Source organism: Leminorella grimontii, from assembly GCF_039789245.1.
GTDB classification, from domain to species: domain Bacteria; phylum Pseudomonadota; class Gammaproteobacteria; order Enterobacterales; family Enterobacteriaceae; genus Leminorella; species Leminorella grimontii.
Map to the genome: position 1 here is coordinate 3268015 of NZ_CP146357.1, position 57671 is coordinate 3325685.

Genomic DNA, 57671 nt, shown 5'->3' on the forward strand with positions numbered 1-57671 from the left:
ATATCCAACTTCATCGCCGCTTTTAGAGCGAGCAAATGACTATAGCGCCACTCGCGTCAGCCCCATAAACAGCGCGCCGCAGGTCACGATCGATGAGATCAACAAAAAGCAGGCCAAAAATTCAACCAGTCTTCGAAAATAACTTTTGTGAAACCGGCGTTCCAGCATGTTGGCATTGAAGCTATCAACAAAACAGGGAAATGAAGAGGTCAATAGCGCCATTGAAAGAATGAACAAAAAAACCGCGTCGCCGCTAAAGCGGCCAATGGAAATGAGGTGAAGCCCTCCTTTGCCGGAAAAGAGGTTGAAAATCGATAAGATAACGAAAGCGAATCCAAAGATCATCGGCCAGATGAAGTCGCTTTTATAAAACATCTTTTTGACGAATTTGGGTTCAATAAATTCTGGCAGATGGGCGAAGAAAAAAGACGCTGAGCCCCGACCGTCTTCATAAGCTCTTTTTATCGCCGCTCGGACGTCTTCCAGAGACGGCAATGCAAGCCGGTCGGCGTATTCTCGATGGGCCTTTTCCAAAACGGTCATCTCGTCCATTATTTTCCCTGTCCGCTAAAAACCGTCCAAAACCAGCGCTCAATGCGCCCTTGGGCGAAATTGAGTAGAGAAGGAATACCTGCGCTATTAAACGAAAAAAGAAGTGTGGAGTCGGCCGTTAAGCCGGGTTCTGTCGTGGACAGTCATTCATCTAGGCCAGCAATCGCTCACTGGCTCAAGCAGCCTACCCGGGTTCGATACGGGCCGTACCATGTGAACCCCTATTTGGCCTTGCTCCGGGTGGAGTTTACCGTGCCACGGACTGTTGCCAGCCGCGCGGTGCGCTCTTACCGCACCCTTTCACCCTTACCTGATCCCGCTTGCACGGGCCATCGGCGGTTTACTCTCTGTTGCACTTGTCGTGAGCTCGCGCTCCCCAGGCGTTACCTGGCACCCTGCCCTATGGAGCCCGGACTTTCCTCCCCTTCGCCCGTCTCCCCGAAAGGACGACGACGAAGCGGCGACTGTCTTGGCCGACTCCGGCGCGGAGTATACATGGGCAAGGCGCGATATGCCAGCGGAGAAAGGCGCTACGATGCGTTCTTTATTCCTCTTCCTGACACTCCAGCGCATAGCGATACAGCGCGTTTTTCTTCACGCCGTGGATTTCCGCCGCCAGCGCCGCTGCCTTTTTCAACGGCAGCTCCTTTTGCAGCAGCGCCAAAGTGCGCAGGGCCTCCGGCGGTAAAGCGTCATCGTCATCGCTCTTATATCCTTCAACGATGAGCACCATTTCCCCCTTGCGCCGAACCTCATCCTCTTCTATCCATGCAAGAAGTTCCCCCACCGGGGCGCCGTAGATGGTTTCCCAGGTTTTGGTCAGCTCGCGCGCCAAAACGACGTACCGGGCCGCCCCCCAAACCTCGACCATGTCCCGCAGGCTGTCGAGCAGGCGATGCGTGGATTCATAAAAAATCATCGTACGCGGCTCTTGTTCCAGCTCGCGCAGCGTGTCGCACCGCGCTTTGGTTTTCGCCGGCAAAAAGCCCTCATAGCAGAATCTGTCTGACGGCAGCCCGGCGGCGGACAGCGCGGTTATCGCCGCACAGGCGCCCGGTAAAGGGATAACCCGTATTCCCGCCTCGCGGCAGCGCCGCACTAAATGATAACCCGGATCGTTGATTAGCGGCGTTCCTGCGTCAGAAACAAGCGCTATACTGTGTCCATCTTGCAATTTTGCGATTAGAATATCGGCTTTGGCCTGCTCGTTATGATCGTGAAGTGCAAAAAGCTGCGCGTTAATGGCAAAATGCTGCAACAGCAGGCCCGTATGGCGAGTGTCTTCCGCAGCAATAAGGTTTACGTGGTTCAATACGTCCAGCGCCCTCTGCGTGATGTCGCCAAGATTGCCAATGGGCGTAGGAACGACATAAAGTGTCGACGGCAGGATAGCAGTCTGGTTGTGTGTGCTCATTGTTTCATCCGATTGATCGCGTTGACGTTACTATTAATAATCTAAACAAAAACTGGATACAGCATGCGTTTATTGACTTCATTACGTACCAAAGCCGCGTTCGCGCTGCCGATGGTGCTGGCTACAACGCTGTTTTTGGCAGGATGCCAAATCACTTCTCCCACCAATACGTTTCAAGGCGATCTGACGCAGAACGCCGCTTATTACCTTGAGAAAGCAGCGGGCAGCAGCGGCGAGGCGCAGGTAAACTGGCAGCTGATGGCGATTCGCGCGCTTATTGGCGAGAACGATACCAAACAAGCGTCCGCAATGTTACAACAATTGCCAAAAACCTTGACCGACGCTCAGCAGCAGGAACGGTATCTGTTGAGCGCAGAGCTTGCCGCAGCGCAGAAAAAAAGCAAGGAAATGATTCAGGGGCTGAAGAACGTCAACCTGGCCACGCTGTCCGAATCGCAAAAAACGCGCTACTTCCGCCTTGAAACCCAAGTCTACAAGGGCCGTGACACCATGGCTCAGCTGCGCGCCTACATCAACCTTGAGCCTCGCGTTACGGAACAGGAGCGTCAGAGCATCATTGACCAAACCTGGGATACCGCAACGCGCATTACGCCCAAAATGATGGAGTCGCTGGTTATTGACGCCAACGAAGAAACGCTGCGCGGCTGGCTGGATCTCCTGCAGACCTATCAAAACAACAGAAGAAACCTCGACATGCTGCAGTCTTCCATTAAAGACTGGCAGACCCGCTACGCTAGCCACCCGGCTGCGAAAATGCCGCCGACTTCGCTGATGCGTTCACTGGAAATGCAGAAATTCTCCGGTTCGAATATCGCACTGCTGCTGCCGCTAAGCGGCTCGGGCGGAAAGTTTGGCCCGATCGTTCAAGACGGTTTCAACACCGCCAAATCTTTGAGCAAAACCTCCGCGCAGGTGAAGGTATACGATACCGGCAGTAAGCCGCTGGCCGACATTCTGACCCAGGCAGAGCAGGACGGCGCGACGATGATCGTCGGTCCGCTGCTGAAAAAGAACGTTGAAGAAGTCATCGAGTCCGGCACGACGCTGGGCGTACTGGCGCTCAATCAGCCGGAAAACATCGTCGATCGGCCTAACGTTTGCTACTTAACGCTTTCCCCGGAAGATGAAGCTGCCGACGCCGCCCGCCATATTTATGCCGAAGGTAAGAAGTCACCGCTTATCATCATCTCTCGCGGCAACTTTGGCGAACGCGTATCCAAGGCCTTTGCCGAACAGTGGAAAATTCAAACCGGCAACACGGCGCGCGTTCAGTTTTACGGCAGCCTCGGCGACCTGAAGGCGGCTATCAGTCAGGGCGGCGGCATGGCGGCCAACGGTCAACCCATCTCGCTGGCGTCCGGCGCGGCCAGTGCGCCGAGCGCCTCCGTAGATGCGATTTATATCGTCTCCACGGCGGCGGAAATTTCGCTCATCAAGCCGATGCTCGACATCTCCAAGGCGTCCAAGTCCGCAACGCTGTACGCCAGCTCGCGCAGCTATCAGGCAGGCGCAGGCCCAGACTTCCGCTTTGAGATGGAAGGCCTACAGTTTAGCGAAATTCCGCTGCTAGTCGGCCTGTCGCCGGATCTGGCGCAAAAGGGCGGTGAAAAGTACGGCAGCGACTTCTCCCAGTATCGACTCTACGCTTTGGGTGCAGATGCTTGGGAACTTGCGAGCCATTTCGCAGAGATTCGTCAGATGCCCGACTATCAACTGAGTGGCGCAACGGGCATACTTTCCGCTGACGATAACTGCGTGGTGCACCGTAAACTATCATGGATTCAGTACCGAATGGGTCAGCTAACGCCGGTGAAGTCGGCGAAATAACTCACTATGGCGTAGGAACGCGCTTTGAAGGCCTGGCGCGCCGCCATCTGGAGCGCTCAGGCCTTCGCTTTATCGCCGCCAACGTAAAGTACCGCGGCGGCGAGCTTGACCTCATTATGCAAGACGGCGGTACCTGGGTATTTGTTGAAGTACGCTACCGCCGCCACGCACGCTATGGGCATGCGTTGGAATCCATCGACCTGCGCAAGCGCAGGCGCTTGCTGTACGCGGCTTCACGCTGGCTTCACGGGCGTTCGTTATCTATAGAAACGGCGGACTGTCGATTCGATGTTTTAGCCATCACCGGGAATCAGTTACAATGGCTGACCAATGCGTTTGACGCCAACGGCGACGCCTAGTACAAGAACCTCTACGGGCCTTAAAAAGCAAAAAGATACTATGTTGGAAAGAATTAAAGGCTGTTTTACCGAAAGCATCCAAACTCAAATCGCAGCGGCGGAAGCCCTGCCTGACGCCATTTCGCGAGCGGCCATGACGATAGTCCAGTCGCTGCTTAACGGCAACAAAGTACTGACCTGCGGCAATGGCGCTTCGGCGGCTAACGCGCAGATCTTTGCCGCCAACCTGATTAACCGCTTTGAAACCGAGCGCCCCAGCCTGCCGGCTATTGCGCTAAGCGCGGACAGCGTGACGCTGACGGCCATCGGTAACGATGGCGTCAAAGATGAAGGCTACGCCAAGCAGGTGCGCGCGTTAGGGCAAGCCGGCGATATTTTGCTGGCCATCACGAGCCGCGGCAACTGCCGCGACGTCATTAAGGCCGTTGAAGCGGCGGTCACTCGAGACATGACCATCGTTGCGCTGACGGGCTCCGACGGCGGCGAACTGGCCGGGCTTCTCGGTCAGGAAGACGTCGAAATACGGATCCCGTCCCATCGGGCGGCCAGAATACAGGAGATGCACTTGCTTATGGTAAACTGCCTTTGCGATCTCATTGATGACACTTTATTCCCTCACCAGGACGACTGAAGGAGCGCTTTGCATGAAAATCCATAAATTGACCGTACTCGCCGTTTTACTTAGTACCGTAGTGTTAAACGGCTGCGTTGCCGTTGTCGCCGGCGGTGCCGCCGTCGCGACCAAAACGGCGACCGACCCACGCACCATGGGAACGCAGGTAGACGACGTTACGCTGGAGGCTCGCGTCAGCAGCGCCATCGCCAAGGATCAGGAAATCAAGCAGGACGCTCGAGTCACTACCACGGCCTATCAGGGCAACGTGCTGCTTACCGGTCAGTCCCCGCGCCCCGAGCTGTCTGAGCGCGCCAAGAACATCGCTCTGGGCGTTGACGGCGTACAGGAAGTCTACAGCGCCATTCGCGAGGGTAAGCCGGTAGAGCTCGGCACAATTTCAAGCGACAGCTGGATAACCACCAAGGTGCGTTCGCAGCTATTGACCAGCGATAAGGTGAAATCCAGCAACGTTAAGGTCGTCACTGAAAACGGCGAAGTCTTCCTGCTCGGACTGGTGACAGAAGCTCAGGGCCAGGAAGCCGCTAAAATCGCAAGCCAGGTTAGCGGCGTCAAGCAGGTTGTGACCGTATTCCACTACTTGAAATAATCTTGCACAGTTCGCTGAAAGCAAAAAACGCTCGCACTTTTCAATGCGAGCGTTTCTTTTATCTGTCTCAACGCCTTTAACACGCCAGCCAGTCCTTTTAGAGACCGTCGACGACGCGCGTTCCCCCCATCAGGTTCATCTGCCTCAGTATCCAGTTTTGCCGCGCAATAACGTAGGACGACGGCTTATTGGCCTTGAATCGGATAGGGTTTGGCAGCACGGCGGCAAGGCGAGCGGCTTCCGTCGGCGTAAGCCTGCTGGCGGGCTTTTTGAAGTAGCGCTGAGCGGCTTCCTCTACGCCAAATACGCCCTCGCCAAACTCTGCCACGTTGAGATAAACCGTTAGAATACGACGTTTAGTCCAGGCAACCTCCAGGCCAACGGTCAGGCCGGCCTCCAGCCCTTTTCTCACCCAGCTTCTGCCGTTCCATAAAAAGAGGTTTTTCGCCGTTTGCTGGGAAATGGTTGAAGCTCCCCTGACCCGCTGCGGCTTGCGTTCATTATGGCTCATCGCGGATTCGATGGCGTTGAGGTCAAATCCCCAGTGGCTGGGAAACTTTTGATCTTCCGATGCCATGACCGCCAGCGCCATGTGGGGAGAGATCTCATCCATCGATACCCAGGTCTGATGGGCTACATAGGAAAAATTGCCGGTTAGCCAGGCGCCCAGCTGCTTTTCCAACATCACGGCGGAGAAGGGCACCGGCAGAAAGGCGAAAAGCGCAATGCCGGCGCACCACAGTAATAAAACGGCGACAATGCACCGTTTTATCCAAAAGAAGAGGCGCCCCGTCACTCGTGAAAGGGCAAATTTTTTCATTCGCTCAGCACCAGCACCCGAGAAACCAGCTTTTCAATGCCCTGAGCAGCTTCGGCAATGCCTTGAGCCAGCATATAGGCAGGCGTAGTAACGACTTTTTGATCTTCATCGACCACGATATCGTCAACCGGGCAGGTTATGTGCTCCCCACCCATGGCGTCGATAATCTCCGCCGTGTCGATATCGTTACCGATTGTCACGCGTACAGGAACGCCGAGCAGCTTAGGCAGCAGCGCAGGGGCGATACAGATAAAGCCCATCGGCTTGCCGGCCTGATGCATAGCCTTTACCAGGCGAACTAAATCCTGATTGATGACGCATTCCGCCCCTGCGCTTGCAAAATTACTCAGGTTCTTTGCAGCACCGAAGCCACCGGGGACGATCAGGGCGTCAAACAGAGAGGCGTCGGCCTGCGACAGCGGCTGGATCTTTCCTCTGGCGATGCGTGCGGATTCGGTTAAGACGTTGCGGCTTTCAGACGCAGGCTGGCCGGTAAAGTGGTTAACGACGTCAGCCTGTGGCTGATCGGGAGCAAAGCAGGTTACCTGCGCGCCTGCGCGATCCAATGCGAGCAGAGCCAATACGGACTCATGAATTTCCGCGCCGTCCAGAAAGCCACACCCACTGAGTACAACGGCAACACGTTTCATCGGTCACTCCTCTTAAAAAACGTCTTTTCTTGTTTGAGTTTGCGCTCTTTATATACGTTTATTCTACGCCAACAAATAAGGGCGTGTCCCCTAATTGTTCGCGCCGCTTAGGCCGCACGCCGCTAATAACGCGGACCTTTGGCTCGCGCAATATCTATTCAAATGCCTGAACCTTTGATTTCTGCGCCGATTACGGCTGCTTTTTCACCCGCTCATCAACCCAGCTACGCAAGATCTGTACGTCTTCGCGCCACTCAAGCTTCAGCTCGTCAATCCACTCTTCTACGTTGTCCCACCAGGCGGGCAGCGTCGGCGTTTGGATTTGACGGGCGACGGTTTGCAGATGCTTTAATCCGATAGAACCCGAGGCGCCTTTGATTTTATGCGCCTCTTCGGTAATACCCTTTTGATCCCGCGCCGTCATATTGGAATCTAAAACCGCCAGATAGCCCGGCATCACCTGTTCATACATCGCGATGCCGTCAAGAATCAACTTGGGTCCCACCAGCTCGATATACTGCTCCAACATGGTTAAATCGAGTATATCCTCGTTAGACTTCATCGCGTTTTTCTCCTGTAGGTTAGGTAACGCCTTCGCATGAGTATCGCCAATTTTATTAATCACCACCATCAAATCCGGAACGGATAACGGTTTGTTCAGCACGTCGTCCATGCCCGCATTAAGGTATTCACGCTTATCCTTTAATACGTTTGCCGTTAACGCCACCAGCGGCGGGATCTCTTCGGTCCTGTAGGTTTCCCTGACTTGGCGAGCAATATCAAAGCCGGTCATATCCGGCAGTTGGATGTCTAAAAGCACCAGATCGTATACGTAGGGTTTGAATTTTTCCAACGCTTCCGTGCCGGTCATGGCGACGTCGACGTGATGGCCCAGCTTTTCCAGTACGGAACGGGCGACAATGACGTTGAGCTCAATGTCTTCAACCAGCAAAACGTTAAGTTCAGGCGGCGGCGCTTCGGGCTTATGGGGCTGCTCTTCAAGTTGGGAAACCGCGTCCGCCTTAATAAAGACGGTAAACTGCGTGCCCTTGCCCACTTCACTCTTAACAAAGATATCGCCGCCCATGGCCTGAGCCAGCCGCAGAGAAATCGCCAAACCAATCCCCGTGCCGGTGGCGGGTCGCCCACCGTGCTCGCTGGGCACCTGATAGTACATCGCGAAGATTTTGTCGGTTTCTTCCTGCGGTATGCCTATGCCGGTATCCTCGACCTCAAAGCAGAATTGGCTTTCCCCCTCGCGGCGAACGCGAACGGAGATCCCTCCCTCTTTGGTAAACTTGACCGCGTTGCCGATCAGGTTCCACAGAATCTGCCGCAGGCGAGTGCCGTCGGTAATGATAAAGTTTGGCAGCTCTTTACTGTATTCCAGCGTAAAGTTGAGCCCTTTTGGCTCAACCAGCAGGCCGGAGAGGTTTTCCAGATCTGACAGGAAGGCGAAAAGATCGAGCGGCGCTAAGTCCAGCTGCGTCTTCCGCCGTTCGATCTTGTCGAGCTCGATGACGTCGTTAAAAATATAGCCAAGCGTGGTGGCGCTGACGTAAATAGTGCGTAAATACTTCAGCTGCTCATCATTAAGCTCGGTATCCAGCAGAATGCGGCTTAGGCCTACGATGCCGTTAAGCGGCGTTCTAAGCTCGTGGCTGATGGTGGAAATGAAAGTGGTTTTATCGCGGCTCGCTTTCTCTAGCGCGTCCTGATAGCGCTTGCGTTCGGTGATGTCGCGCCCGAATCCCATCAGGCCGTGGCGCTTGCCGTCCAGCGCGTAGAAGGGCACTTTACGCACTTCAAAACAGGCCTTGCGCCCGTCAGGATAGTCGAGCCACTGTTCATAGGTCAGAGACACGTTGTGGCGAAACACTTTGTCGTCGGTTTCGACAACCTTTTCCGCCACCTCTTTGGGGTACAGATCGCTTGCCGTCAGGCCAATAAGCTGCTTTTCGCTACGCCCGGTCAACAGTTCCATAGCCCGGTTACAGCCGGAGAATCGCCCGTTCTCATCGCGGTAATAAACCAAGTCGGGAGACGAATCAAGAAACGAGCGCAGGAACACGGACTGCTGTTCATATTCGGTCTGCGCCTGCTGGCGTTGGACTATCTCAATCTGCAGCTCTTCAATCGCGCTCTCTCTCGCCTCTTCCGCCTTAATACGCTCACGGATTTCCTGATTCAGGCGCTCAATGTTGTCCTGCAGCTTGTGGTTAAGTTCAAGGTCGCGCGTGCGCATCTCTTCCAGCGTTTCGACAAGCTTTGCCAAACGCTGGCGGGAGTCCTCAAGCTGTTCCACCACGATGGAAAGAAAATAGACCGCCCAGGGCGTTACCAGCAGGCCAAAAAAGATCGAACGAACAACGTCTATGCGTTCGATGTTGCCGTTTAGCGCGGCGGTAACGGAGATTTGTACCGTAAAAGCAAGAACGATAAGGATAGAGGCCAACAGCAGAGAAAATCGCACCAGCCCCAGCTTTACCATAGCGTTAACGTAGTACTGGGCCAGTTTTCTCAGTTGCTTCATGGTGACTCCCGACATGACAGTGCGTCGAAGTTACAACAAAATGCGCGATAATTCACGCACATACTCTAAATAATTCGAAATAACTCGCGCGCCGAGAAGAGAAACGCCCGCAGGTAAAAACATAACGAGTATAAACAATAAAATACCGCTGCGGCGAGCGGAGAAACACACATTATAAAGGCGCTTTTAACCATCACAAGGCTGAGCCCTGCCCACCCGCCTGCGCCAGGCGGGCTTCAATGCCGTTCATCGCCAGCCAGCGGTTTTCACACCACAGGGGCGCCAAGAGCGTTGGACGCCGCGCCGTAGCCGAAATGCGATGATAGACCACTTCCACAGGCGTGTGCCTTATCATCTCGCTGGCGATATCAACGTACTCTTCAAGGGTAAGCGCTTGCAAACGCCCTGCGCTCCAAGCCTTCGCCATAATGCTCCCCGTAACGACGTGGAGGGGATGCAGCTTAATGCCGTCGGTTCCTTCCGCAGTCACTTTTTCCAACGTACTCAGGCTTTCCGCCATTCTCTCGCCGGGCAGCCCAACGATAAGGTGAGTGCATACTTTTATTCCCCGCAGCCTCGCCGCTCTGGCCGTCGCGCAATAGCAGGCAAAGTCGTGGCCGCGGTTAATTCGCTTGAGCGTTTTGTCGCTGGCGCTCTGTAAGCCCAGCTCAAGCCAAACTTCGTACCCCTGCCGACAGTAACTCGCCAGCAGATCCAGCACCGGCTCAGATACGCAGTCGGGCCTCGTTCCCACGCAGATGCCGACGATGTCGGTCTGCGCCAGCGCCTGTTGGTACATGTCCCTCAGCAGGCAAAGCTCCGCATAGGTGCTGGTATAGGCCTGAAAATAGGCCAAATAGCGTTTCGCGCGATTGACCTTCTGAGCCTGCGTCGCCAACTGTTCGGCAATGCTTTTATACTGCTGGGCTTCATCAGAGAAAGAGGCGACGTTACAAAACGTGCATCCCCCTCTTCCCAGCGTGCCGTCCCGATTGGGGCAGTTGAAGCCGCCGTGCAGCGTCAGCTTATGTATTTTTTCACCATAGCGTCGCTGCAAATCCGCGCCGAACATGTTGACATACTGGTGAAGTTGCATAGTTAACCTGAGCGCTTTCTCGTTGCCGTTGATGCCAGAGATCGTCTGGCTAAAAGAGCCACAATCTACCGATAATTCTCCCTCCTACGGCGCGACAGAGATCAAACCGTCAGGGATCCGTAATCTGCGCTTTTTTATTATTAGTCAAAGTGAAGCGGCGAATAGAATCATGATTTCTTTTCATACCGTTCCTCAACGACTCAATAACATCTCCACAACAAATTACGCAATTAAATACCAAATAAAAATAGTTTGTAAGGATATCATACCAGATTAAACGACAATATAAGCATATGACTGCGACGTTCCGCGGGCTATATAGTGACTTAGGTCACAGTTTATTTTTCTTCAGATTTAAAACTCGAATCTCAATTGATCAATAAAATAATTGTTTTTCAAATAATTAAATTAAAATAATAAAATCCCCCCCCTTTTTATCAGCCATTTGACCTGAATTCTCTTTGTATATTAAGTTGGAGTCACAAACGTTTCTCTGGGCCTTTGGATGAGGCTCTCCGCCAAACCGGTCCGGCATTCTACGTTCAGTACGCCAGCCGCGCTGGCGCACTATTTCGCTCTGGCTAACGCCAGACTGAGCCTGATATTCAATGATTGAAATCGCGCCAGCGCAGCACGTGGCGGGTTTACTGGTGTCCGCTATTTGGTTAGTAGAGAAATGAAAAACAATAAATTAAAAAACGATACATAACGTTAATTGCACAGCACAAATGCACAATATATGGAGCAACGGGAGAGCAACATCATGCTATACGACGCGTCTAAACAGCGTGACAACTGCGGCTTTGGGCTTATCGCCCACATAGAGGGCGAACCCAGCCACAAGGTTGTCAGAACGGCTATTCACGGCCTGTCACGCATGCAGCACCGGGGTGCTATTCTCTCCGATGGGAAAACCGGCGACGGCTGCGGCCTGCTGCTGCAAAAGCCCGATCGCTTTTTCCGCCTGGTCGCCGAAGAGCAGGGCTGGAGGCTGGCCAAGAATTACGCGGTCGGCATGCTGTTTTTAAGCCAAAATGAAAAAGAGGCGAAGGCCAGCCGCGCGATCGTTGAAGAAGAACTCACGCGCGAAACGCTGTCGGTCGTCGGCTGGCGTACAGTGCCGACCAATCCTGACATGCTGGGTGAAATCGCCCTGTCGTCGCTGCCGCGCATTGAACAAATCTTTGTTAACGCCCCGGCGGGCTGGCGCTCCGTTGACATGGAGCGCCGCCTGTTTATGGCGCGCCGCCGCATTGAACAGCGGGTACAGGACGATACTTTCTACGTTTGCAGCCTGTCGAACGTCGTTATTATTTACAAAGGCTTATGTATGCCCGTCGACCTGCCGAGGTTTTATCTCGACCTGGCGGACCTGCGCCTTGAGTCTTCCATCTGTCTGTTCCACCAGCGTTTTTCTACCAACACCGTGCCGCGATGGCCGCTCGCCCAACCGTTTCGCTATCTGGCGCACAACGGCGAAATCAACACGATTACCGGCAACCGCCAGTGGGCCAGAGCGCGCTCCTACAAGTTCAAGACGCCGCTGATTCCCGACCTGCAGGACGCCGCGCCGTTCGTTAACGAGACCGGCTCCGACTCAAGCTCTCTGGACAACATGCTGGAGCTTCTGCTCAACGGCGGTATGGACCTGGTTCGCGCCATGCGCCTTTTAGTCCCGCCGGCCTGGCAGAACAACCCGGACATGGACGAAGAGCTGCGCGCCTTCTTCGACTTTAACTCCATGCACATGGAACCGTGGGACGGCCCGGCGGGGATCGTCATGTCCGACGGGCGCTACGCGACCTGTAGCCTGGATCGCAACGGCCTGCGCCCGGCACGCTACGTTATCACCAAAGACCGGCTTATCACCTGCGCTTCTGAAGTCGGCATTTGGGACTATCAGCCCGACGAAGTGCTGGAAAAAGGCCGCGTCGGCCCCGGCGAGCTGCTGGTTATCGATACCCGCACCGGCAAAATTCTTCGCAACAACGAAACCGATAACGATCTAAAGGGACGCCACCCCTACCTAAGCTGGATGAGTAAAAACGTCCGCCGCCTGACGGCCTATGAGGCGCTGCCCGATGACCAAATCGGCCAGCGGGAATTCGACGACGCCCGGCTGCTCGCCTACCAGAAGCAGTTTGCCTACAGCAGCGAAGAGCTGGAACAAATCCTTCGCGTTCTGGGAGAAAACGGCCAGGAGGCTACCGGCTCTATGGGCGACGATACGCCCTTCGCCGTGCTTTCCAGCCGCCCGCGCATTATTTACGACTACTTCCGCCAGCAGTTTGCACAGGTCACTAACCCGCCTATCGATCCGCTGCGCGAATCCCACGTGATGTCTTTGGCGACCAATATCGGTCGCGAGATGAACGTATTCTGCGAAGCCGAGGGGCAGGCCCACCGCCTGAGCTTCCCTTCGCCGGTTCTGCTCTACTCTGACTTCGTCCAGCTCACGACGATGAAAGAGGAATACTACCGCGCAGACACCATCGATATCACCTACGATCCGGAAAAGTCGGGTCTGAAGGACGCAATCCTCGCCGTTTGCAAGCAGGCAGAACAAAAGGTTCGCCAGGGTGCCGTGCTGCTGGTGCTGTCTGACCGCAATATCGTTCCCGGTCGCCTGCCGATCCCCGCGCCTATGGCAGTCGGCGCGCTGCAAACTCGGCTGGTCAATGCCAATCTGCGCTGCGATGCCAACATCATCGTTGAAACCGCCAGCGCGCGCGACCCGCACCACTTCGCGGTGCTGCTCGGCATCGGCGCGACAGCCATCTATCCCTATCTGGCCTACGAGTCGCTGGCCGGGATGGTGGAAAGCGGCGTGATAGACAAACCGCAGCGCAAGGTGATGCTCAACTACCGCAACGGCATCAACAAGGGGCTTTATAAAATTATGTCCAAAATGGGCATATCTACTATCGCCTCCTACCGCTGCTCCCAGCTGTTTGAGGCCGTTGGGCTGCATGCAGAACTGACCGAGCTGTGCTTTAACGGATTTACCAGCCGCATTGGCGGCGCTGATTTTGACGACTTCCAGCGCGACCTGCTAAACCTTTCCAAGCGGGCGTGGCTCGCACGCAAGCCGCTGGATCAGGGCGGGCTGCTGAAATTCGTCCACGGCGGGGAATACCACGCCTATAACCCGGACGTCGTTACCTCGCTTCAGGCGGCGGTAAAAAGCGGCAGCTATGAGGACTATCAGGTCTATGCGGGGCTGGTCAACAACCGTCCGGCCACCACGCTGCGCGACCTGCTGACATTGAAACCAACAGATCCGTCGCAGGCCATCGCGCTTGAAAGCGTAGAGCCTGTCGAATCGCTGTTCACCCGCTTTGACAGCGCCGCCATGTCAATAGGCGCGCTAAGCCCGGAGGCCCACGAATCGTTGGCTATCGCCATGAACACGCTGGGCGGCAAGTCCAACTCCGGCGAAGGCGGTGAAGACCCCGTACGCTACGGCACCAATAAGGTGTCCCGCATCAAGCAGGTCGCCTCGGGCCGCTTTGGGGTTACGCCCGCCTATCTGGTTAACGCGGACGTCATTCAGGTAAAAGTCGCTCAGGGCGCCAAGCCCGGCGAAGGCGGCCAGCTGCCCGGCGACAAGGTCACCCCCTATATCGCGAAGCTTCGCTACTCGGTGCCCGGCGTTACGCTGATTTCTCCACCGCCGCATCACGATATTTATTCGATCGAGGATCTGGCTCAGCTGATTTTTGACCTCAAGCAGGTCAACGATCGGGCGCTGATTTCCGTTAAGCTGGTATCCGAACCGGGCGTCGGCACCATCGCTACCGGCGTGGCAAAAGCCTATGCCGACCTTATCACTATCGCTGGCTACGACGGCGGCACCGGCGCCAGCCCGCTGACGTCGGTGAAGTATGCCGGCTCGCCGTGGGAACTTGGGCTGGCCGAAACCCAGCAGGCGCTGGTGGCCAACGGCCTGCGCCACAAAATCCGCCTGCAGGTGGATGGAGGCCTGAAAACCGGGCTGGACATCGTCAAGGCGGCGATCCTCGGCGCGGAGAGCTTCGGCTTTGGCACCGGGCCAATGGTAGCGCTAGGCTGCAAATATCTGCGCATTTGCCACTTAAACAACTGCGCGACCGGCGTCGCTACGCAGGATGAAAAGCTGCGCCGCGAGCACTATCACGGCCTGCCGGAAAGAGTTATGAACTACTTCCGCTTCGTTGCAGAAGAAACGCGTCGGATCATGGCGGAGCTGGGCGTAGCTCAACTGACTGACCTTATCGGACGGACCGACCTGCTCATCGAGCTGGAAGGCTTTTCCGCCAAGCAGCAGAAGCTTGATCTTTCTTCGCTGCTGGCGTGCGCTCAGCCGCATCCGGGCAAAGCGCTTTACTGTACCGAAAACAACCCTCCCTTCGATAAGGGAATGCTGAACCAAACGCTGCTGTCGCAGGCATCGCCCTTCGTTCAGGCCAAACAGAGCAAGTCGTTCTATTTCGACATTCGCAACACTGACCGCTCCGTCGGCGCGGCGCTGTCCGGCGCAATCGCGCGCCAGCATGGCGATCAGGGGCTAGCGGGTTCTCCGATCAAGGTCAATTTCAACGGCACTGCGGGCCAAAGCTTCGGCGTGTGGAACGCCGGCGGCGTTGAGCTTTCGCTCACCGGGGACGCCAACGACTACGTCGGCAAAGGCATGGCGGGCGGCGTCATTGTCATTCGCCCGCCGGTCGGCTCTGCGTTTAAGAGCCACGAAGCGTCGATTATCGGCAACACCTGCCTATACGGCGCCACCGGCGGCAAGCTGTTCGCCGCCGGGCGCGCAGGCGAACGATTCGCCGTACGCAACTCCGGCGCGCTTACGGTGGTTGAAGGCATCGGCGACAACGGCTGTGAATACATGACCGGCGGCATCGTCTGTATTCTTGGACGTACCGGTATCAACTTCGGCGCGGGCATGACAGGAGGGTTTGCCTACGTGCTTGATGAAGACAGGGAGTTTCGCAAGCGGGTCAACGCCGAGCTGGTTGACGTACTGGCGGTGGACGAACTGCCGATCCACGAAGAGCACCTGCGCGGCCTGATCACCGAACACGTCCAGCACACCGGCTCCGCCCGTGCCGAAGAGATCCTGGCCAACTGGTCGCAGTGGTCCACCCTGTTCGTTTTAATCAAGCCCAAGTCCAGCGACGTCAAGGCGCTGCTTGGCCACCGCAGCCGCTCCAGCGCAGAGCTGCGGATCCTGGCGCAGTAAGAGAGAGGTCATCATGAGCGAAAACGTTTATCAATTTATCGACCTACAGCGCATCGATCCGCCCAAAAAGCCGCTGAACATCCGCAAAATACAGTTTGTGGAAATATATGAGCCCTTTCTGGACACTCAGGCCAAAGCGCAGGCCGATCGCTGTCTGTCCTGCGGTAACCCTTACTGCGAGTGGAAGTGCCCGGTGCATAACTACATTCCGAACTGGCTGAAGCTGGCCAACGAAGGGCGCATCATGGAGGCGGCAACGCTTGCCCACCAGACCAACAGCCTGCCGGAAGTGTGCGGACGCGTCTGCCCTCAGGACAGGCTGTGCGAAGGCGCATGTACGCTCAACGACGAATTCGGCGCCGTCACTATCGGCAACATCGAGCGCTACATTACCGACCGCGCGCTGGCCGAAGGCTGGAAGCCGGACATGTCGCAGGTCAAGCCTACCGGTAAGCGCATTGCCATTATAGGTGCAGGCCCGGCCGGCCTCGCCTGTGCTGACGTGTTGGCCCGCAACGGCGTACAGGCGGTCGTATTCGACCGCCATCCTGAAATAGGCGGCCTGCTGACCTTCGGCATCCCCTCTTTCAAATTAGATAAAGCGGTGATGACCCGTCGGCGTGAAATCTTTACCGAAATGGGCATTGAGTTTCGTCTCAATATCGAAATCGGAAAAGACGTTAAGCTGGACGCGCTGGTTGAAGAGTTTGACGGCGTGTTTCTCGCCGTCGGCACCTACCAATCGATGGCCGGAGGCCTGCCCAACGAAGAGGCCAACGGCGTACTTAACGCGCTGCCCTACCTTATCGCCAATACCAAGCACCTGATGGGCTACTCTTCAACCAAAGAGGAACCCTACGTCAGCCTTGAAGGCAAGCGGGTTGTCGTTCTGGGCGGAGGCGATACCGCCATGGACTGCGTCAGAACCGCCGTTCGTCAGGGCGCATCGCAAGTAATCTGCGCTTATCGACGGGATGAAGAAAACATGCCGGGCTCGCGCCGCGAGGTCAAAAACGCGCGCGAAGAAGGCGCTGAATTCATGTTCAACCTGCAGCCGATAAGCATTGAGGTTGACGCGGTCGGCCAAGTCAGCGGCGTTAAGGTTGTGCGCACCGAACTCGGCGCGCCGGACGAAAAAGGACGCCGCTCGCCCCAGCCGGTAAAAGGTTCGGAACATACCCTAAGCGCTGACGCCGTCATCATGGCATTCGGCTTCCAACCGCACGCCATGCCGTGGCTGAAAGACTTCGGCGTTACGCTTGATAGCCGCGGCAGGATTTCCGCGCCCGACGTCGGGGAGTATCCGTATCAAACCGGCAACGAAAAAATCTTTGCCGGCGGCGACGCAGTACGAGGTTCCGATCTGGTAGTGACGGCCATCGCCGAAGGAAGGAAGGCGGCTGAAAGCATGATGTCTTACCTCGGCGTTTAACCGAGTTGAAAAACGCAAGAAGGCGATCGGGCGATCGCCTTCTTGCTATTCTTTTCACTCATTAGGATGCGTACTTTTCCGCAACTTCCTCTGATGCATGCTTAATAAACAGCCCACGCAGCCATTGAACCGCAGGATCGTGGTGCACGCGGTGGTGCCAAATCAAACGGGTGAAAAACGTTCGGGAGTCGCAGGGATAGGGTAAAACCTCCAGGTCAGCCATCTTCGCAAAGTGCAGCGCCGTTTGCCGCGGCAGCGTCAGGACAAAATCCGTTTCGGCCAGCACCATCGGCGCAGCTAAAAAATAGGGCACCGTCATTGCGATATCAAACTCACCCGTTTGCGGAAATGCGGCTTCATCAAGCGCGTAACCCTGTTCCTGTTTTCCATCGTGCACCATCACCTGTATGCGCCGATAGCCGTTGATTTTCTCCTGCGTCAGCCGGTTTCCCTCCTGTATGTAACTCACCAACGGATGTCCCTTGCGCACAACGCAAGAATATGACGTCTGAAACAGGTTTATTTCGTGGAAATCGGGCGGCATCGTCACCAGAGGAAAAATCGCAAGGTCCATTCTGCCGTATTTAAGGCTGGAACAGAGATCGTTGCCGATAGGCAGAATCTCAATCCTGGCCTTTGGCGCCTGGTCAAACAGCTCTTTTATCACGCGGGAAAAGATGGAAAACACGCCGTTATCCACGGCGCCAAGATAAAGCGTCCGCGTTAGCGTTTCGGGCCTGAATATATCCGGTTCGGTCAGCCTTTCCAACTCAAGCAGCGCGGCCGTAATGCGAGGGGAAAGCGCCTTCGCTCTGGGCGTAGCCTGCATGCCGTATCCCGCTTTGATAAACAGGTTATCGTTAAAAATAGATCTCAGCTTGGTCAACGCTCTGCTAGCCGCCGCCTGACTCATTCCCTGCTTATTGGCCGCCAGCGTCAAAGACTCTGTTTCTGACAGCGCTCTGAACAATCCAAGAAGTTCAGTATCCAGAGGTACATTTTCCACTTTACGCATGATCGTTATCCGGAAAGGGCTCTTTATCTCTTTTTAGAGATAACCTACTATCGCCATAAAGTAAATAAATGTAAAAAACGTAACGTGATCCAGTTCAAACTTATATCAAATAACTATTTGATTAAATTGAATTAAGACTGTTAATAACTTAGATAAATCATCTACTAACCGTAAATTTTTTCATATCTTATTTAACATAATTACTGAAAGAGGTATGACCATCAAAATAAAAAGGCAAAGGAATCACGTAGTTACTTAATCGTCATCGAATAACTACGGGTTGCCTTCAGAATTTAGTTATAACGCTTTGAAAACAAAAGTAACGAGTCGCTTTTTTACATAAACGCGACGGGACTTTTACGGCCTTAAGACTTACGGGGCAAACAGACGGTTTAATCAAAACGACGCCCTCAAGATTTGCAAAATTATTATTGCCAACTCAGGAGAGAATCATGTTTACAAAGACCAGAAAAACGCTGGTAGCTAGTGCAATCGTATTAGCCTTCGGCTTGACCGCAACCAGCGCGCTTGCCGCAGGCTTTAAGCCGCCTCAGCCAGCGGCAAGCCTGGGCGCCGTCATCGTGGATCCGTACGGCAATGCCCCGCTGACGGCTCTGGTTGAGCTCGACGGCCACAAGATTTCCGACGTTAAGGTTGTCGTTCACGGTAAAGGCGACAAGGGCGTAGATATTAAATACGACGTCGGCGCCGAAGCGCTGAAAAACTACGACGGCGTTCCCATCTTCGGCCTTTATCAAAAGCACGACAACAAGGTGACCGTTGAGTTTAAAGAAAACGGCAAGCCGATGAAGGACGAATACACGATAAAAACGTCCGCCATCGTAAACAACTATATGGACAACCGTTCTATCACCGACCTGCAGGAAACGAAAGTCGTTAAGGTCGCTCCTGGTTTTGAAGACCGCCTTTATCTGGTCAATACCCACACCTTTACCGCCCGCGGCTCTGATCTGCACTGGCACGGCGAAAAAGACAAAAATGCCGGCATTCTTGACGCAGGCCCGGCGGGCGGCGCCCTGCCTTTTGACATCGCGCCGTTCACCTTCATCGTTGACACTCAGGGTGAATACCGCTGGTGGCTGGATCAAAACGCCACCTACGACGGTCGCGACGTTAACATTAACAAACGCGGCTACCTGATGGGCATCCGCGAGACGCCTCGCGGTACGTTTACCGCCGTTCAGGGCCAGCACTGGTACGAGTTTGACATGATGGGCCAGATTCTGGTCGATCATAAGCTTCCCCGCGGCTTCCAGGATGCAACCCACGAGTCGATTGAAACCTCCAAAGGCACCGTGCTGCTGCGCGTCGGTAAACGCAACTATAAGCGCGATGACGGCCTTCACGTTCACACTATCCGTGACCACATTATCGAAGTGGACAAAGCGGGCCGCGTTCTCGACGTTTGGGACCTCAACCTGATCCTCGACCCGCTGCGCGACAGCCTGCTGGGCGCGCTGGATGCCGGTGCGGTTTGCGTTAACGTCGACTTGGCCCACGCGGGCCAACAGGCCAAGCTTGAGCCGGATACGCCGTACGGCGACGCTTTGGGCGTTGGCCCTGGCCGCAACTGGGCGCACGTCAACTCCATCGCCTACGACGATAAGGATGACTCCATCATTCTTTCTTTCCGCCATCAGGGCGTCGTGAAAGTCACCCGCGACAAGAAGGTGAAGTGGATTCTGGCGCCGTCCAAAGGCTGGAACGAGAAGCTGGCGCCGAAGCTGCTTAAGCCGGTGGACGCTAACGGCAAGCCGCTCAAGTGTGACGAAAACGGCAAGTGTGAAAACACCGACTTCGACTTTGTTTACACCCAGCACACCGCTTGGCTTTCCAGCAAGGGGACGTTAACGATTTTCGATAACGGCGACGGCCGCAACCTTGAACAACCCGCGCTGCCAACCATGAAGTATTCACGCTTTGTTGAATACAAGGTTGATGAAAAGAACATGACCGTTCAGCAGGTCTGGGAATACGGCAAAGACCGCGGCTATGACTGGTATAGCCCAATCACCTCTATCGTTGAATATCAGCCTGACCGCAACACCATGTTTGGCTTCGGCGGCTCGATTCACCTGTTTGACGTCGGTCAGCCAACCATCGGTAAGCTGAATGAAATCGATTACAAAACCAAAGAGGTCAAGGTAGAAATCGACGTTCTGTCAGACAAACCAAACCAGACGCACTATCGCGCCGTACTGGTTCGCCCAGAAAACATGTTTAAAAAGTAACTAACCCAAAGGCCCCGCACTGCGGGGCCTTTAAATGCCAACTTGAAAATATTTATGCATCAAGGAGTTATTCCATGTATACCAGTCCGTTTAAGAAAGTATTTAAAAGCGTTCTGTGCGCAGGCCTGCTGGCTACGTCATTTATGGCGTCAGCCTTTACTGAGGGAACTGACTATGTCGTTTTGGAAAAGCCAATTCCTAACGCCGAAAAGACGCTGATTAAGGTCTTCAGCTATGCCTGCCCGTTCTGCTACAAGTATGACAAGGCCGTAACGGCTCAGGTCTCTGAAAAAGTGGCCGACGTCGTGACCTTCGTCCCCTTCCACCTGGAAACAAAAGGTGAATATGGTCGTCAAGGCAGCGAAGTTTTCGCCGTACTGATCGCCAAAGATCAGGCCGCAGGCCTCTCCCTGTTTGACGCAAATTCACAGTTTAAAAAGGCCAAATTCGCCTATTACGCCGCCTACCACGATAAGAAGGAGCGCTGGTCTGACGGTAAAGATCCGGACGCCTTTATCAAAACGGGTCTGGACGCAGCCGGTATGAGCAGAGCCGATTTTGACACCGCGCTGAAAGATCCAAAGGTTCAGGAAACGTTGGAAAAATGGAAAGCGGCCTATGACGTCGCCAAGATCCAGGGCGTTCCGGCCTACGTCGTCAACGGCAAGTATTTGATCCTGACCAAGAGCATCAAGTCTGTCGACTCCATGGCCGACTTAATCAAAGAGCTGGCCGCTAAATAAGGATTTCACATTATGTTTAAGAAAATGTGGAGAGACCTGCGTACTACTCCGGTAGATACGCTGGTGAGATGGCAAGAACAGCGCTTCCTGTGGCTTCTGATGGTGGTTGTCATGGGTGGGCTTATCATTCTTGCGCACTCGTTTTTTCAAATCTATCTCTACATGGCGCCCTGTGAACAGTGTGTATACATCCGCTTTGCCATGTTCGTTATGGTCATTGGCGGGCTTATTGCTGCAATCAATCCCAAAAATGTAGTTCTAAAGCTGATTGGCTGTATTGCCGCATTTTATGGCGCCATTACGGGAATGCTTTACTCCATTAAGCTGAACAATATACACCACGCCGTTCACAGCCCGGATGCGCTGTTCGGCGTTCAGGGGTGCTCTACCGATCCTAACTTCCCCTTTGGCCTCCCTTTGGCCCAATGGGCGCCCGAATGGTTCATGCCTACCGGCGACTGCGGTTACGATGCTCCTATCGTTCCGGACGGCGTAACGCTGAGCAGCTTCCAGCAGTTTTTTGTCGACATGTACGTTCAGGCCGAAGGATGGTACCTCATCCCTTCGCTGAAGTTTATGAACATGGCGCAATCCTGCTTCCTGGCGTTCGGGCTTTGCTTCCTCATTTTGGTGGTTATGACCATCGCTTGGGGAATCAAGCTTACCCGAGGTAACAGTAAAAAGACGGCCATTGCATAGCCGGTGAGATAGATGCAAAAAGGCGAAGCACAATGCTTCGCCTTTTTTATTTTTCTATTCGCCGTACGCTTCGGCTACTTCACGACTCTCAGAGCGGGCCTTCCGCGAGGCGGCGGCGTAGGTTCATCATCATCGCCATCGGCGTCGCTTTTTCCAGCGGACTCTTCCTGCGTTGATACCAGATGGATCCCGCTTTCGGGCTGAATCTCATCGGAAAAGATCTCTTCCTGCTCAAAGCCGTGCGCATCCGGGTACTCTTCTGGCTCAAACGCCATCCCGGCTCCGTTCTCTCTGGCGTAGATAGCCAATACGGCCGCCAAAGGGATCTCTACGCGGCGAGGAACGCCGCCGAAGCGAGCATTGAATCGAATTTCATCATTGCCCAGCTCCAGATTACCGACGGAACGCGGCGCGATGTTTAAAACTATCTGCCCGTCGCGAACGAACTCCATAGGAACAACGACGCCTACAACCGTGGCGTCGACGATCAGGTGGGGCGTCAGCCCATTGTCCAACAGCCAGTCATTAACGGCTCGCAGCAGATAGGGTCGACGAGGCGTCATCCCGCTTATCCTCTCATCTGCAGGCGCATTTCGCGCTCAACTTCCGTGAGTGAAGCTAAGAACGACTCGCGCTCGAATACGCGGTTCATATAGGCCTTAATCTCTTTCGCGCCGCTTCCGCTAAGCTCAATGCCCATTTGCGGCAAACGCCAAAGCAGCGGAGCAAGATAGCAGTCAACCAGGCTAAACTCTTCGCTCATAAAATAAGGCGATTCGTTGAAAATAGGCGCAATAGCCAGAAGCTCTTCACGCAGCTGCTTGCGTGCTGCGTCAGCGTCCTGAGCGCTGCCGGTCAGGATAGCGTCGAGCAGCGAATACCAGTCCTGCTCAATACGGTGCATCATCAGGCGGCTGGTGCCGCGGGCGACGGGATAAACCGGCATTAGCGGAGGATGGGGGAAACGCTCGTCCAAATATTCCATAATAATTTGGGACTTATACAGCGTCAGCTCGCGATCGACCAGCGTAGGGACAGAACCATAAGGATTCAGGTCGATTAAATCCTGCGGCAGGTTATCCATGTCGACCTGTTCAATCTCAACGCTCACACCCTTTTCAGCCAGAACGATACGAACCTGATGGCTATAAATATCAGCCGGGCCGGAAAACAGCGTCATTACCGAACGTTTATTGGCAGCGACAGCCATGAAAACCTCCAAGTTTCTCAATTGATAGCTTATGTATAGTGACAGCGGCGGCTTAAGCGTTCATCCGCCAAACGCCTGTCTCAATAGGGAACATCAGTAATAGAATTCACTTATTGATTCAATAACGCATACTAAACGTCGGCTAGTTTAGCAGATTTTCTACGCACTTGATCAGATGAGCGTGATAATTTATCCATCATTCACGGCAGATTATTATTCCACCGTAAAATAACGTTATTTTGCAAAGCGTGAAGATAAAAAAACCCGGCAATGCCGGGTTTTTTAATATTAATTGGCTGCCGAAACGGCAAACAATTAACGCTTGGAGAACTGAGGACGACGGCGTGCTTTACGCAGACCGACTTTCTTACGTTCAACTTCACGTGCGTCACGAGTAACGAAACCTGCTTTACGCAGTTCGCCACGCAGTGACTCATCGTATTCCATCAGCGCACGGGTGATACCGTGACGGATAGCACCAGCTTGACCAGAGATGCCACCACCTTTAACGGTGATGTACAGATCCAGTTTACCAATCATCTCGACCAGTTCCAGCGGCTGACGAACTACCATGCGGGCAGTTTCACGGCCGAAATACTGTTCAAGGCTGCGCTGGTTAATAACGATGTTACCGCTACCCGGCTTAATAAAGACGCGTGCGGAAGAGCTTTTGCGGCGACCAGTGCCGTAGTATTGATTCTCTGCCATTGCCTATATCCCGATTAAATGTCCAGAACTTGCGGTTGTTGTGCCGCATGGTTGTGCTCGTTACCTGCGTAAACTTTCAGTTTACGGTACATTGCACGACCCAGCGGGCCCTTAGGCAGCATGCCTTTAACCGCGATCTCGATCACGCGCTCAGGGTGGCGGGCAATCATCTCTTCAAAGGTCGCTTGTTTGATACCACCGATATAGCCGGTGTGGTGATAATAAATCTTGTCAGAACGCTTGTTGCCGGTTACGGCAACTTTTTCTGCGTTCAGAACGATGATGTAATCACCGGTATCAACGTGCGGAGTGTATTCCGCTTTATGCTTACCGCGCAGACGGCGAGCCAGTTCAGTAGCAAGACGGCCCAGCGTTTTGCCGGTCGCATCTACAACATACCAGTCACGCTTTACTGTTTCTGGCTTAGCTGAAAAAGTTTTCATTAAATAACTTACCCAATCTAAAGTTACACGTTGGTGAACACCAATCGTCAAGAAACGTTATTGAGGCTCACACGACCAATCGAGTCCAGCAAACCTACCCCTTCGAGCAGTACATGCCGACACTATCAAGGTTCTGGGAAAAAAACCTTGTTGTAACGTGGGGTCGCAAGATTATAGAGAAGTCGACCACAAAGATCGACCTGTTTTTACGCCGTTGCGATGATTTATTCTATATAAAAGAAAACGGCACCGATAAACTCGATGCCGTTCCATCCAACGCTCTGCGAACGCGCCGCAGAGCATTTTGGAAATCTATCAGCCGCCGATGATGCCCATGCTGATTAACATTTCCCACCAGCCCAAGCCAACCGTCATGTGAACAGCCAGACTCAGGAAGGCTACGACGCCGCCGATAATCCACCAAGAGCGGGTATCGTTGTAGCCAGCACCGAATACGATAGGAGCCGCAGCGCCTCCGTAATGGGTCAGGCTGCCGCCGTAGGAGTTAGAGAACAGCAGGCCCAGCGCCAGCAGCATCGGAGGAGCGCCGGCAACCATGCCCACGGTCGCAAACACCGGCACCATCGCCGCAACGTAAGCGCCGCCGGAGGCAAACAGGTAACGAATGGCTACGCTGATAAACAAAATCACGAACAGCGCCATCATCGCGTTATCGCCGAAGGACAGGTTCTGGTTCATCACTTCCGCCAGCCACTCAAAGAACTTGGCCTTGGTCAGAACGCCGGACATACCGATGATGCCGCCGTACCAAATCAGGGTGTTCCAGCCGCCCTTGTTCTTCAGAACGTCGTCCCAAGTTACTACGCCGCACAGGATGGTCAGCGCCATAACGCAAATAGCAACGGTTGAAGCATCAACGCCGATGAGGCCTGAACACATCCAGCCAAGCAGAGCCAGAACGAACAGAACCAGCAGCAGCTTCTCGCGCAGAGACATCGGCCCAAGCAGCTCAAGCCCTTCTTTTGCGATCTTCTTGTTATCAACCTTTTTAAGCTCAGGCGGATACATTTTGTAGATCATAAACGGCGTCAGGATCAGCATGATCAGACCCGGTACGCAGGCGGCCAGCGCCCACTGACCCCAGCTCAGCTGAATGTTCAGGATCTTGGACATCATCTCCAGCGCCAACGCGTTAGGCGCCATCGCCGTCAGGAACATATAGCTGGTGGTTTTCGTCACCATATAGATGTTAACCATCAGGTAATGACCGGCCTTGCGCGGACTGTCGTTCGGATCTGAACCTAAAGCGACGGAGACGCTGTTGATGATCGGGAACACGATCCCACCGGCGCGCGCCGTGTTGGACGGCGTAGCCGGAGCGATTAACAGGTCCAGAATTGCGGTGACGTAGCCCAGGCCCAGCGTCGTTCCGCCCAGCTTGCCGATCAGGATATAGGAAATACGCTTACCTAAACCTGTCAGAACAAACGCGGAACTCAGCGTAAACGCGGCGAACACCAGCCAGGTCGTACCGGAAGAGTAACCCTTCAGTACTTCACCAGCTTTCAGCCCTTTATCGCCGAATACGCCGATAACAACGGCGGTCGCAGCGATTGTACCCAGCAGGATAACCGGCTCGGAATACGGCTTTAACACCAGACCAACGATAGCGGCTAAATAGAGACCGAACAGTATCCATGCGAGATGAGATAATCCCGCCGGCGTCGGTATCAGAGCCACGATAATGGGAATCGCTATTAGCAATAATAGCTTCCACATTTTCTCTTTACTCATTACGGACATTCTCCTTGATAATAAAAAACACAAACCGGCCCCACGTTTAAAAAACTTAAACGTGAAAATACTTATTAAAGAATTTTAAAATTAGGTTATGGCGTTATTTCGTTATCTAACCGTTAATAATAAATTAAAAAATTTGAAGCGGGATTTTCGCTTCTATAATGTTTCGCATAATGCGCCATACTTGACGATAAATATGTGACACAGGCTAAAGTTGATATCATAAATTTAATGTTTTTAATTTCCGTTTTATTCCTTATCAACCTTATGGATTTAATTACTCCTATGGCTAAAACCCGAATAAAAAAGGGCGCCCATCAAAATAGGCGCCGTTTAACATAGTGTAACGTTATTCTATTTAAAATAGCTTACTGAGGAAAACTACATAACGCGTAGACAGCTGAGCGCGCCAGATTAATATACCTCAACCTCGCCTTTCATTAAGACACGAGCCGTTCGGTATACGGTTCCATTTAACGCGTTGAACTCTCCCTGATGATTTTCAACGTTGGCGCTGACGGAAAGTATTCCGCTACAGTGTCCAATATTTAATTCATCTTTATGGTTAATGTCTTTAGTGATCTCATTAACCAGCGTTCCTTCAATTTTTGCCGCAACGCCAATACAAACACCCCCGGTAATAGCCAATACGGGATGAAGTTTTCCCATTGACAGCATGCGGGCCTGAATGTCGACGTCATTCTTGTTGACGTTCTCACCGGCCAGGCTGACGTAGCCAGCGGCAGGAGCGACAAAACAAAACTTCGGCACGGCTTGGCTGTTGACGCGAGCGTCGTCCATATCCTTCGCTAACCCGATCAGTACCGCAGCGGCTTCGCGGATAGAAAGCATTCTTCTTAACAGTTCGGGATCGCTGTCAATCTGGGCGGGAAGTTCGCCGCCGGTTAGCCCAAGGTCCGCTGCTCTGACGAACACCAGAGGGTTTGCCGCGTCAACAATCGAGATTTCCACAGGACCAACGCCGGGAACGTCTATCGTATCCTTGACGTTACCCGTTGGCAGCAGCTTGCCCGTTACCGCACCGCCAGGACACAGGAAGTCCAGCTGAATGCGAGCGCCGGTACCCGGTACGCCCGAGATGGCGAAGTTGCCGTTGTACACGACCTTGCCGTTTTTGACCGGCACGTGCGACACGATGGTTTTCTTGGTGTTGGTGTTATAAATTCTGACCTGCGTTACCGGCTCGGTGATTTCATCCACCAGGCCTCTTTCAATTGCAAAGGGGCCCACCGCCGAAGAGATGTTGCCGCAGTTTCCTTTACGATCTACCGCATTAGCCGCCGTTTCAACCTGGCAGAACGTATAGTTGACGCCGTTTTTCTCTTCCGGGCGTCGACTTACGATCATTGCCTTGCTGGTGGTCGACGTTCCGCCTCCCATGCCGTTAATCTGTCTGCCTGACGGATCGCTGCTGCCGTAAATCTTACAAAGCCACTCGTTCTGCGTGGCGACATCGGCAGGCATATCGCTTTCAACAAAGCAGCCGGCCTTACTGGTTCCACCCCGCATCCAGAAGCAGGGTACGCTATGACTTTTCATATAAAACCTCCAGTGACGTTTCGTCGTTTTAATTTTTTCCGTATGACTCGGGAAATTGAGCCAAAAACCAGGTCACAATAAGAAGATCGGCGCTGCCGCCGGGGCTTAAGTTTCTTTCAATGCACTGATTGTCGAACTCTTTCAGGCGGGCGATGTAATCCGACTGCATAACGCCGCCGTCGGCTAAAAACTGCTGAGCCGTTTGCTTAATCCAGCTCAGCCCTTGTGCGCCGCCGCGGGAAGCAACGTTAGTGTCGCCGTTTACCGCCATCAGGCTTAACAGCGCCTGAAGAAGCGCCCTCTGTGGGTCGATGCCCTGAGAAATAGCCTGCTGATAAACGGGAAGAGAAACCGTCGATACTAAAGAAAAGCCTGACTCGGCTTCTCCCCTTGCGCCGGTTAAGCCGAACTCTCGGTACAGCCGCTGGCCGGCAGTGAGCGAAGGGTTATTTTGAGCAAGTTCGTTGGCGACCATTCCCTGACACATGTCAGCCACCGCTTTACACAGGTTAAGCTGCGTGACGGGGCGCTGCCCAGCCACCAGCCGCCCCATCGCGGTGGCCAGCAGGCCGAGAGAGAAAATGGTTCCCTTATGGGTATTCACCCCCGACGTCGCTTTATACATTGACGATTCACAGGCCAGCCCCAGCGGGCGAATGCCGTGCAGCACGTCGCGACTCGTCTGCTGATATGAACTCATGCCGTATTCGACAAAATAGGGGATCCACGTTCTGATGGCGTCCGCGCTGCGGTAGAAATCAACAATTTCCATATCCTTGTGGGCGCCGCTGTTGCGCATGTCCACAAGCCCCGGTTTCGGCGTCAGGTTGACTTCGTTCAGCATGGCGCCATGCGCCAGCTGGCTACAGCGGACAACCCAAGGCAGCTTGTTAATTTCAAGGGAAACGGGTTTTTGAACGGGATCGGTGGATTTCAACATCATAAGAACAGCGCCTCCATTGCCTGACTCAGCGCTTGTAAAGAGTGGGTTCGTTCGCGGGCGCAAATGCGCGCATCACGCTCACAAACCAGACAGCGCCTAGGCCCCAGGCCTAGCGCCTGCCGGGACAAAATCCCGTTTTTGCCGATAACGTCAATATCCCAAAGGCGCCCTGCGGCGCTTTGCTGCTCCAGCTCAACGCTGGCGCGTTTGACGTCTTCTGCGGGTAAATCTATCGCCATCAGCCCTTCCGGGCCGGTCGGCAGACAAAAGATTTCCTTGGCCACCGTGCGCCAGCCCTTTTCAAGGCTTAGTGCGTCCAGCGCCTGCCAGGCCATGTTAAAGGCCTGGCGGGACAGTCGAGTGTCTTTAAACTCTCCCGGAACGACTATCGTCAAAGAAACTATGGTCATTTCGTAGCGGCTAATCCAAGCCCGCTGCCGCTCCTGACGAGCCTCTCTGCTGAGTAAAACTTCCTCCAGAGAGACGCTGCGTTCTTCGACGAGTTCCGGGAGAATGCCCATCGCGAGCTTACTCTTTTATTTGATTAACAACGTCAATCACGGAGCCGTCACGATAGCGCACCACTGCCACAACGCGGTCAGTGAACTCAATCGGCTTAGGCGCGCCGGTCAGAGCCACCGCGCGTTCGTACAGCGCTTCGATGGTGGTCACCGGCATGCCGGCCTCTTTCAGACGCTCAGCCAGTTCCGGACGCGCCGGGTTAACGGCGATACCGTGGTCGGTAACCAGAATGTCGATGCTGCTTCCCGGAGTGATCATCGTCGTAACGTGCTCAACGATGGTCGGAATGCGACCACGCACCAGCGGCGCTACGATGATAGCCAGCTGAGAAGCCGCAGCGGTATCGCAGTGGCCGCCAGAGGCGCCGCGCAGTACGCCGTCAGAACCGGTCAGTACGTTGATGTTGAACTTGGTGTCGATTTCCAAGGCGCTTAAGATAACCACGTCCAGACGCTCAACGGACGCGCCCTTGGAGGTGAAGTTAGCGTACTGGTTAGCGCTGATCTCAACGTGATTCGGGTTGCGGGCCAAAGAGGCCGCCGCGCCGGCGTCAAAGCTCTGAACGTCCAGCAGCTTTTCAATCAGCCCCTTCTCGTGCAGATCGACCATTGCGCTGGTAATGCCGCCCAAAGCAAATCCGGCCTTCACGTTCTGGCTGCGCATTTTGCTTTCCAGGAAGCGAACTACCGCCAGAGAAGCGCCGCCGGTACCGGTCTGCATAGAGAAGCCCGGCTTGAAATAGCCAGAATTGATGATGACGTCCGCCGCGCGACGAGCAATCAGCAGTTCGCGTGGGTTGGTGGTCATACGGGTCGCATCGGCACCAATCTTTTCAGCATCGCCTACGCGCTCAACCTGCACGATCATGTCGACCTGATCCTGACAGATGCTCAGCGGATGATGCGGATAAGGAAGGATTTCTTCGGTCAGCATAACGACCGTCTTGGCGTTTTCAGCGTCTACGCGAGCATAGCCCAACGAGCCGCAGCACGCTTTGCCGGTGTAACCGTTGGCGTTGCCGAACTCATCACAGGCCGGGACGCCCAGAAAAGCGACGTCAATATTCAGCTCGCCGGACTGAACCAGATTCACGCGTCCGCCGTGGGAGTGAATGTGTACGGGCTCTTTCAGCAGGCCGCGGGAAATCTCTTCCGCCAGCGGGCCGCGCAGGCCAGAGGTATAGATCTTGGTCACGACGCCGTTGCGAATGTGTTCAATGACCGGAGAGTGGCAGCCGGCCAGCGAACTTGACGCCAGCGTCAGGTTTTTAAAGCCCATCGCTGCGATTTGCGCCATAACCAGGTTAATAGTCAGGTCGCCGCCGCGGAACGCGTGGTGGAAAGAGATAGTCATGCCGTCTTTCAGACCTGAGCGACGGATAGCCTCTTCCAAAGAAGAGCACATCTTTTTATTACGCGGCCTTTGAGCCTGTAGTTCTGCTTTCGGCATATCGCTAAACGGCGACAGCTTACGGCCTTCAGAACCGTTACAGATATTCATTACTTGTTGTTGACGAGACATTTCGATTCACCCCACCTTATTCTTCACGGATGCCGGACAGCGCTGCGCGCTGAACCACCAGACGGGCACGTTCGATAATCGGGCCGTCAATCATTTTGCCGTTAAGAGAAACGACGCCTAATCCTTCTGCCGCAGCCGCTTCAGCCGCTTCGATCACGCGCTGAGCGTGGTCAAGCTCTTTTGCGGTTGGCGCATAAAGGTTGTGAAGAAGTTCAATCTGGCGAGGGTTAATCAGAGACTTACCGTCAAAGCCCAGCTGTTTGATGTGAGAAGCTTCGTTGAGGAAGCCCTGCTCGTTGTTCGCGTCGGAATATACGGTATCAAACGCAGCGATGCCGGCATGGCGAGCGGCCTGCAGAATGGAACAGCGCGCAAACAGCAGCTCGATGCCTTCGGGAGAACGCTCGGTGCGCAGGTTGCGCACGTAGTCTTCCGCACCCAGAGCGATACCGATCAGGCGCTCGGAAGCATGGGCGATCTCTACCGCATTGTTGATGCCTTCGGCGGATTCAATCGCGGCCATCATGCCGGTGCTGCCGACTTCGCGTCCGCACTCACGCTCGATGCGCTCGATCTCTTTTTCCATGTCGACGACGTCCTGCGCGCGGTCGGTTTTTGGCAGGCGAACGATGTCGACGCCGCCGCGAACTACGGCTTCGAGGTCTTTAATACCGAATTCGGAATCCAGCGCGTTAACGCGAACGACGGTTTCAATCTTTTGATACATCGGATGCTGCAGCGCATGGAAAACCAGCAGTCGAGCAGCGTCTTTCTCTCTGAGCGCGACGGAGTCTTCCAGGTCGAACATGATGGAGTCAGCGGAGTAGATAAAAGAGTTGCTGACCATAGCGGCATTAGCGCCGGGAACGAACAGCATGCTGCGGCGGACGCGTTTTTTCAATTCAGGCTTCATTTCAATGCCTCCCACGGTAGCGTTTTGCTGTCACTGGCCCTTAGCAGTACGGTTTGTAAGCGAGCGCGCAGGATGCAGTCCAGCGCGCCTTTGTCGTCAACAATAAGCTGAACGCCGGTAACGCCAAGCTTGGCTAAGGTGTCCATCACGGTCTCCCGGATAGCGTCGCCAAACTGCTTCTCTACGCTGCTGTTCAACTGTAGGTCGATCTCCTGTCCATCGATTGGAGCGACCCGCATCATGACATCGCTTGACTCAAGCGTGCCGGCTACGGCTTCTTTGATAATTTTCATAGTTCACCTACGGTAATAACGGAATCTTCTGTTGGGGCGTCCGTGGACTTCTGGCGAAGGAGCGGGCTTTTTAACAAATACTGATACGTGCACTCCGGAACCAGATGAGAAATGGTGTCCATTTGCCCTTTCGACAGCAAACGACGCACCCATGAGGCTGAAACGGCCGTCCCTTCATGCTGCAGACGTTCTATTTCAACCAGTTCAATCGGCGGGCTGGCAAGCTCTGGCGTGCCGAGCCAATAACGCATGTCGGCATTGTATTTGCGGGTCACTTCGCAAAAGGGTTCCGTGCCGACGAAACGATGCGTTACGCCCAAGGCCGGAGCCAGATACTGCCGGAAAATTTTGAGGTCGATTTCGGTATAGCAGTTGTCGACGATGCCCTGCTCTTTAATGAAATAGCAGGGGAAGGTCGCGCGCGAAATCATGTATTCCGAACCGGGATGCACCGTCAGGTTAGGAATATTGGCCGTTCCCTCCGTCACCAGCTTCAGGCGATCGACATAGGGGAACGTGGAGGTATTTTCTTTAACCAGAAAAAGGTGGAGCCAGTCACACTGCGCGGCGGCCTGCTGAACCAGGTATTGATGGCCTAGCGTGAACGGGTTAGCGTTCATGATGATACAGCCGATTTTATCGCCCGGCTTACGGCTTTTCGCCAACTGCTCGCCGTAGCGCTTCAGGCGGCAGCTGCTGTTTTCCATTAAAACGATAGTTCCGGGAACGGAAGCGATCGGGAAAAAGCCGCACTGGCGGAATAGCACTTCGTTTTGCGTCTTTGTATAGATGAAAAGATGAGTATGGTGGCGCTCGTAGGCCAGGTTGACCAACTCCGTCGCCAGAGAAAGGGCGATGCCCTCACCGCGAAGATCCTCGCTTATCGCTACGCACTTGATAATATTATCGGCAATTCCGCCACAGGCGATAATTTGGGAATCGCGAGTTACGGTAATAAATTCTTCAACGGTGGTGTCAATATTCAAATCGTTTTGACGAAGGAATTTCACGATCTCGGCAATCTTTTTAAACTCCGAACGCTTTACCCGATTGAATATTGTTGAATTATACATAATTCATTCTCTATAGACGTATTAATAAGACAACAAAGAAATACTTAAAGGCAGGCGACACGCACGGGCGCCCGGCCGAAACCACAGTCAGAGTCAAAGCGCAACCTATCCCCAGCAATAGGCGGCATAAATGAAAATGTCTTTTTAATCATTAGAAATGATAAGCCAATTGACTAATATTATGGCGAACCACATCATATTAATTAGCTATAACCAGTTAATTGATCTGCTTCACAGATAACTGAATAAATAGAAATAACTTAATGGTTTTTATTAACTTTATTAATTAAATGCATTTTATAACCAAATTAATTATATTTAGTATATCGGATATCGTAGAATAAGAAATAAAAAAGCGAATGTTAAATGCATATTAAATTAACCAAAGATTATATGAAAAGTATGTTAAAGAACATGTCGTTTCAATGGCGTGTTTTTTTACTATTGCTTGTCGTGTTTACGTTACTTTTGGGCGCATTAAACAAGTTCGTCGAATATCAGCTAGATATCTATCTAACCGATAAAGTCAGCGAAATCGCTATGAACCAGGCCAAAATCATCGCTTCTATGGATGACATCATCGAAGGCGTGGAACATAGGGATACGACAAAGCTTAAAAAAATTGCCGACAGGCTAAGCATGGAGTCCAACTTCAGCTATCTGGTCATAGGTGATGAAAACTCCGTTAGGCTTTATCACCCCAATCCGGAAAAAATCGGCTACACCATGCAGTGGAACAAGCCGGGCGCGCTGGAACGCGGGGAGAGCTACATCATCAGCAGCGAAGGCTCTATGGGCCTCGCGCTAAGAGCCAAAACGCCGATATGGGATAAAAACAACAAGGTTATCGGCGTTATCTCCCTTGGCTATCTCAATAGTAAAATCGATATCTGGCGCTCAAATCAGATACTTCCTTTGACCAGCGCCCTGCTGCTTATTCTGTTTGTTTTGATTTTTCTTTCCTGGCAGTTCTCCACCCACATCAAAAAACAGATGATGGGTATGGAACCTGCAGAGATCGCACGCGTGCAGCGACTGCAGGACGCGCTTTTCGATGCCGTATTTGAAGGCCTGATCGCCGTCGATACGGAGGGGAAGATCACCGCTATCAACCAAAATGCACAAAAAATGCTAAAGCTGACCGGCGCGCCGAAACATCTCATCGGTCTGGGAATCAAAACGCTGGTTACGCCTTCTGACTACTTTACTGAAAACCAGGGCAATAACCGTATTGATGATTTGCTGGTTCTTAACGGAGTAAAAATCATCGCTAACCGCGTTGGCATTTGGATAGACAATGAATTCCAAGGATGGGTAATAAGCTTCCGGCGTCAGGACGAGCTCAACATGCTGAGCGCCCAGCTGTCGCAAATCCAACAGTACGTAGAGAATTTACGCACCCTGCGCCACGAACACCTGAACTGGATGTCCACTATTGGCGGGCTGCTTCAGCTAAAAGAGTACGATCGGGCGCTGGAGATGGTGAAATTTGAGTCGTCTAATCAACAGTCTATTATCGACAATATCAGCAGCATGTTTAAAAACCGCCTGATTGCGGGACTGCTGTTTGGCAAATATCATCGAGCGAAGGAACTGGGGCTTGAGATCGACTTTATATCGGGGAGCTCACTGAGCGCCACTCCGGGGCCGCTCACCGAAAATGAGCTCGCCAGCATTTTGGGCAACCTGCTTAATAACGCTTTTGAGGCTACGCTAAAGAATCCGGACGGTAGCAAGATAGTTGAGTGCTATATCTCGGACGAAGGCGAAGAGCTGGTGATTGAGGTTTCGGATCAAGGTTCTGGCATAGCGCCCGACATTCGCGACAAAATTTTTACCCGCGGCGTATCCTCCAAACGAAGCGGCGATCACGGAATAGGGCTTTATCTGGTTAAAACCTATATCGATCAGTACAACGGCACCATTACGATAGAAGATAACGAGCCCTACGGTACTGTGTTTTCTATTTTTATTCCTAAGGGGACAGCAAAAGGAAATTAGTCATGAAATACCTGAACATATTAATCATCGAGGACGAAACGCCGCTGGCCGAAATGCACGCTGAATTTATAAAGCGCCATAGCGCCTGCCGTCAGGTATGGTTGGCCGGTAATCTGGAACAGGGCCGGATGATGATTGCCAACTTCAAACCCGACTTAATCGTGCTGGATAACTACTTGCCCGACGGCAAAGGGATCGAACTATTACAAGAACTGTCCGCCGCCAAGTATCAAGGGCAAATTATCTTCATTACGGCCGCCAGCGATATTGAAACCGTCGCTGACGCTATCCGCTATGGCGTATTTGACTATTTGATAAAGCCGGTTTCCTACGACAGGCTGGAGCAAACGCTGGAACGCCTAAGCCACCTGCACCGCGTACAGCGTCAGGCAGAAGACGTCAGCCAGTGGCAGGTCGATGAAATGTTCAATACGTTTGCTCGCATTCAAGCCAAACCGTCAATGCCTATCGGCATCGATGAAATTACGCTGAAGGTCGTACAGGACGCCTTCATCGACAGCGGCGAGGAAATTGGCTACACGGCCGAAGACATTGCCAAAAAGCTAGGCTTAAGCCGCACGACGGCCCGACGCTACCTTGAGTTTTGCACAAAAGAAAGCTTCCTTAAGGCAGAGATCATTTACGGTAAAGTAGGCCGTCCTCAACGCATTTACCGGCTCAGCCCGCAGAGAAAAGAGAACTAATCGACTGGTGGGCAGACGTTCGCTTTCTGCCCGGCCTTTTGAGATGAAAAACGCGTCTTTATCATGATAGGATATAACAACATACTGATTGAGGTTCCCCCAACCCTATCTTTGCAGGTATAGTGATGCGCGAGAACGCGGGGGAACTGCGGGCTGTGTCACCGTTTTCCGGCCTTTTGTCGGGTTTGTCCCTCTGTAATTTATGACCGTAACAAGGAGTCACTATGACTTGGGAATATGCACTGATCGTTGGCTTAGTCGTCGGGCTTATTATTGGCGCCTTAGCCATGCGGTTCGGCAACCGGAAGCTGCGTCAGCAAACGGCACTACAACAAGAGCTTGATAAGAGCAGAGCCGAACTGGAAACCTACCGTCAGGAACTGGTCAATCACTTTTCCCACAGCGCCGAACTGCTTGAAAAAATGGCTCAGGACTATCGCCAATTTCACAAGCATATGGTGAAAAGCTCTACTACCCTGCTGCCTGACATGGCGTCCAGCAACCCTTTTAGCTATCTCAACTTTAAGCCTGGCGCAGCCGATAGCGAAGAAGATCGCATGAGTCCGGAACATCCTCCTCGCGACTATTCCGAAGGAGCTTCAGGCCTGTTTCGGCCAGAGCGCAAAGAATAAGCAAAATAACTCGACGCGGCGCCGTTTTTAACGACGCCGCAGCTACTTGAATAACATTACCTTTCTTTACGTTCCCCGTTCTCCCGCATGCCGTCTGGATTTGAGGCCGGTCACATTTCTAACATTTCCGCTTCCCCCCTGACGTAATGTGTTCTTTGATGAACTTTTTTCGCCTATGCCGGGTCTTAGATTAGCTACTATCATAGAGTAAGGGCCTGTCCCAGTAGGTATATATTGGCACTGCCCGTATCCAAACGGGCAAATTAAATAGCCTAATGGGATTGGCCCTAAGAAGCTTTATCAGCGGCCGCTTATGCGGCTTCTATTTAGGTTAAAGGTTGGTATTGAGAGTATATAACCCATGAAGAAAACAACGTTATTATTGAGCGCCCTGACCGTCAGTCTAGGATTAACTTTTTCCTCAGTACCGGCAGCCAACGCCGCTCTGCCTACTGCCGTCGCCGGTGAGCAGACGCCAAGCCTGGCGCCCATGTTAGAGAAGGTACTGCCCGCGGTCGTTAGCGTCTACGTTGAAGGCACTCAGGTTCAGCGTCAGCGCATTCCTGAAGAGTTTAAGTTCTTCTTCGGACCGAACATGCCGTCCGAACAGCAGAGCGTACGCCCGTTTGAAGGCCTGGGTTCCGGCGTAATTATCAACGCAGAAAAGGGCTACGTCGTCACCAATAACCACGTGGTGAACAACGCCGACAAGATCCGCGTTCAGTTAAACAACGGCAAAGAGTATCAGGCGAAGCTTATCGGCCGCGACGAGCAGTCGGATATCGCCCTGCTTCAGCTGATTGACGCCAAAGAAAAAGATCTCACCGCCGTCAAAATGGCGGACTCTGATTCCCTGCGCGTCGGCGACTTTGCCGTCGCCGTCGGTAACCCGTTCGGCCTGGGGCAAACCGCAACCTCCGGCATAATCTCCGCTCTGGGCCGCAGCGGCCTGAATCTGGAAGGGTTTGAAAACTTCATCCAGACCGATGCCTCCATTAACCGCGGCAACTCCGGCGGCGCGCTGGTCAACCTGAACGGCGAGCTTATCGGCATCAACACCGCTATTCTTGCGCCAAGCGGCGGTAACGTCGGTATCGGTTTCGCCATTCCAAGCAACATGGTGCAAAGCCTGACCGAGCAGCTGATAAAATACGGTGAAGTCAAGCGCGGCATGCTGGGCATCAAGGGCAGCGAAATGACCGCCGAGATGGCGAAAGCCTTCAAGGTTGACGCACAGCGCGGCGCCTTCGTCAGCGAAGTTATTCCCAAGTCTGCCGCAGCGGCTGCGGGCATCAAGTCCGGCGACGTCATCGTGTCTCTTGACGGCAAAACTATCAGCAGCTTTGCCGAACTGCGCGCCAAGGTCGCGACCGCCGGTGCGGGCAAGAAGGTGAAGATGGGCCTGCTGCGTGAAGGCAAGCCGATGGAAGTGGACGTCGAGCTGCAAAACAGCGACCAGTCCTCCACCAGCGCGGAAACCCTGATGCCGGCTCTTCAGGGCGCAACCCTGAACAACGGTGAAGTCCAGGGCAACAAGGGCGTCCTGATTAAAGACGTTGAGAAAGGCTCTCCGGCTGCTCAAAGCGGCCTGCGCGCGGGCGATATGATCATCGGCGTTAACAGCGAGCGTACGCAAAACCTCGGCGAGCTGCGTAAGATTCTGGACGGCAAGCCTAACGTAGTCGCGCTGAACATTTTACGCGGCGACGATAATATCTACCTGATCCTGCGCTAACCTCGATCGCAAAAACGGATACGGCGATGTGCCGTATCCGTTAAAGTCATGTTATCCTTAACTACCCCTATTTTTCCTGATGACATGCATGTTTGCCAAACTGTTACGCTCAATTCTTATCGGCCTTATCATCGCTGCGACGCTGCTGACCATTTTCCCGTCGCTGCGCGATACCTCAGGCCTGCTGGATAATTCGCTTTCGCTCTCCCTTGGCGAAGCGCCCGCGAGCTATAACAGCGCCGTCAAGCGCGCCGCCCCTGCGGTAGTCAACATATACAACCGCAACATTCACAGCCAAAACGGGCCGGGCATCAATACGCTGGGCTCTGGCGTCATCATGAATAAAAAGGGCTACATCCTCACTAACCGACACGTTATCGTCAACGCCGACCAAATCATCGTCGCGCTGCAAAACGGACAAATCGACGAAGCGCTGGTTGTCGGAAGCGATACCCTAACGGATCTCGCCGTTCTGAAAATTCAGGAAGGCAATCTGCCGGTGATACCTATCAATACCAAAAGGACGTCCCACGTCGGCGACGTCGTTTTAGCGATCGGCAACCCCTATAACCTCGGGCAAACGGTAACTCAGGGCATCATCAGCGCAACCGGGCGCATCGGCCTAAGCCCCTACGGCCGCCAGAACCTGCTTCAGACCGACGCCTCCATTAACCACGGCAACTCCGGCGGCGCGCTGGTCAACTCGCTTGGCGAACTGGTCGGCATCAATACGCTGTCGTTGGATAAACGAACGGACGGCGATACGCCGGAAGGCATCAGCTTTGCTATTCCCATCGAGCTGGCGACCAAAATCATGGATAAGCTTATCCGCGACGGGCGCGTTATTCGCGGATATATCGGCATCGGTGGCGGAGATCTTGGTCAGGTACAGGCGCAAAGCGGCCCGTTTGACCGACTGCAGGGCATCCTGGTCAGATCGGTAACGCCCGGCGGGCCGGCGGATCGTGCGGGAATACAGGCCGGAGATATCCTGCTGAGCGTCAACGGCAAGGCCGCTGGTTCAGTTCTTGAAGTTATGGATCAGATAGCCGAAATTCGCCCCGGCACCAGCATTCCGGTAGAGGTCCTACGTCGAGGCCAGAAAACCACCGTAACCGTCACTATCGCTGAATACCCGGCGACCTGACAGGCTGGCTGAATAGACACCTAAAGCAAAGGGGGAGCGACAAGCGCTCCCCCTTCTCATCTATACCCGCATCGCTTCTTAACTACGACTCTTCCTTCACGCGCTGAATATTTGCGCCCAGCGCGTTGAGCTTCTCTTCAATGCGCTCATAGCCGCGATCGATATGGTAGATACGGTCTACGGTCGTCACGCCGTTAGCAATACAGCCGGCCAGAACCAGACTGGCGGACGCGCGAAGGTCTGTCGCCATCACCTGAGCAGGGGAAAGCTGGTCTACGCTGTGACAAATAACGGTATTGCCTTCGATTTCCGCGTGGGCGCCCATGCGGATCAGCTCAGGGATGTGCATAAAGCGGTTTTCAAAGATGGTTTCCGTGATAACGCCGGTGCCTTCCGCAACCAGATTGAGCAAAGAGAACTGGGCCTGCATGTCGGTAGGGAAGCCCGGATGCGGCGCGGTTCGCACGTTAACGCTGCGCGGACGCTTGCCCTTCATGTCCAGGCTAATCCAGTCTTCGCCGGTTTCAATTTCAGCGCCGGCTTCGCGCAGCTTGGCCAGCACGGCGTCCAGCATGTCGGGACGCGTGTTGCGGCACACGACCTTACCGCCGGAAACGGCCGCCGCCACCAGGAAGGTACCGGTTTCAATACGGTCAGGCAGTACGCGATAAACGCCGCCGCCCAGGCGCTCAACGCCTTCGATGGTAATATGATCGGTACCAGCACCGGTAATCTTGGCGCCAAGAGTGTTAAGAAACTCGGCGGTATCGACGATCTCCGGCTCGCGGGCCGCGTTCTCAATAATGGTCGTACCTTCCGCCAGCGTGGCTGCGCACATAATGGTAACCGTCGCACCAACGCTCACCTTATCCATAACGATATGCGCGCCTTTTAAGCGCCCGTTAACGGACGCCTTGACGTAGCCTTCCTCTAACTTGATTTCCGCACCAAGCTGCTCCAAGCCGCTAATGTGCAGGTCAACGGGGCGAGCGCCGATTGCACACCCGCCAGGGAGAGAAACTTCACCGTGGCCAAAACGAGACACCAGCGGCCCCAGCGCCCAGATAGAAGCGCGCATGGTTTTCACCAAATCGTAAGGCGCACAGAGTTCGGTCACATTAGAGGCATCGACAAAAATAGAGCCGTTGCGTTCAATTTTCACGCCCAAGCGGCTAAGCAGCTTAATCGTTGTGTCGATATCCTTAAGTTTGGGAACGTTTTGCAGCTCCACCGGCTCTTCGGCCAGCAGTGCGGCAAACAGAATTGGCAGCGCGGCGTTTTTCGCCCCGGAAATTGTGACCTCGCCGCTAAGACGCGTAGGCCCCTGTACTCGAAATTTGTCCATAACCGTTCTCTCTTAAAAAAACCCGCGATCAGCATGCACCGCTTCGGTGAAGTGATTGTGATGTCTATGCGTTTTTTTCTTCACTGAAGGCAAAAAGTGAATTACAGACCGTTTAGCTTACGATCGCGTTCCCACTCTGCCGGGGTGTACACTTTGATCGATAACGCGTGAATACGGTTATCGGAGATATATTCCGCCAGCGGCGCGTAAACTGCCTGCTGCTGTTTGACTCGGCTCATGCCTGCAAAAATTTCACCGATGGCAATCACCTGAAAATGGCTGCCGTCGCCGGTAACGTGGGCATCCTGCAGGTTTAGGGCATCCATTAAAATCTGTCTGATGAGGGTAGTTTCCATGGGCTTTTCTGTGCTCACTGGGTTAAACATGCCAAGCCGCTGCGGATGAAAAAACAACCAAAGTCGAGAAGCAGGCGGCCGTCATTTTTATAACGATAAAAACAGCGTACCGGCACATTTTACTGCGCCGGTACGATAGGCTAGGGTTTATAGTATCACAGCCCTTCGCTCTGGCTCACCAGATACGGCTGAATAATTTGCTGCAAATTGTAGAGCGCCATCAGCGAGCTCAGCTTTTCCGTCAGCCCGACCAGCATAACGGGGCGCTTACGGGCGGACGTTGCGTCCAGCAAATAAACCAGCATCGCCAGGCCGGGCGAGTCAACGCGATCGAGCCCGGCCACGTCAAGCGTGTGAACCTCTGGTGGAATAAACGTCTGACGCGCATCCCACAGAGGCATCAGCGTCTCACGGTTTAAATCGCCGCTCAACGCCATAGTGCCGTCATTAACCCGCCAGTCTAACGACGCCGAGGCCATTATTTGCTGTCCAGCTTAATAGGCTGTTTAGAAAGCGCGCTCAGCTGCGTGGTCAATCCGTCAACGCCGTCGCGGCGCAGCGTCTCCGCCCACTCGTTCTGCTTGGTGGTGATCATGCTGATGCCTTCGGCAATCATGTCATAGGCCTTCCACTCGCCGGTTTTGCTGTTCTTACGCCACTGGAAGTCAAGGCGGATCGGCGGGCGTCCGTTAGTGTCGTTGATGGTAATGCGAATGGACACGTTGTCTTTATCGCCAAGCGGCTGCTCCGGAGAGATCTGGTAGTTTTGGCCGTTATACATCGCCAGCGCCTGGCCGTAAGCCTGTTCCAGATAGGCCTCAAACGCAGGCATATAGGCATCACGCTGGGCCGGCGTCGCGTCCTTGTAATAGCGACCTAAAACCAGCGCTCCGGCATACTTCACCTGAACGTAAGGGATCAGCTCTTCCTTAACGATGGTTTTCAAATAGTCGGGATTGGCCTTGATTTTAGGCTGCTCCGCTTTCAAGCGGTTGAAGGTTTTCTCCGCCGCCGCCTGCATTTCCTGATAGGGATTATTCGCCGCTGCGTTAACCGCCAAAGGCGCAACGACAAGAAGCGCGGCCATCATAAAACGTTTAAACATAACTGTTCCTCTCACTACCCGTGGTTCATTACCCAAAATCAATGAGCGCTCTGCGGCTGTGCAGCGGGATCTTCCGCCGGCTTTTCATCGCCGCTCTTGTACAAGAACTGTCCAATCAGGTCTTCCAGCACCATCGCTGACTTGGTGTCTTTTAGCGTATCGCCGTTTTTAAGAATTGAGGTGCCCATATCTTCATCCTCAAAGCCTATGTTCAGCGCCAAAAACTGTTCCCCCAGCAGGCCTGCGGTACGAATAGACAGCGAGCTGGTGTCAGGAATGTGGTTATAGCGGTCCTGAATGTCGATAGCAACCCGCGGCAGGTAAGACTTTTCGTCAAGCGTAATATCCGCCACGCGGCCAATCAGCACGCCGCCCACCTTCACCGGCGAACGCACCTTAAGGCTGCCGATGTTGTCAAACGTTGCGTAGATTCGGTACGTCGGTTCATTGCCAAGCGACTTTACGTCCGCCACTTTCAAACACAGGAAAAGCAGTGAACACAGCCCAATGAGCATAAACACGCCTACCCAGATTTCCGTTTTTTTACTTTGCATCGATTTAGTTCCCAAACATCATTGCGGTCAGTACAAAATCCAAACCTAATACGGCAAGAGAGGCGTGCACGACGGTACGCGTCGTCGCTTGGCTAATGCCCTGCGACGTTGGAATACAGTCATAGCCGTTGTGCAACGCAATCCAGGTCACGGTGATAGCAAACACCATGCTTTTAATAAAACAGTTTAGTATGTCGGTATGCCAGCTGACGGAATCCTGCATCGCCGACCAGAAAAAGCCGCCGTCAATGCCCTTCCAGTCCACACCGACCATTGCACCGCCCAGAATGCCCACGGCGACAAAAATCGCGGTCAAAAGCGGCATGCTGATAAAACCGGCCCAGAAGCGCGGCGCCACCACCCGACGCAGGGGATCGACCGCCATCATCTCAAGGCTGGAGAGCTGCTCCGTCGCCTTCATCAGGCCTATCTCCGCCGTCAGGGCAGAACCCGCGCGACCGGCAAACAGCAGCGCGGTAACCACCGGGCCCAGCTCTCTGAGCAGCGACAGCGCCACCATCATACCGAGGCTCGCCTCGGCGCTGTAGGTGGTTAAAATAAGGTACCCTTGCAGCCCCAGCACCATGCCGATGAACAGGCCGGAAACGATGATAATCAGCAGGGACTGGACGCCGACGACGTACAGCTGCTTGATAAGCAGCGGCCACTGCTTTCGAAACTCCGGCGTCCCCACCAGCGCCCCATATAGCATAGCGCCAGAGCGACCGAACGAGCCGATAAAATGAATGCCCCGGCGCCCTAGCGACGCCAACGTCTGTAGCAACATCAGCTTAATAACTCCGTTTTATAATCATCGGCGGGAAAGCGGAAAGGCACCGGCCCGTCGGCAATGCCGTCAAGGAACTGCCGGGCGCGGGGGTCCGGATTAGCCCGCAGTTCGGCCGGAGATCCTTCGGCAATAACGTGATGCTCGGCCACGATATAAGCATAGTCCGCAATGCTCAGCACTTCGGGCACGTCGTGAGAAACGACAATGCAGGTAATACCCAGCGCGTTATTAAGCTCGTCGATAAGCTTCACCAACACGCCCATCGTGATAGGATCCTGACCGACAAACGGTTCGTCAAACATGATGAGCTCCGGCTCCAGCGCAATAGCGCGCGCCAGCGCAGCGCGGCGCGCCATGCCGCCAGAAAGCTCGGACGGCATCAGGTTCGCCGCGCCGCGCAGCCCTACCGCTTCAAGCTTCATTAATACCGTGCTGCGCACCAGCTCTTCTGGCAGGCGCGTATGTTCGCGCAGCGGATAGGCGACGTTTTCAAATACGGTTAAATCGGTGAACAGCGCGCCGGACTGAAACAGCATGCTCATTTTCTTACGAACGTCGTAAAGGCGCCTGCGGGAAAGCGAAGGGATATTGTCCCCATCAAAGATAATTTCGCCGCTGCTTGGGGTCAATTGGCCGCCGATGAGCCGCAAAAGGGTGGTTTTACCAATCCCCGAAGGCCCCATAATCGCGGTAACTTTTCCGCGCGGCACCGTCAGGTTGATATCCTGAAAAATTGGACGACCTCCGCGGAAAAACGACATCCCGCGCACTTCAACCAAATTTGTTGTCGACTTATTCATTCTCGTCCTTCACTATCAGGATGAAATACTTCATGTGTCCATCATAAGTATTTATATACTCTGGCTCAACTCCTCACCGTACGCCAAGACTAACGGTAAAGCAAAACCAAATCAGACCATCATCCATCACTCTATGAATCGGGCCGGCCGTTTAGCAAATTCTGCGGCCACGACCCGGCGGATATTATGACTAACGCACCATAATAAAGATGCTTCTTTACGTGAAATTTACACAAGCGGGCGATACAAATCCCCTTCCCCCTTACGACCACGGAGGATATAGCCTTATAATAGCCTCTAATCTCATTTCGCAGTTGGGATTTTACCATGTTGGCACTCATAATAGCGCTTTCGGCGACGCAGTGAGTTTGCGATTGGTGCCGCTGACCTGTTACGCTTAGCCACACTCATTTTTATGCCCTTATCGGGCGACGGCCGCTAACGTAGCGGTTGATATTTAGACTCATTTTTTGATTCATCCTTAAATACAGCGAGACAGCGCAATGTCCAGTTTTGACTTTCAGCAGGCGGGTAAGCAGGTTCTTGATATCGAAAGAAGCGCCCTGGACCAGCTTTATCAATACATAGACAAGGACTTCAACCGCGCCTGCGCCATGATGCTTGAGTGCAAGGGCAAGGTCATCGTGATGGGAATGGGGAAATCCGGCCACATCGGCTGTAAGATCGCCGCCTCTTTCGCCAGTACGGGAACGCCCTCTTTCTTTGTGCACCCGGCCGAAGCAAGCCACGGCGATCTGGGCATGATAACCGCAAACGACGTGGTGATAGCTATCTCTTATTCCGGCGAATCCAGCGAAATTATGGCGCTGGTTCCGGTCATTAAACGCCTGCAAATTCCGCTTATCTGCATGACGGGCAACCCTAACAGTGCCATGGGCAAAGTGGCCGACGTCCACCTGTGCGTTCACGTCCCTAAAGAAGCCTGCCCGCTGGGGCTTGCGCCAACCAGCAGCACCACGGCGACGCTGGTAATGGGCGACGCGCTGGCCGTCGCGCTGCTCAAAGCCAAGGGATTCACCGCCGATGACTTCGCGCTTTCTCACCCCGGCGGCGCGCTAGGGCGCAAACTGTTGCTGCGGGTCAGCGACATTATGCACGCAGGCGATGAAATCCCTCGCGTTGCCGCCGACGCGACGCTAAGAGAAGCGCTGGTTGAGATTACCCGTAAAAATCTGGGGCTGACCGTCATCTGCAATGACGACATGATAATTAAAGGCATCTTTACCGACGGTGACTTACGACGTATTTTCGACCAGAATATTGATATCAGAGATGCAAAAATCGCTGACGTCATGACTAAAGGCGGCATCCGGGTTTCCCCTTCGATTCTGGCGGTTGAAGCGCTGAATCTGATGCAGTCTAAGCACATCACAGCGCTTATCGTCGCCGAAGGCGATAAGTTGGAAGGCGTCGTGCACATGCATGATATGCTGCGCGCAGGCGTCGTTTAGGGCAAAATAGAACGTTTACGTCATTCGGGCTGAGCGTTTTAAAGAGTATTGATATGATTGATACGTGCTATGGCACTGTAGAAGAAGAGGTTTTCCAGCGCGCCAGCGCCGTTCGTTTGCTTATCTGCGACGTGGACGGCGTGATGTCCGACGGACTTATCTATATGGGCAACCATGGCGAAGAGCTGAAGGCGTTTAGCGTACGCGACGGCTACGGCATCCGCTGCCTGCTGACGTCTGGCGTTGAGGTAGCGATTCTTACCGGCCGTAAGGACAAGCTGGTTGCAGAGCGCGCAAAAACGCTGGGGATCGCTCATCTTTATCAGGGGCTGTCTGATAAGCTCGTTCCGTTCAACAAAATGCTTCACGAGCTGTCGCTGGCCCCTGAGCAGGTCGCCTATATCGGCGACGATCTTATCGACTGGCCCGTTATGGCGCAGGTTGGTTTAGCCGTGGCCGTAGCCGATGCCCATCCCTGGCTTCTGACCAAAGCGCACTTTGTGACCAGAACGCCGGGCGGCCGAGGCGCAGTACGCGAGCTGTGCGACCTTATATTACAGGCGCAGGGAAAGCTTGACGACGCTCGGGGGCTATCGATATGAGCAAGCTGAAGACCGTTATCACCGTACTGCTGACGCTCGCCGTTTTGGGCCTGATCGGCTGGAATCTGGCGGATAAAGAGGACGCTCAGTCCATCGTTCCGCCCGATGACAAAGAGCCGACCTACCAAAGCCAGCAAATGATCACCATCGTGTATAATCCCGAAGGTCTATTAAACTACAAGTTAACGGCGGAAGACGTAAAATACTACGCCAAGCCGGAAGACACCTGGTTTACCAGCCCGGTGATGATCGTATTCGATAAAGAGCAGGTCGCCATCTGGTCGATCCGGGCAAACCGTGCGAAACTGACAAAAAGCCGCATGCTTTATTTGTATGGCGATGTGGAGGTCAACAGCCTGACGGCCACCTCGCAGTTGGAAAAAATCAAGACAGACAACGCTGATATCAACCTGACGACGCAAGATATCAGCTCTGACGATCGCGTCACGCTTTATGGGGCAAGTTTTACCTCTGAAGGGATGAAGATGCGCGGAAACCTGCGCAGTAAAACAGCTAAGCTGATTGAAAAGGTAAAAACCTATTATGAAGTTCAACCAAAAGCCGGTAACAAAAATGCACCGTAACCCTAACGTCGGACGCTCGGCGCTTGTTGCCGCCGCACTGCTTTTGACCAGCACGTCGGCGTTTGCGCTAAAGGACGACACAAACCAGCCGATCAACATTACGTCAGCCCAACAGTCGCTGGACATGACGGGTAACGTCGTTACCTTTACCGGTGATGTGGTCGTCAAGCAGGGTTCTATCGACATTCGCGCAGACAAAGTCGTTGTAACCCGCCCTGAAAACGAGAAAGGCAAAGAGGTCGTGGAAGCTTTCGGCAATCCGGTGACCTTTTACCAGCTTCAAGACAACGGCAAGCCGGTGAAGGGGCACGGTCAGAAGCTGCGCTATGAGCTGGCGACCGACTTTGTCGACCTGACCGGCAACGCCTACCTTGAACAGCTGGACAGCAACGTACAGGGCGACCGAATCACCTATAAAGTTAAAGAGCAGAAGATGGAAGCCTTTAGTAACAAAGGCAAGCGCGTCACCACCATTCTGGTGCCGTCCCAGCTGCAGAAAAAGAATTAACCATGGCGCGCTTGCGCGTGACGAAAAGAAGAGTAAACGATAACGCATGGCAACACTAACAGCAGAGAATCTGGCAAAAGCCTACAAAGGCCGCCGCGTCGTAGAAGACGTCAGCCTGACGGTCAACTCCGGCGAAATCGTTGGCCTGCTGGGGCCTAACGGCGCGGGAAAGACAACGACCTTTTATATGGTCGTCGGCATCGTGCAGCGCGACGCAGGCTCTATCGCTATCGACGGTGAAGACATTAGCCTGTTGCCGCTGCACGCCCGCGCCCGCCGCGGCATTGGCTACCTGCCGCAGGAAGCCTCTATTTTTCGGCGTCTGAGCGTCTACGATAACCTGATGGCAGTGCTTCAGATTCGTAACGATTTAAACAGCCAACAGCGCGAAGACCGCGCCAACGAGCTGCTGGAAGAGTTTCATATCGATCACCTGCGCAAGAATCTGGGGCAGTCCCTGTCAGGTGGTGAACGCCGTCGGGTAGAGATCGCCCGCGCGCTGGCCGCCAACCCCAAGTTTATCCTGCTGGATGAACCGTTCGCCGGCGTTGACCCGATTTCCGTCATTGATATTAAAAAGATCATCGAGCACCTGCGCGACAGCGGCTTGGGCGTACTAATAACGGACCACAACGTTCGCGAAACGCTGGACGTCTGCGAACGCGCCTATATCGTAAGCCAAGGCCATCTGATTGCGCACGGTACGCCTTCTTCTATTCTGGAAGACGAACACGTTAAGCGCGTTTATCTGGGCAACGAGTTCAGACTTTAAGCAAAAGAGACGTAAAGCGGTACTATGAAGCAAGGTTTACAGCTCAGGCTAAGCCAACAGTTAACCATGACGCCCCAACTACAGCAGGCCATTCGTCTGCTGCAGCTGTCGACGCTTGAGCTACAGCAGGAGATTCAAACCGCGCTGGAGAGCAACCCGCTGCTTGAACAGGCTGACGCCCACGACGAAATCGACGCGCGCGAAGAGCCCGAGATGGAGAATATTGACACCAGCGACGCGCTGCAACAGTCGGATATTCCCGAAGACCTCCCGCTGGACGCCTCCTGGGACGAAATCTACACCGCAGGTACGCCTTCCGGCACCCGCAACGACTACGGGGACGACGAGCTGCCCGTCTTTCAGGGCGAGACCACGCTGACGCTTCAGGACCATCTGATATGGCAAATGGATCTCACCCCCTTTACCGAGCTGGATAAGGCTATCGCCGTCGCCATCATCGACGCCGTCGACGATGCGGGCTATCTTACCGTCCCGCTGGAAGACATCGCCGAAAGCCTGGGGCAGGAAGATGAAGCGGTAGACATCGCAGAAATTGAGGCGGTGCTTAAGCGCATTCAACGCTTCGATCCGGTCGGCGTCGCCGCGCGCGACCTGCGCGAATGCCTGCTGGTGCAGCTATCCCAGCTGGATAAAAACACCCCGGGGCTTACGCAGGCGTGTGAGATCGTTTCAGAGCACTTGACCCTGCTGGGCAATCACGACTTTAGAACGCTGCTAAAACTGACTCGAATCAGCGAATCGTTGCTAAAAGAAGCGATGCAGCTTATTCAAAGCCTCGATCCGCGCCCCGGCCAATCGATATACGCCAGCGAATCGGAATACGTCATTCCCGACGTCCTAGTGCGTAAAATTCAGGGGAAATGGTGCGTGGAGCTCAATACGGAAAGCGTTCCGCGGCTTCGCATCAACCAGCACTACGCCGCCATGACCAACACGCATAACGCCAGCGATAATCAGTATATCCGCAGCCATTTGCAGGACGCAAAGTGGCTGATAAAAAGCCTGGAAAGCCGTAACGATACGCTGCTACGGGTAACGGAATGCATCGTGGAGCGCCAAGAGGCCTTCTTCGAGTCAGGGCCGGAATTTATGAAGCCCATGGTTTTAGCAGACATCGCCCAGGCCGTTGATATGCACGAGTCCACCATCTCACGGGTGACTACGCAAAAATATCTGCACAGCCCGCGCGGCATTTTTGAGCTAAAATACTTCTTCTCCAGCCATGTGAGCACCGAAAGCGGCGGCGAAGCCTCCTCTACCGCCATCCGTGCGCTGGTGAAAAAAATGATCTCGGCCGAGAATCCCTCCAAGCCGCTCAGCGACAGTAAAATCGCCGATATGCTAACGGAACAGGGAATTATGGTCGCCAGAAGGACCGTGGCAAAATACCGAGAGTCGTTGTCCATTCCTCCCTCAAACCTGCGTAAGCAGCTGGTTTGAGCCAACGGTTGCTATAAATGATGAGCACGCTATCCACCACACAACTACGCGCCATTCTCAAGCCTGAAAGCACGCGCTGCGCGGTTCACTGTTCCAGCAAAAAGCGCGCGCTGGAAATTATCAGCGAGCTGGCCGCCGAGCAGCTAAATATCCCTGTCGCCACCGTTTTTGAGGCTATCCTCAGCCGTGAGCGCATGGGCACAACCGGCATCGGCGCAGGCGTCGCAATCCCTCACGGCAAGCTGGAAGAAGACACCACCCGCGCCGTTGGCGTATTTATTACGCTTGAGCAACCGGTTAGCTTCGACGCGGCGGATAACCAGCCGGTCGACATCCTGTTCGCGCTTTTAGTGCCTGAGGGCGAGTGCCAAAGCTATCTGGAAACGCTGTCAGCAATTGCCCAACGTTTTAGCGATAAAACCCTGTGCCGCCAGCTGCGCATCGCACAGACGGACGAAGAGCTGTACCAGCTGCTGGCCGGTGCGACGGACGCTCAGGAAGAAGCGCCGAAGCCTGAAGAAGATTCGTCCGTTGATGAATCGCATGATGAGAAGTAATGACACAAAATGATGGCATAAAGTTGCTTTTGTCATGTAGAGTGAAAACGTTATCGCTATATACGTATACAGTGCCAATGAAGGCAAACGAATTATCCTGCGGCGATGAGCGATAGCACAGCCGACCGTAGATTAACCTCGTATTACGATCACTAAGGGGAAGAGTAACATGGTGCTGATGATTGTCAGCGGCCGTTCCGGCTCGGGTAAATCCGTCGCGCTCCGTGCGCTGGAGGATATGGGGTTCTACTGTGTCGACAACCTGCCTGTGGTGCTACTGCCGCAGCTGGCGGAAACGCTCTCTCAGCGAGAAACGTCCGCCGCCGTCAGCATTGACGTACGAAACCTGCCTGAAACGCCAGAGATCCTGGAAGAGGTGCTCAACGGCCTGCCCGGCGACTTCACGCCCCAGCTTCTGTTTTTAGACGCCGACCGTAATACGCTTATCCGCCGCTACAGCGACACCCGTCGTCTGCATCCGCTGTCGAATAAAAACCTGTCGCTTGAGAGCGCTATTGACGAAGAGGACGCCCTGCTTGAGCCTCTGCGTTCGCGGGCCGACCTGATTATCGACACGGCCGAAATGTCCGTACACGAACTGGCCGAAATGCTCAGGGCCCGCCTGCTCGGCAAGCGCGAACGCGAGCTGACGATGGTGTTTGAATCCTTCGGCTTTAAGCACGGCATCCCCATCGACGCCGACTACGTGTTTGACGTGCGCTTCCTGCCTAACCCCCACTGGGATCCCAAGCTTCGCCCAATGACCGGGCTCGACAAGCCGGTAGCCGCGTTTCTGGACCGACACACGGAAGTTCACAACTTCATTTATCAGACCCGCAGCTATCTGGAGCAGTGGCTGCCGATGCTGGAAACCAACAACCGCAGCTACCTGACGGTCGCCATCGGCTGTACGGGCGGCAAGCATCGTTCCGTCTATGTCGCTGAGCAGTTGGCGGACTATTTCCGCTCGCGCGGGAAGAACGTCCAGTCCCGCCACCGCACGCTGGAAAAGCGTAAAACTGATGGAAAAAGCGGCGGTTAAAGCAAAAAATAACCCGTTAGCCATTCCCTGACTTTGCTGATATGATGCACAGAGTTAACACACGTTTCCGCGCTGACGAATTTTACGTTACGCGGCGATCGGATGGCTTATTATGCGATCCCGATCGTTTTAATTTGCTTAATACCTATTGATAATCGGGTTGCAACTTACGTTAAGCCCCCGCATTAAGCTGCGGGGGTTTTGTTTTGCTTAGAGCCCGCACAACGTTAATTGGGACTTCATCAAGGATATTATCGGAGTAATGTATGCTTAAACCCACCATCATCATCAATGAACTGGATGCAGAGCGTATCGATATGCTGCTTGAACGCCCTGAGTTCGCTTCATCGCCGGTGGCTCAGGCACTGACTGAAGAAATCGACAGGGCAGAAATCGTCGCCCCCGAGCAGATGCCGGCCGACGTGGTTACCATGAACAGCCGCGTTCGTTTTATCGATCTCAGCAATCAGGAAGAGCGGGTGCGAACTCTGGTATTCCCTAACGCCCTGACGGACAGCAACGAACAGCTTTCCGTAATGGCGCCTATCGGCGCCGCGCTGCTCGGCCTTCGCGTCGGCGCTGACATCAGCTGGCATCTGCCCAACGGTACGGTCACGAAAATTAAAGTGCTGGAACTGCTGCACCAGCCGGAAGCCGCCGGCGAACACCAGTAACGAAAAACCGACAATAAAAAATGGGCCGCGCGGTTTGCATCGGCCCATTTTTTTATCGTAATTTTTTACCGCAAGAAAGGCGCTTTATTCGCCCGCAATCTTCATTTGCTCAATCAGTACCGAACCACACTGAATGTTGCTGCGCGTCTCAACGTCGTCCCCAACGGTAACGATGTTACGCAGCATCTCTTTCAGATTGCCGGCAATGGTAATCTCGCTGACCGGATACTGAATTTCGCCGTTCTCAACCCAAAAGCCTGCAGCGCCGCGGGAATAGTCGCCGGTAACGGTGCTCACGCCCTGCCCCATGAGTTCAGTCACCAGCAGACCGCGCCCCATCTGCTTAAGCATGGCGTCAAAGCCCAGCCCCTGCCCGGCAATCCGCCAGTTGTGAATGCCGCCCGCGTGGCCAGTATTGGTCATGCCGAGCTTACGGGCCGAATAGCTGGTCAAAAGCCAGGTTTCCAGCACGCCGGCGTTGACGATTTCGCGAGAGCGCGTGGCGATCCCTTCACTGTCAAACGGCGTTGAGGCCAACCCTTTCAGGATGTGCGGACGTTCGCTAATCGTAAGCCAGGAAGGCAGTATCTGCTTGCCCAGCTCGTTTAACAAAAAGGTGGACTTACGATAAACGTTGCCGCCGCTGATGGCCGAAACCAGATGGCCAAACAGCCCGGTCGCCACTTCGGCGCTGAACATCACCGGCGCCTGCATCGTGGGCAGCTTGCGCGGGCTTAAACGGGACAGCGTGCGGCGAGCGGCCTCCTGCCCTACCCACTCGGCGCTCTTAAGATCGGACGCCACGCGGGAGATAGTGTAAGCGTAGTCGCGCTCCATGTCGCCGTCCTGCTCGGCGATAACGCAGCAGGACATAGAGTGTCGGCTGCTGCAGTAACTTTGCAGCATGCCGTGGCTATTGCCGTAGACCTTTACGCCATAGTGGCTGTTAAAGCTGCCGCCCTCGCTGTTGGTAATGCGCGGGTCGGCTTCTAGCGCGCTGCGCTCGGCCCGAGCGGCCAGTTCGATGAAGCGTTCCGCGTCAAGCTCAACGGGGTGAAACAGATCCAGATCCGGCGCGTCAAAGGCCATCAGATCGCGTTCACCAATGCCAGAGTAGGCATCAGCGGAGGTGTAACGAGCAATGTCGAGCGCCGCCTGAACCGTGCGCGCAATCGCATCCGGGCTCAGATCCGTAGACGACGCGCTGCCCTTGCGCTGCTGGTGAAATACCGTAATGCCGAGCGCCCCGTCGCTGTTGAATTCAACGTTCTCCACCTCGCCAAAGCGGGTGGAAACGCCAATCCCCGTTGACTTCGTCACGCTGACTTCCGCCGCGTCGGATGCCGTCTTAGCCAGCTCCAGCGCCTGGGCTACTGCCTGTTCCAGCGCTTTACGCTGCTCTGCCACCTGATTCACAATGCTCATACTTCAAGGTTCGCCATGGTCTTAAAAAAAGATGACCACAGTTTAACAGGATCCGAGCACAATTTCGCACATCGTCGACAACCTGTTACTATTAGCACATGTGACGGCTAACGCCGATTTTTCAGAATCAGGCCAGATGACAAGATGAGCAAATTTAAAGATGACGAGCAGTGGCTCGACGATCCCCTTCCCGGTGACCAGCCTGAAGAAGACGAAGAGATTATATGGGTCAGCAAAAGTGAAATTAAGCGGGATGCCGAAGCGCTTAAGGATCTGGGCGTAGAGCTGGTAAAACTTGGGAAAAACGCATTAGAGCGCATCCCTCTTGACGAAGACCTGCGCGCCGCTATCGATCTCGCCCAGCGCATCAAAAAAGAGGGCTACCGCCGCCAGATCCAGCTGATAGGCAAAATGCTGCGCGCCAGAGACGTCGAGCCAATCCAAACGGCGCTGGATAAGCTTAAAAACCGCCACAACCAGCAGGTCGTCGTTTTCCACAAGCTGGAAAGCCTGCGCGATCGCCTGATCGACGGCGGCGATGACGCCATTACTGAGGTGATAAACCTCTATCCAAACGGCGATCGCCAGCAGCTGCGCTCAATGGTCAGAACCGCGCAAAAAGAGCGCGCGGGCAACAAGCCGCCTAAAGCGTACCGGCAAATTTTCCAATACCTTAAAGAGCTGGCGGAGCAGGACGAGTAGCATTCCACCTTTAGCCCGAAACAAACGGCCGAGAGAGCGCTCTTTCGGCCGTTTGTTTATTTTTCTTTTCCACAGTGTTAAACGCTCCGCATCTCTCACGAAATATCAAAAATCCTCACGCTCAATGCGTCATCGGGCTCTAAGTCTGACTACCTATAAATAATTAGAATATCCCCAAATTTATTATGGGGACTTAAAATGAAAAACAAGACGACTACAACCCTTAGCGTTTGCGCTCTGGCCATGGGCGTGACTTTTAGTGGAAGCGTTTTGGCGGCCGACGCCGTCGTACTTAACGGAAAAAACCTGACTCTGGAAGACGCTTGGGCCGTTGCCGCGCAGGGAAAAATTGTCAAGATAGACACAGGCGCGATGGAAAAGATGAAGCGCTCTAACGAGCTGCTGATGCTGGCCGCTGAACAGGGCGTACCCGTTTATGGCCTGACCGTCGGCGTAGGTCTGAATAAAGACAAATCGCTGTTCGACGCCCACGGCAAGCTAAGCCCGGAGGTGCTGGATGCCTCTCGCGCCTTTAACCGCAACGCGCTGCGCGCTCACGGTGCGGGCGTAGGGCCGGATATGCCCGTCGATTTGGTGAGAATGGCGATGGTGATTCGTCTTAACACCATGCTGACCGGCGCTACCGGCGCGCAGCCTTACGTCGCCGAACTGTATGAGCAGTTCCTCAACAAGGGCATTACGCCGGTCGTTCCCTCACAGGGCTCCGTCGGCGAAGCGGACATCACGCTGGCTTCCCACATCGGCGACGCCATGATGGGAGAATGGCGGGTTATCGTAGATAACAAGACCATCCCCGCCGCCGTTGCGCTGAAAAACGCGGGCATTAAACCGCTGGAGCCGATGGGTAAAGACGCCCTTTCCATCCTTTCCACCAATTCAATCTCTACCGCCTACTCCGCCAAAGCGATTATGAACGCGGGGCAGGTCGTCAACGTGACGCCGGTGGTGTTTGGCCTGAGTTTAGAAGGCCTTAACGGCAACGTTTCTCCAGTGCTGCCGCAGAGCATCTCCGTTCGGCCGTTCCCCGGCCTGGCCGACAGCGCCAAGTCCATTCGCGACGCGCTAACCGGCTCCTACCTGTGGCAGCCCAACGAAAAGCGCCCGCTTCAGGATCCGCTCTCTTTCCGCACCACCGTATTTGCGCTCAACGAAGCCAAGCGCGATCTGGCTAACGCGCAGGAAATGCTGTCCATCCAGATGAACAGCTCCGATGACAACCCGGCGGTGATTCTTGACGCCAGCGAAGAGTACGCGCAAAACGGCCAGGTGAAGCAGTATTACGTGAAGGGCAAAGACATTAAGGGCGCGATTTACCCGACCTCCAACTTTGAACCGCTGCCTCTGGCGCTGGCGGTGCAGAAGCTGTCGGTATCGTTGGCCCATCTGTCCCACAACAGCGTACAGCGCACGCTTCACCTGTCTGACGACCACTTCACCGGCTTGAGCCGCTTCCTGACGGCGGAAGGCAACCCCGGGCACGCCTTTGGCGCCATCCAAAAGCCACAGGTCGCGCTCCACTCTGAAAACGTCGATCTGGCCAATCCGGTCTCGCTGGACGGCCAGGTGATGGCGGGCACTATCGAAGATACCTTTACCAATAATCTGTACGCCTCTCAGCGCCTGCAGCGCATCGTCGACAACGTCACGACCATCTACAGCCTGGAGCTTCTGCACTCGACGCAGGCCATCGACCTTCGCAAGAAAGTCATGCCGGAGATGAAGATGGGCCAGCAAACCCAGGCGCTGTATCAGGCCTATCGCAAAGTCGTCCCGTTTGTTGACCAGGACCGCATCTACAGCGACGACATTAAAAACGGCGCAGCGCTGGTTGCCGATTACCCGGTGCAAAAATAGGAGCGGGTCATGAGCCACAGTAAAAAAGAGCGCCCGTCGGCGCGGCGCGATTTTCTCACCAAGGGGGCGTTACTGGCTACGGGAGGCCTGATGGGGCTTGCGTTACCCGGCGCGCAGGCGCAATCGGTCACGGTAAACGTGCCCGAAACCGTCACCGGAGGGAGGACGCGCTTTCACCAGATTTACGACGTCATCGTGGTCGGCAGCGGCTTCGCCGGCCTCGCCGCCGCGCTGGAAGCCAAGAGCCGCGGCCTTGACGTGCTGGTTATCGAAAAAATGGCGGTCTACGGCGGCAACTCCACCATCAACGGCGGCGCGTTTGCCGTCGCCGGATCCCCGCTGCAAAAAGAAGCCGGCATCGAAGATTCGCCGGAGCTGATGTACAAAGACATGCTGAAAGCCGGGCGCGGGCTGAACCATCACGACATTCTTCACGTGTTGGTCAACGGCACGCAGGAAGCCTATGAGTTCACCATCAAGCACGGCGTTCGCTACAAGCCGTTCGTTCAGCACTTCGGCGGCCACTCGGTGCCCCGCACGCTGCAAACCGTTGAAAGCTCCGGCGCGGGCATCGTCATGCCGCTGCGCAACTCGGCGCAGAAGATGGGCGTCATTTTCAAAAACCGCTGCAAGTTTGAATCCTTCATTCAAGACGACAAACGCCGGGTGATTGGGCTACAGGCGCGGGACGACTACCGTTTCCCCGATGAGAGCAGCGGCACGCTCAGAAACTATGGCGCTCGCTGCGGCGTCGTCATGTGCAACGGCGGCTTCGGCAACGACCTTCGCTTCCGCCAGATACAGGATCCGCAGTTGGTCAGCGACATCGATACCACCAACCATCCCGGCGCGACGGCGGAAGGGCTGCTCGCCATGCTGGGCATCGGCGCGACGCCGGTACAGTTGGATCTGATTCAGCTCGGCCCTTGGTCGTCCCCTGACGAGAAAGGCTTCGGCAACGTTTCCCAGTTCAACACCATCGCCGGCTATCCGATGGGAATTATGGTTGACGTTCGTACCGGCAAGCGCTTTACCAACGAGCTGGCGGACCGCAAAGCGCGGGAAGACGCCATATTGGCTCAGCGGGACGCGAACGGCAAGCCGGTCTACCCGGTGTGCTTTACCAACCTTGAGGGCGCCAAGCTGGCGCAAAGCCTGCCCGCAGCCCTTAAGTACAACGTAGCCTGGCAGTTTAATACGCTAAAAGAACTGGCCGACCATTTTTCAATTCCCTATGACAACCTGCAAAAAGAGGTGGACGCCTATAACCAAGCGGTAAAAAACGGCGGCGGCGACCCCATGGGGAAAGACGTCTCCCGCGCCATTTCGCTGGCGGAAGGCCCCTACGTGGCGGTCCGCGTTTGGCCCAAGGTGCACTACACCATGGGCGGCGTGCAGATCAACGTCAACGGTCAGGTGCTCAATGCCCTTAACGGCGAGCCCATCGTCGGGCTTTACGCCGCGGGAGAAGTTACCGGCGGTCCTCACGGTGCAAGCCGACTCGGCAGCTGCGCCATCGCCGACGGGCTGGTGCTCGGGCGAGTCGCCGGTGCGCACGTCGCGACCCAAACCGCGACGCCTCTGTTTGTTGATAACGCCTGAGCCATGGGAGAGAAAATGTCTTTATATCAACGAATCGCCTTTATTTTGGCGCTGCTGTTTTGCGCCAGCTGCTGGGCTCAGGGCGATAATGCATCGGTCAACGATGCCCGCGCCTTCCAGGAAAAGCTCGACAGCATGACGATAAAACCCTACCACCAGCCCTTGGCGGCCACGGGGCGCGACGCCAGCTGTCAGCTTTGCCACGGAGCCAAAACGCCCGCAACGCCGCCGGACGACGGCAACTGTCTGACCTGCCACGGCAGTTTGGATCAGATTGCCGCGCTGACGGAGCCAAAGTCTAAAGAGGGTCATCCTGAGCCCAATCCGCACAACTCCATCCACTACGGTAAAGACGTTCCCTGCAGCGCCTGCCACAGTGAACACAAGCCGTCTCAGGTCTATTGCAACAGCTGCCA

54 protein-coding genes and 1 other RNA gene (1 of these 55 running past the window's edge) are annotated in these 57671 nt (G+C 54.4%); 27 read left to right on the forward strand and 28 right to left on the reverse strand.

Going from position 1 to position 57671, the window contains the following annotated elements; genetic code table 11:
- Positions 1-39: 39 nt before the first annotated feature.
- The 3 genes from V8L73_RS15095 to rsmI form a co-directional block, all read right to left on the reverse strand.
- Positions 40-552 (reverse strand): hypothetical protein, encoded by a 513-nt coding sequence (locus V8L73_RS15095; RefSeq protein WP_347253367.1) that lies wholly within the window; start codon positions 550-552, stop codon positions 40-42.
- Positions 553-655: 103 nt separating this feature from the next.
- An RNA gene (gene rnpB / locus V8L73_RS15100) (RNase P RNA component class A) lies at positions 656-1033 on the reverse strand.
- Positions 1034-1096: 63 nt separating this feature from the next.
- Positions 1097-1966, reverse strand: coding sequence for a 16S rRNA (cytidine(1402)-2'-O)-methyltransferase (gene rsmI / locus V8L73_RS15105; RefSeq protein ID WP_027274913.1), 870 nt, complete (start codon positions 1964-1966; stop codon positions 1097-1099).
- A gap of 63 nt (positions 1967-2029) precedes the next feature.
- Between rsmI and V8L73_RS15110 the strand changes: the two genes are divergently transcribed.
- Genes V8L73_RS15110 through dolP form a run of 4 tightly spaced genes read left to right on the forward strand, consistent with a single transcriptional unit; the run spans position 2030 to position 5396 of the window.
- The gene (locus tag V8L73_RS15110) at positions 2030-3814 is read left to right on the forward strand and encodes a penicillin-binding protein activator (RefSeq protein ID WP_347253368.1); all 1785 of its coding nucleotides are present in this window, start codon (positions 2030-2032) and stop codon (positions 3812-3814) included.
- On the forward strand, positions 3763-4173 hold the full coding sequence (locus V8L73_RS15115) for a YraN family protein (RefSeq protein ID WP_027274911.1): 411 nt from the start codon (positions 3763-3765) through the stop codon (positions 4171-4173). The genes V8L73_RS15110 and V8L73_RS15115 overlap by 52 nt, the downstream gene beginning before the upstream one ends.
- Before the next feature lie 40 nt (positions 4174-4213).
- The gene (gene diaA / locus V8L73_RS15120) at positions 4214-4804 is read left to right on the forward strand and encodes a DnaA initiator-associating protein DiaA (protein ID WP_261832043.1); all 591 of its coding nucleotides are present in this window, start codon (positions 4214-4216) and stop codon (positions 4802-4804) included.
- Positions 4805-4817: 13 nt separating this feature from the next.
- Positions 4818-5396: a division/outer membrane stress-associated lipid-binding lipoprotein gene (dolP, locus tag V8L73_RS15125; RefSeq protein WP_027274909.1), complete on the forward strand. Its 579-nt coding sequence runs from the start codon at positions 4818-4820 to the stop codon at positions 5394-5396.
- A gap of 97 nt (positions 5397-5493) precedes the next feature.
- Here dolP and mtgA read toward each other — a convergent pair whose 3' ends face one another.
- The 4 genes from mtgA to V8L73_RS15145 form a co-directional block, all read right to left on the reverse strand.
- Positions 5494-6216, reverse strand: a complete 723-nt coding sequence (mtgA, locus tag V8L73_RS15130; protein ID WP_036023984.1) for a monofunctional biosynthetic peptidoglycan transglycosylase — start codon at positions 6214-6216, stop codon at positions 5494-5496.
- Complete coding sequence (gene elbB / locus V8L73_RS15135; protein WP_347253369.1) at positions 6213-6866, reverse strand: isoprenoid biosynthesis glyoxalase ElbB; 654 nt, start codon at positions 6864-6866, stop codon at positions 6213-6215. Before elbB ends, mtgA begins: the two co-directional genes overlap by 4 nt.
- Before the next feature lie 190 nt (positions 6867-7056).
- Positions 7057-9399, reverse strand: coding sequence for an aerobic respiration two-component sensor histidine kinase ArcB (arcB, locus tag V8L73_RS15140; RefSeq protein ID WP_347253370.1), 2343 nt, complete (start codon positions 9397-9399; stop codon positions 7057-7059).
- Positions 9400-9592: 193 nt separating this feature from the next.
- Positions 9593-10495 (reverse strand): TIGR01212 family radical SAM protein, encoded by a 903-nt coding sequence (locus V8L73_RS15145; protein WP_027274905.1) that lies wholly within the window; start codon positions 10493-10495, stop codon positions 9593-9595.
- A gap of 763 nt (positions 10496-11258) precedes the next feature.
- Here V8L73_RS15145 and gltB point away from each other — a divergent pair.
- The gene (gene gltB / locus V8L73_RS15150) at positions 11259-15722 is read left to right on the forward strand and encodes a glutamate synthase large subunit (protein ID WP_347253371.1); all 4464 of its coding nucleotides are present in this window, start codon (positions 11259-11261) and stop codon (positions 15720-15722) included.
- A 13-nt stretch (positions 15723-15735) separates the two neighbouring features.
- Positions 15736-17154 (forward strand): FAD-dependent oxidoreductase, encoded by a 1419-nt coding sequence (locus V8L73_RS15155; protein ID WP_347253372.1) that lies wholly within the window; start codon positions 15736-15738, stop codon positions 17152-17154.
- A 61-nt stretch (positions 17155-17215) separates the two neighbouring features.
- Here the strand turns inward: V8L73_RS15155 and V8L73_RS15160 are convergent, their stop codons facing one another.
- Positions 17216-18169: a LysR family transcriptional regulator gene (locus V8L73_RS15160; RefSeq protein ID WP_051155727.1), complete on the reverse strand. Its 954-nt coding sequence runs from the start codon at positions 18167-18169 to the stop codon at positions 17216-17218.
- 452 nt (positions 18170-18621) lie between these two features.
- Here V8L73_RS15160 and V8L73_RS15165 point away from each other — a divergent pair, with 452 nt between their 5' ends.
- The 3 genes from V8L73_RS15165 (at position 18622) to dsbI (ending at position 21863) form a co-directional block, all read left to right on the forward strand.
- Positions 18622-20421 (forward strand): aryl-sulfate sulfotransferase, encoded by a 1800-nt coding sequence (locus V8L73_RS15165; protein ID WP_027274902.1) that lies wholly within the window; start codon positions 18622-18624, stop codon positions 20419-20421.
- A gap of 74 nt (positions 20422-20495) precedes the next feature.
- Positions 20496-21164: a thiol:disulfide interchange protein DsbA/DsbL gene (locus tag V8L73_RS15170; protein ID WP_027274901.1), complete on the forward strand. Its 669-nt coding sequence runs from the start codon at positions 20496-20498 to the stop codon at positions 21162-21164.
- 12 nt (positions 21165-21176) lie between these two features.
- On the forward strand, positions 21177-21863 hold the full coding sequence (gene dsbI / locus V8L73_RS15175; protein ID WP_027274900.1) for a protein-disulfide oxidoreductase DsbI: 687 nt from the start codon (positions 21177-21179) through the stop codon (positions 21861-21863).
- A gap of 74 nt (positions 21864-21937) precedes the next feature.
- Here dsbI and sspB read toward each other — a convergent pair whose 3' ends face one another.
- The 12 genes from sspB to citC all read right to left on the reverse strand — a co-directional run bounded on the left by sspB (position 21938) and on the right by citC (position 32810).
- A complete protein-coding gene (gene sspB / locus V8L73_RS15180; RefSeq protein WP_027274899.1) occupies positions 21938-22426 on the reverse strand; it encodes a ClpXP protease specificity-enhancing factor in 489 nt (162 codons plus the stop codon).
- A 5-nt stretch (positions 22427-22431) separates the two neighbouring features.
- Positions 22432-23073: a stringent starvation protein SspA gene (gene sspA / locus V8L73_RS15185; protein WP_261832035.1), complete on the reverse strand. Its 642-nt coding sequence runs from the start codon at positions 23071-23073 to the stop codon at positions 22432-22434.
- 315 nt (positions 23074-23388) lie between these two features.
- A complete protein-coding gene (gene rpsI / locus V8L73_RS15190) occupies positions 23389-23781 on the reverse strand; it encodes a 30S ribosomal protein S9 (protein WP_027274897.1) in 393 nt (130 codons plus the stop codon).
- Between the two features lie 14 nt (positions 23782-23795).
- On the reverse strand, positions 23796-24224 hold the full coding sequence (gene rplM, locus V8L73_RS15195; protein ID WP_027274896.1) for a 50S ribosomal protein L13: 429 nt from the start codon (positions 24222-24224) through the stop codon (positions 23796-23798).
- A gap of 315 nt (positions 24225-24539) precedes the next feature.
- Positions 24540-25979: an anion permease gene (locus V8L73_RS15200; RefSeq protein ID WP_347253373.1), complete on the reverse strand. Its 1440-nt coding sequence runs from the start codon at positions 25977-25979 to the stop codon at positions 24540-24542.
- 420 nt (positions 25980-26399) lie between these two features.
- Positions 26400-27545, reverse strand: coding sequence for a 2-methylaconitate cis-trans isomerase PrpF family protein (locus V8L73_RS15205; protein WP_347253374.1), 1146 nt, complete (start codon positions 27543-27545; stop codon positions 26400-26402).
- 28 nt (positions 27546-27573) lie between these two features.
- Positions 27574-28488, reverse strand: a complete 915-nt coding sequence (gene citG / locus V8L73_RS15210; RefSeq protein WP_347253375.1) for a triphosphoribosyl-dephospho-CoA synthase CitG — start codon at positions 28486-28488, stop codon at positions 27574-27576.
- Positions 28485-29009, reverse strand: coding sequence for a citrate lyase holo-[acyl-carrier protein] synthase (gene citX, locus V8L73_RS15215; RefSeq protein WP_261832032.1), 525 nt, complete (start codon positions 29007-29009; stop codon positions 28485-28487). The genes citG and citX overlap by 4 nt, the downstream gene beginning before the upstream one ends.
- A gap of 7 nt (positions 29010-29016) precedes the next feature.
- Positions 29017-30531: a citrate lyase subunit alpha gene (citF, locus tag V8L73_RS15220; protein WP_036023981.1), complete on the reverse strand. Its 1515-nt coding sequence runs from the start codon at positions 30529-30531 to the stop codon at positions 29017-29019.
- A 16-nt stretch (positions 30532-30547) separates the two neighbouring features.
- Positions 30548-31444 (reverse strand): citrate (pro-3S)-lyase subunit beta, encoded by an 897-nt coding sequence (gene citE / locus V8L73_RS15225; protein ID WP_027274890.1) that lies wholly within the window; start codon positions 31442-31444, stop codon positions 30548-30550.
- The gene (gene citD, locus V8L73_RS15230; protein WP_027274889.1) at positions 31441-31737 is read right to left on the reverse strand and encodes a citrate lyase acyl carrier protein; all 297 of its coding nucleotides are present in this window, start codon (positions 31735-31737) and stop codon (positions 31441-31443) included. Before citD ends, citE begins: the two co-directional genes overlap by 4 nt.
- The gene (citC, locus tag V8L73_RS15235; RefSeq protein WP_027274888.1) at positions 31734-32810 is read right to left on the reverse strand and encodes a [citrate (pro-3S)-lyase] ligase; all 1077 of its coding nucleotides are present in this window, start codon (positions 32808-32810) and stop codon (positions 31734-31736) included. The genes citD and citC overlap by 4 nt, the downstream gene beginning before the upstream one ends.
- Positions 32811-33176: 366 nt before the next feature.
- On the opposite strand from citC, the gene dpiB reads away from it, so the two are divergent.
- The 5 genes from dpiB to degS all read left to right on the forward strand — a co-directional run bounded on the left by dpiB (position 33177) and on the right by degS (position 39029).
- Positions 33177-34811 (forward strand): sensor histidine kinase DpiB, encoded by a 1635-nt coding sequence (dpiB, locus tag V8L73_RS15240; protein WP_422655593.1) that lies wholly within the window; start codon positions 33177-33179, stop codon positions 34809-34811.
- Between the two features lie 2 nt (positions 34812-34813).
- A complete protein-coding gene (dpiA, locus tag V8L73_RS15245; protein ID WP_027274886.1) occupies positions 34814-35515 on the forward strand; it encodes a two-component response regulator DpiA in 702 nt (233 codons plus the stop codon).
- Between the two features lie 224 nt (positions 35516-35739).
- Complete coding sequence (zapG, locus tag V8L73_RS15250) at positions 35740-36147, forward strand: Z-ring associated protein ZapG (protein WP_027274885.1); 408 nt, start codon at positions 35740-35742, stop codon at positions 36145-36147.
- Between the two features lie 361 nt (positions 36148-36508).
- A complete protein-coding gene (degQ, locus tag V8L73_RS15255) occupies positions 36509-37882 on the forward strand; it encodes a serine endoprotease DegQ (protein WP_027274884.1) in 1374 nt (457 codons plus the stop codon).
- Between the two features lie 88 nt (positions 37883-37970).
- Entirely contained in the window at positions 37971-39029 is a 1059-nt protein-coding gene (gene degS, locus V8L73_RS15260) for an outer membrane-stress sensor serine endopeptidase DegS (RefSeq protein WP_027274883.1), read from the forward strand.
- 82 nt (positions 39030-39111) lie between these two features.
- Here the strand turns inward: degS and murA are convergent, their stop codons facing one another.
- From murA to mlaF, 7 genes are all read right to left on the reverse strand, one after another.
- A complete protein-coding gene (murA, locus tag V8L73_RS15265; protein WP_027274882.1) occupies positions 39112-40374 on the reverse strand; it encodes a UDP-N-acetylglucosamine 1-carboxyvinyltransferase in 1263 nt (420 codons plus the stop codon).
- Between the two features lie 101 nt (positions 40375-40475).
- Complete coding sequence (gene ibaG, locus V8L73_RS15270) at positions 40476-40730, reverse strand: BolA family iron metabolism protein IbaG (protein WP_027274881.1); 255 nt, start codon at positions 40728-40730, stop codon at positions 40476-40478.
- Between the two features lie 155 nt (positions 40731-40885).
- The gene (gene mlaB, locus V8L73_RS15275; RefSeq protein WP_036023978.1) at positions 40886-41209 is read right to left on the reverse strand and encodes a lipid asymmetry maintenance protein MlaB; all 324 of its coding nucleotides are present in this window, start codon (positions 41207-41209) and stop codon (positions 40886-40888) included.
- A complete protein-coding gene (gene mlaC, locus V8L73_RS15280; protein WP_027274880.1) occupies positions 41209-41835 on the reverse strand; it encodes a phospholipid-binding protein MlaC in 627 nt (208 codons plus the stop codon). Before mlaC ends, mlaB begins: the two co-directional genes overlap by 1 nt.
- Before the next feature lie 38 nt (positions 41836-41873).
- On the reverse strand, positions 41874-42389 hold the full coding sequence (mlaD, locus tag V8L73_RS15285; RefSeq protein WP_027274879.1) for an outer membrane lipid asymmetry maintenance protein MlaD: 516 nt from the start codon (positions 42387-42389) through the stop codon (positions 41874-41876).
- 4 nt (positions 42390-42393) lie between these two features.
- Positions 42394-43176, reverse strand: a complete 783-nt coding sequence (gene mlaE / locus V8L73_RS15290) for a lipid asymmetry maintenance ABC transporter permease subunit MlaE (protein WP_027274878.1) — start codon at positions 43174-43176, stop codon at positions 42394-42396.
- The gene (gene mlaF / locus V8L73_RS15295; protein WP_261832028.1) at positions 43176-43979 is read right to left on the reverse strand and encodes a phospholipid ABC transporter ATP-binding protein MlaF; all 804 of its coding nucleotides are present in this window, start codon (positions 43977-43979) and stop codon (positions 43176-43178) included. Before mlaF ends, mlaE begins: the two co-directional genes overlap by 1 nt.
- A 503-nt stretch (positions 43980-44482) precedes the next feature.
- On the opposite strand from mlaF, the gene kdsD reads away from it, so the two are divergent.
- The 9 genes from kdsD (at position 44483) to rnk (ending at position 51651) form a co-directional block, all read left to right on the forward strand.
- Positions 44483-45451, forward strand: coding sequence for an arabinose-5-phosphate isomerase KdsD (gene kdsD, locus V8L73_RS15300; RefSeq protein WP_347253376.1), 969 nt, complete (start codon positions 44483-44485; stop codon positions 45449-45451).
- A 53-nt stretch (positions 45452-45504) separates the two neighbouring features.
- A complete protein-coding gene (kdsC, locus tag V8L73_RS15305) occupies positions 45505-46053 on the forward strand; it encodes a 3-deoxy-manno-octulosonate-8-phosphatase KdsC (protein ID WP_261832027.1) in 549 nt (182 codons plus the stop codon).
- Positions 46050-46637: an LPS export ABC transporter periplasmic protein LptC gene (gene lptC, locus V8L73_RS15310; protein WP_027274874.1), complete on the forward strand. Its 588-nt coding sequence runs from the start codon at positions 46050-46052 to the stop codon at positions 46635-46637. The genes kdsC and lptC overlap by 4 nt, the downstream gene beginning before the upstream one ends.
- Positions 46627-47145, forward strand: coding sequence for a lipopolysaccharide ABC transporter substrate-binding protein LptA (gene lptA, locus V8L73_RS15315; RefSeq protein WP_027274873.1), 519 nt, complete (start codon positions 46627-46629; stop codon positions 47143-47145). The genes lptC and lptA overlap by 11 nt, the downstream gene beginning before the upstream one ends.
- A 46-nt stretch (positions 47146-47191) precedes the next feature.
- Positions 47192-47917: an LPS export ABC transporter ATP-binding protein gene (lptB, locus tag V8L73_RS15320; protein ID WP_027274872.1), complete on the forward strand. Its 726-nt coding sequence runs from the start codon at positions 47192-47194 to the stop codon at positions 47915-47917.
- Positions 47918-47941: 24 nt separating this feature from the next.
- Positions 47942-49378, forward strand: coding sequence for an RNA polymerase factor sigma-54 (rpoN, locus tag V8L73_RS15325; RefSeq protein ID WP_027274871.1), 1437 nt, complete (start codon positions 47942-47944; stop codon positions 49376-49378).
- Between the two features lie 20 nt (positions 49379-49398).
- A complete protein-coding gene (ptsN, locus tag V8L73_RS15330; RefSeq protein ID WP_071783377.1) occupies positions 49399-49935 on the forward strand; it encodes a PTS IIA-like nitrogen regulatory protein PtsN in 537 nt (178 codons plus the stop codon).
- A gap of 169 nt (positions 49936-50104) precedes the next feature.
- On the forward strand, positions 50105-50977 hold the full coding sequence (gene rapZ, locus V8L73_RS15335) for an RNase adapter RapZ (protein ID WP_027274870.1): 873 nt from the start codon (positions 50105-50107) through the stop codon (positions 50975-50977).
- A gap of 266 nt (positions 50978-51243) precedes the next feature.
- Complete coding sequence (gene rnk / locus V8L73_RS15340) at positions 51244-51651, forward strand: nucleoside diphosphate kinase regulator (protein WP_027274869.1); 408 nt, start codon at positions 51244-51246, stop codon at positions 51649-51651.
- An 84-nt stretch (positions 51652-51735) separates the two neighbouring features.
- On the opposite strand, the gene pmbA is transcribed toward rnk, so the two are convergent.
- Entirely contained in the window at positions 51736-53076 is a 1341-nt protein-coding gene (gene pmbA, locus V8L73_RS15345) for a metalloprotease PmbA (RefSeq protein WP_027274868.1), read from the reverse strand.
- 144 nt (positions 53077-53220) lie between these two features.
- Between pmbA and yjgA the strand changes: the two genes are divergently transcribed.
- The 4 genes from yjgA to V8L73_RS15365 form a co-directional block, all read left to right on the forward strand.
- Positions 53221-53778 (forward strand): ribosome biogenesis factor YjgA, encoded by a 558-nt coding sequence (gene yjgA / locus V8L73_RS15350; RefSeq protein ID WP_027274867.1) that lies wholly within the window; start codon positions 53221-53223, stop codon positions 53776-53778.
- Between the two features lie 198 nt (positions 53779-53976).
- Positions 53977-55653 (forward strand): HAL/PAL/TAL family ammonia-lyase, encoded by a 1677-nt coding sequence (locus V8L73_RS15355; RefSeq protein ID WP_261832025.1) that lies wholly within the window; start codon positions 53977-53979, stop codon positions 55651-55653.
- Positions 55654-55662: 9 nt separating this feature from the next.
- Positions 55663-57255 (forward strand): flavocytochrome c, encoded by a 1593-nt coding sequence (locus V8L73_RS15360; protein WP_347253377.1) that lies wholly within the window; start codon positions 55663-55665, stop codon positions 57253-57255.
- A 15-nt stretch (positions 57256-57270) separates the two neighbouring features.
- Positions 57271-57671: the 5' portion of a cytochrome c3 family protein gene (locus tag V8L73_RS15365; RefSeq protein ID WP_261832024.1), read on the forward strand. Its footprint extends 31 nt past the window's final position; 401 of the gene's 432 nt are visible here — the first part of the coding sequence; the start codon lies at positions 57271-57273; its stop codon lies off the right edge, out of view.

Coding starts and splice junctions, on each gene's coding strand:
- V8L73_RS15160 (WP_051155727.1), bottom strand. CDS start 18,169: ATGCGTAAAGTGGAAAATGTACCTCTGGATACTGAACTTCTTGGATTG.
- pmbA (WP_027274868.1), bottom strand. CDS start 53,076: ATGAGCATTGTGAATCAGGTGGCAGAGCAGCGTAAAGCGCTGGAACAG.
- degS (WP_027274883.1), top strand. CDS start 37,971: ATGTTTGCCAAACTGTTACGCTCAATTCTTATCGGCCTTATCATCGCT.
- dsbI (WP_027274900.1), top strand. CDS start 21,177: ATGTTTAAGAAAATGTGGAGAGACCTGCGTACTACTCCGGTAGATACG.
- mlaE (WP_027274878.1), bottom strand. CDS start 43,176: ATGTTGCTACAGACGTTGGCGTCGCTAGGGCGCCGGGGCATTCATTTT.
- lptC (WP_027274874.1), top strand. CDS start 46,050: ATGAGCAAGCTGAAGACCGTTATCACCGTACTGCTGACGCTCGCCGTT.
- citD (WP_027274889.1), bottom strand. CDS start 31,737: ATGAAAATTATCAAAGAAGCCGTAGCCGGCACGCTTGAGTCAAGCGAT.
- mlaB (WP_036023978.1), bottom strand. CDS start 41,209: ATGGCCTCGGCGTCGTTAGACTGGCGGGTTAATGACGGCACTATGGCG.
- citX (WP_261832032.1), bottom strand. CDS start 29,009: ATGGGCATTCTCCCGGAACTCGTCGAAGAACGCAGCGTCTCTCTGGAG.
- V8L73_RS15170 (WP_027274901.1), top strand. CDS start 20,496: ATGTATACCAGTCCGTTTAAGAAAGTATTTAAAAGCGTTCTGTGCGCA.
- V8L73_RS15205 (WP_347253374.1), bottom strand. CDS start 27,545: ATGAAAAGTCATAGCGTACCCTGCTTCTGGATGCGGGGTGGAACCAGT.
- yjgA (WP_027274867.1), top strand. CDS start 53,221: ATGAGCAAATTTAAAGATGACGAGCAGTGGCTCGACGATCCCCTTCCC.
- V8L73_RS15165 (WP_027274902.1), top strand. CDS start 18,622: ATGTTTACAAAGACCAGAAAAACGCTGGTAGCTAGTGCAATCGTATTA.
- dpiA (WP_027274886.1), top strand. CDS start 34,814: ATGAAATACCTGAACATATTAATCATCGAGGACGAAACGCCGCTGGCC.
- diaA (WP_261832043.1), top strand. CDS start 4,214: ATGTTGGAAAGAATTAAAGGCTGTTTTACCGAAAGCATCCAAACTCAA.
- rnk (WP_027274869.1), top strand. CDS start 51,244: ATGCTTAAACCCACCATCATCATCAATGAACTGGATGCAGAGCGTATC.
- elbB (WP_347253369.1), bottom strand. CDS start 6,866: ATGAAACGTGTTGCCGTTGTACTCAGTGGGTGTGGCTTTCTGGACGGC.
- lptA (WP_027274873.1), top strand. CDS start 46,627: ATGCACCGTAACCCTAACGTCGGACGCTCGGCGCTTGTTGCCGCCGCA.
- V8L73_RS15095 (WP_347253367.1), bottom strand. CDS start 552: ATGGACGAGATGACCGTTTTGGAAAAGGCCCATCGAGAATACGCCGAC.
- V8L73_RS15145 (WP_027274905.1), bottom strand. CDS start 10,495: ATGCAACTTCACCAGTATGTCAACATGTTCGGCGCGGATTTGCAGCGA.
- V8L73_RS15360 (WP_347253377.1), top strand. CDS start 55,663: ATGAGCCACAGTAAAAAAGAGCGCCCGTCGGCGCGGCGCGATTTTCTC.
- arcB (WP_347253370.1), bottom strand. CDS start 9,399: ATGAAGCAACTGAGAAAACTGGCCCAGTACTACGTTAACGCTATGGTA.
- lptB (WP_027274872.1), top strand. CDS start 47,192: ATGGCAACACTAACAGCAGAGAATCTGGCAAAAGCCTACAAAGGCCGC.
- V8L73_RS15115 (WP_027274911.1), top strand. CDS start 3,763: ATGGATTCAGTACCGAATGGGTCAGCTAACGCCGGTGAAGTCGGCGAA.
- citC (WP_027274888.1), bottom strand. CDS start 32,810: ATGTATAATTCAACAATATTCAATCGGGTAAAGCGTTCGGAGTTTAAA.
- sspB (WP_027274899.1), bottom strand. CDS start 22,426: ATGACGCCTCGTCGACCCTATCTGCTGCGAGCCGTTAATGACTGGCTG.
- ptsN (WP_071783377.1), top strand. CDS start 49,399: ATGAGCACGCTATCCACCACACAACTACGCGCCATTCTCAAGCCTGAA.
- rpoN (WP_027274871.1), top strand. CDS start 47,942: ATGAAGCAAGGTTTACAGCTCAGGCTAAGCCAACAGTTAACCATGACG.
- degQ (WP_027274884.1), top strand. CDS start 36,509: ATGAAGAAAACAACGTTATTATTGAGCGCCCTGACCGTCAGTCTAGGA.
- dpiB (WP_422655593.1), top strand. CDS start 33,177: ATGCATATTAAATTAACCAAAGATTATATGAAAAGTATGTTAAAGAAC.
- rapZ (WP_027274870.1), top strand. CDS start 50,105: ATGGTGCTGATGATTGTCAGCGGCCGTTCCGGCTCGGGTAAATCCGTC.
- sspA (WP_261832035.1), bottom strand. CDS start 23,073: ATGGCTGTCGCTGCCAATAAACGTTCGGTAATGACGCTGTTTTCCGGC.
- mtgA (WP_036023984.1), bottom strand. CDS start 6,216: ATGAAAAAATTTGCCCTTTCACGAGTGACGGGGCGCCTCTTCTTTTGG.
- kdsD (WP_347253376.1), top strand. CDS start 44,483: ATGTCCAGTTTTGACTTTCAGCAGGCGGGTAAGCAGGTTCTTGATATC.
- ibaG (WP_027274881.1), bottom strand. CDS start 40,730: ATGGAAACTACCCTCATCAGACAGATTTTAATGGATGCCCTAAACCTG.
- citE (WP_027274890.1), bottom strand. CDS start 31,444: ATGAAGCCTGAATTGAAAAAACGCGTCCGCCGCAGCATGCTGTTCGTT.
- mlaC (WP_027274880.1), bottom strand. CDS start 41,835: ATGTTTAAACGTTTTATGATGGCCGCGCTTCTTGTCGTTGCGCCTTTG.
- mlaD (WP_027274879.1), bottom strand. CDS start 42,389: ATGCAAAGTAAAAAAACGGAAATCTGGGTAGGCGTGTTTATGCTCATT.
- citF (WP_036023981.1), bottom strand. CDS start 30,531: ATGTCTCGTCAACAACAAGTAATGAATATCTGTAACGGTTCTGAAGGC.
- mlaF (WP_261832028.1), bottom strand. CDS start 43,979: ATGAATAAGTCGACAACAAATTTGGTTGAAGTGCGCGGGATGTCGTTT.
- V8L73_RS15355 (WP_261832025.1), top strand. CDS start 53,977: ATGAAAAACAAGACGACTACAACCCTTAGCGTTTGCGCTCTGGCCATG.
- zapG (WP_027274885.1), top strand. CDS start 35,740: ATGACTTGGGAATATGCACTGATCGTTGGCTTAGTCGTCGGGCTTATT.
- V8L73_RS15155 (WP_347253372.1), top strand. CDS start 15,736: ATGAGCGAAAACGTTTATCAATTTATCGACCTACAGCGCATCGATCCG.
- kdsC (WP_261832027.1), top strand. CDS start 45,505: ATGATTGATACGTGCTATGGCACTGTAGAAGAAGAGGTTTTCCAGCGC.
- V8L73_RS15200 (WP_347253373.1), bottom strand. CDS start 25,979: ATGAGTAAAGAGAAAATGTGGAAGCTATTATTGCTAATAGCGATTCCC.
- rplM (WP_027274896.1), bottom strand. CDS start 24,224: ATGAAAACTTTTTCAGCTAAGCCAGAAACAGTAAAGCGTGACTGGTAT.
- murA (WP_027274882.1), bottom strand. CDS start 40,374: ATGGACAAATTTCGAGTACAGGGGCCTACGCGTCTTAGCGGCGAGGTC.
- V8L73_RS15110 (WP_347253368.1), top strand. CDS start 2,030: ATGCGTTTATTGACTTCATTACGTACCAAAGCCGCGTTCGCGCTGCCG.
- gltB (WP_347253371.1), top strand. CDS start 11,259: ATGCTATACGACGCGTCTAAACAGCGTGACAACTGCGGCTTTGGGCTT.
- citG (WP_347253375.1), bottom strand. CDS start 28,488: ATGATGTTGAAATCCACCGATCCCGTTCAAAAACCCGTTTCCCTTGAA.
- rsmI (WP_027274913.1), bottom strand. CDS start 1,966: ATGAGCACACACAACCAGACTGCTATCCTGCCGTCGACACTTTATGTC.
- rpsI (WP_027274897.1), bottom strand. CDS start 23,781: ATGGCAGAGAATCAATACTACGGCACTGGTCGCCGCAAAAGCTCTTCC.
- dolP (WP_027274909.1), top strand. CDS start 4,818: ATGAAAATCCATAAATTGACCGTACTCGCCGTTTTACTTAGTACCGTA.